Below are 57,671 nucleotides of genomic sequence, written 5' to 3'. Positions count from 1 at the left end.
GACTCACCCCCAGCAATCCGTTCCGCCTGATCAATGCCGCGCTTGAGCGCATCGCGCACCGTCCATTCGGCACCCGGCAATTGCCTGGTACGTTCAACCACGCATTGCCCCGTCGCGGTGTAGACGCACAGCAGCACTTCAATATCGCCATCTTCCCGCTCCCGGGCCCTGACTTCGATATGGCAGCCGTTTTCAACCTCCTGGGTAAAGCACTCTTCGTCGAGTGCCTTGGCGGCCCAGGCTTCATAGGTTTTGCCACGCATAAACATAGCTCTTCTCCAAAACCATTAGTGGGGTTGGCCATCAACTAACGACTGAACTTGTTCACCAGAATTCAGACTTTTTTTCCAAGGCCACCTCCATCATGCACCGATAAAAACCCTTTACCGCTTCGCCTGTTAAACCGTTCGTCAGGCGAGGAAACAAATTGTTAAACCAACCCACGGGGCTCTATTCAAAATGTTCGGGAGCGCGGCGAAATGCGCCCTGCAGAGCGGCAGCAAAGCCAATAGAACCGGACAGTAGAAGCACTTTATCTACTGACGGCATCTTATTGCCGAATGTTTATTACCTGATGGCTCCTGGTGTTAATAAGCGCTTCGCTTAGTTAACGCGCGAGCACAGATTCGGCAAAGCAAAACGCAAGTTTCCAACACAGGAGCACGGCATGAAACGAGCGATGGGTTATTGCCTGGTCACTATCACCAGCCTCTTCTTACTCACCAGTTGCAACCTGGTGGTCTTCAACCCCAAGGGGCAGGTAGCAACCGATGAGCGCGACCTGATTATTCTCGCCACGGGTCTGATGCTGCTGGTGGTCGTTCCGGTGATTGTGATGATGTTCGTCTTCGCCTACCGCTACCGCGCCACCAACAAAAAAGCCCGTTACTCCCCCCGCTGGGCCAGCTCGCACAAAATCGAGGCGGTGGTGTGGGGCGTTCCCCTGCTGATCATCATCGTGCTGGGATGGGTGACCTGGGAGACCACCCACGCACTCGATCCCTATCGCCCGCTGGAATCAGACACCCCGCCCATCAATGTGCAGGTGGTGGCCACCGACTGGAAGTGGCTGTTTATCTACCCTGACCTGGGCATCGCCAGCGTCAACGAGCTGGCCCTGCCGGTGCACACGCCGGTGAGTTTCACCGTCACCTCCGACGCGGCCATGACCTCGTTTTTTATTCCGGCACTCGGCGGGCAGATCTACGCCATGGCCGGCATGCAGACCAAGCTGCACCTGATCGCCAACGAGACCGGTGAATTCAGAGGGATTGCCGCCAACTACAACGGCCCCGGTTTTTCCGACATGCATTTCACCACGCTGTCCCTGAGCGCTGCCGACTTCCAAAGCTGGGTGACAAAGGTCAAGGGCGCGGCCACGCCTCTGGACCACAGCACTTACGCGCAATTGGCCAAGCCCACCCTCAAGCACCCCGTGACCTATTACTCGGCGGTACAGGAGCGCCTGTTCCTGGACATCGTCGATAAATACGAAGGCATGAACAAGGCCAATAAACCCCGGCGCTCGCCATTGAGCGACGCTGCACAACGCACCGATCAACACCCAAGTCTGCTGGCTGAGGAGCGGTAACCATGTTCGGAAAACTGTCGTGGGATGCGATCCCAACCACTGAACCCATTGTGATGTACACCCTGGCCGTCGTCGGCCTGATCGGGGTGGCGCTGGTGGGCTCGATCACCTGGAAACGCAAGTGGGGCTATTTGTGGCGCGAGTGGTTCACCTCGGTAGACCACAAGAAGATCGGTTGCATGTACATCATCGTCGCGCTGGTGATGCTGCTGCGCGGGTTCTCCGATGCGATCATGATGCGCACCCAACAAGCCATGGCCGCCAGCGGCGGGCCGGGCTACCTGCCGCCGGAACATTACGACCAGATCTTCACCGCCCACGGTGTGATCATGATCTTCTTCATGGCCATGCCCTTCGTGGTCGGCTTGATGAACATCGTCGTGCCGTTGCAGATCGGCGCTCGCGATGTGGCCTATCCGTTTCTCAACGCCCTGAGTTTCTGGCTGTTCGTAGTGGGTGCGGCGCTGGTGAACATTTCGCTGGGGGTGGGTGAGTTCGCGCGCACCGGTTGGGTGGCTTATCCGCCGTTATCCGAGCTGGGGTACAGCCCCGGCGTCGGCGTGGATTACTACATCTGGTCATTGCAGATATCCGGCATCGGCACGCTGCTCACGGGGGTGAATTTCTTCGTCACCATCCTGAAGATGCGCACCGAAGGCATGACGCTGTTCAAGATGCCGGTGTTCACCTGGAATGCGCTGTGCACCTCGGTGCTGATTCTGGCGGCATTCCCGATCCTCACCGCCACCCTGCTGATGCTGACCCTGGACCGTTACCTGGGCATGCATTTCTTTACCAACGAGGCCGGCGGCAACCCGATGATGTATGTGAACCTCATCTGGGCCTGGGGGCATCCTGAGGTATACATCTTGATCCTGCCGGCGTTCGGGGTGTTTTCCGAGATCGCAGCCACCTTCAGCAGCAAGCGGTTGTTCGGCTACGTGTCACTGGTGTGGGCGACCATTGCGATCACCGTGTTGTCGTTCATCGTGTGGCTGCATCACTTTTTCACCATGGGCGCGGGGGGCAACGTCAACGCGTTTTTCGGCATCATGACGATGATCATCGCGGTGCCCACCGGGGTGAAAATCTTCACCTGGTTGTTCACCATGTACCGCGGCCGCGTGCGTTTCGAAACGCCCATGCTATGGACCCTGGGCTTTATCGTGACCTTCAGCATCGGCGGCATGACCGGGGTGCTGCTGGCGGTGCCGGGCGCCGACTTCCTGCTGCACAACAGCCTGTTCCTGATCGCGCACTTTCACAACGTGATCATCGGCGGTGCGGTGTTTGGCTACATGGCCGGCCTGACGTATTGGTTCCCCAAGGCGTTCGGTTTCCGCTTGAACGACAAGCTGGGGCGCATCGCCTTCTGGTGCTGGCTGGTGGGCTTTTACTTCGCGTTCATGCCCTCCTACGTGCTGGGCTTCATGGGCATGACGCGCCGCCTCAATCATTTCGACAACCCGGAGTGGCGGCCCTGGCTGCTGCTGGAGTTGGTGGGGGTGGCAATCATCCTCTGCGGTGTGGCGACGCAGGCCCTGCAACTGTTGGTGAGCATCCGCAACCGTCATCAATACCGCGACCGCACCGGCGACCCATGGGACGGGCGCACCCTGGAATGGGCCACCGCGTCTCCGCCGCCGCTGTACAACTTCGCCGAGCAGCCCAAGGTCAATGACCTGGACGCGTACTGGGGCATGAAGGAGCGCGGCGTCAGCACCCTCAGCCACACCGACTATCGCAGCATCCACATGCCGCGCAATACCGCGTCGGGCCTGGTCATCAGCCTGTTCGCGCTGGTCTGCAGCTTTGCGCTCGTTTGGCACATCTGGTGGATGGCGGCGTTCGGCCTGGTGGCCTCGGTGGTGGCGTTCGTGGTGCGCAGCTACGACGAAGACACCGATTACTTCGTGCCCGCGCAGGAAGTCGCGCGCATCGAAACGGCACGTCTCAAAGACCTGGCAGAGGCTTGACCCATGTCCAATATCGTTATGGAAAAAGACATCGCTCACACCCACGAACAAGGGCATGAAGACGCCGGTTCCCTGAGCCTGTTCGGGTTCTGGATCTACCTGATGACCGACTGCATCCTGTTCGCGACCTTGTTCGCCGGCTACGCCGTATTGCGCGACAGCGTGGCGGGCGGGCCGTCGAGCATGGATATTTTCGAACTGCCCTATGTGCTGGCCGAAACCATGCTGCTGCTGTTGAGCAGTATCACCTACGGCTACGCCATGCTCGCCATGAACCACGGCAAGCAACGCTATGTGTTGCGCTGGCTGGGGCTCACGTTCGTACTGGGCGCGGGCTTTATCGCCATGGAGATCAACGAATTCCACCACTTGATCGCAGAGGGCTACGGGCCGGACCGCAGTGCCTTCCTGACCGCTTTCTTCACCCTCGTCGGCACCCACGGCGCGCACGTGTTAACCGGGCTGATCTGGATGGCGGTACTGATGGTCCAGGTCAAGCAACGCGGCCTGACCAGCACCAACGCCACCCGGCTCAGCTGCCTGAGCCTGTTCTGGCACTTTTTGGACGTGGTGTGGATCTGCGTCTTTACCGTGGTCTATCTGTTGGGGGTGGTGTGACATGTACAAGCAAAGCTCGCTTCACAGCAGTGCCGGTACGAGCCATGGCAGCAGTCGCTCCTACCTAGTGGGGTTCCTGGTGTCGGTCCTGCTCACCCTGATCCCGTTCGGCCTGGTGATGTTCCCGTCACTGCCGCGCACCTTCACCGCCTGGCTGGTGGTGGCGCTGGGCGCGATACAAATCGTGGTCCACCTCAAGTTCTTCCTGCACCTGGACACGGCCGAAGAACAACGCTGGAACCTGATTGCGCTGATTTTCTCGGCGGTCATCATTCTTCTGTTGGTGGGGCTTTCGTTATGGATCATGGACAGTATTCATCACAACATGCTGGCGCACTGAAACACTGGCGAGGGCTGTTCAATACCGCCATCGAGCTCACCAAGCCGGGCATTATTGTCGGTAACCTGGCCTCGGTGCTGGGCGGTTACCTGCTCGCCGCCAACGGGCATGTGGCCTCGGTGACGCACGGGCTGGCCACCCTGCTCGGCACGGCCCTGGTGATCGGGTGCGGTTGTGTCATCAACAACTGCATTGACCGCGACATCGACCGGCGCATGGTGCGCACCTGTCATCGTCCACTGGCACTGCGCACCATCAGGGTGTCCACTGCCGCAGGCTATGCGGTCGTCCTGGGCGCCTGCGGTTTTGGCTTGCTGTGGGCCGGCAGCAATGCGTTGGCGTGCATGCTGGCCATGGTCGGGCTGGTGATCTATGCCGGGGTCTACACCTACTGGCTCAAGCGGCGCTCCCACTGGGCCACCTTGATCGGCAGCGTCTCCGGGGCGATGCCGCCGGTGATCGGCTATTGCGCGGTCACCGGGCGGTTTGACCTCACGGCGTTGCTGCTGATTATGGTGTTCTGCTGTTGGCAGATGCCGCACTCACACGCCATCACCGTGATGCGCCGCGAGGATTTCCGCGCCGCAGGCCTGCCGCTGCTGAGCCTGGCCCAAGCCCATCGGCAGATACAGGCGTACATGCTGGCCTTCCTCGCCTGCGCCCTGATGCTGGGCGCGGTGGCGCAGATGGCGGCGTTGTATTTTGTGGTGATGCTAGGGCTGGGGGGTTATTGGCTAACCCTCGCGGCCAGCGGTACACGCCTCGCTGACCCGACCGGCTGGGCGCGCAGGATATTCGGGTTTTCGATTGTGCTGGTGCTGGCGCTTAACCTGGCGTTGGCGGTGCTGAGGTAGCTCGGCAGGCTGCGCCCTCCCTGTAGGAGCGAGCTTGCTCGCGAAAAACGTCAACGATTACGCGGGTTGCCTGAATAAACGCGGAGTCTGTGAGTTTTTCGCGAGCAAGCTCGCTCCTACAGAGAGAGGGTCATATAGTCGCTGGATGTCTGGCATCCAGTACCGCACGGATTTTCCGGGGCAGGTCAGCAGGCTGATACGGCTTGGGAATCAACTCGAACTCATGCACCTGTATATCCGCGCGGGCCAGCGAATCTTTCGCATAGCCAGTGGTCAGCAAGATCCTGATGTGCGGATACAAGCGCGACACTTCACGCGCCAGTGCCGCGCCATTCATCGCACCGGGCATGATCAAGTCACTGAACACCAGGTCATACGTCGCCTGCTTGAGCATGCCCAAGGCCTCGGCGGCATTGTGGGCGATGGCCGTGTGGTAACCGTAGTCAGAGAGAATCACCTGCGCCAACTCAGCCACCTCGGGCCGGTCCTCCACGATCAGGATGCGCTCGCTACCTTGCGGTGAGGTGGCCGTGGGTGTCTGCTCAACCCACAGCTGGCTGTCATCGGCCGGAAAGTACAAGCGTATCGTCGTACCGATACCCGGGTCGGAATGAATCCGCGCCGTGCCGCCCGATTGCTTGACGAAGCCGTACACCATCGACAACCCCAGGCCCGAGCCCTGGCCTTCTTCCTTGGTGGTGAAGAACGGTTGCATGACTTTGTCCTGAATACCTGCGTCGATGCCGTTGCCGTTATCCGAGACCGAAATGCTCACGTAACAGCCCTCGGCCAACCCCTCACGCTCGGCATCGATATCGCCGGGCACTTGGACGTTGCAGGTCTTGACGGTGACCGACGGATCAGCACGCCCGTGCAAAGCATCTTGGGCGTTCGACAACAGATGCTGCACCGCCAGCTCCGCCTGGACCGGGTCGATGCGGCAATTCCACAGCTCGTCGGCAAGCTCCACCTGCAACGCGACGCCCCGCAGCGCAGGGGCCATGAAGTCCGGGCGGCCGAGCAAGCTGTTCAAGTTGATCACCCGGCTGTCGAGCCGTTGCTTGCGCGAAAACGCCAGCAACTGCTGAGTCAGGGTTTGCGCTTTTTCCGCCGCCGCCCTGGCACGGCTGGCGCTGCTGACGATGCGCTGCGGATCGCTGCCGGGGCGCTTGGCGCTCTGCTGGATCAAGTCGAGATAGCCCATCATCACTTGCAGCAGGTTATTGAAGTCATGGGCGATGCCACCGGTCAGTTGCCCCAGCGCTTCCAAATCTTGTGCGCGACGCACGCGCTGCTCAGCGTCGTGGCGCCGGCTCACGTCCAGCTGCGAGGCGAAAAAATACACCAGTTGCCCACGTTCGTTGAACAACGGCGAAATGAACAGCTCGTTCCAGAAGGTCGAGCCGTCCTTGCGGTAATTGAGCACCTCGACACAGGCCTCATGGTGCCGCTCAACTGCGCGTTGCACCTGGTGCAGCGCGTTTTTGTCGGTTTGGGGCCCCTGCAGGAACCGGCAATTGCGTCCGATCACTTCGTCCAGTTCAAAGCCTGTCAGGGTCAGGAACGCCTGGTTGGCAAAGATGATCGGGTTATCCGGCTCGGCGGGGTCGGTCACGATCATTGCGCTGTGGCTGGCTTGCATGGCCGCAAAGAACAGGTCTTTGCGGCTGGCAGACAGCATCGCCAATTCCATACCCTCGACCACAGGCTTCTTCTTTGTCGCCAAGGTTCACCTCCAGATACGTGGTATGTGTTCCATGGACCGTGAAAATGCTGCGCAGTGCCATCAAAGGGCGCGGCGCCCGTGATTGGGCGCCGCGCGACCGTACAGCCTGGGTCATGGCTCAGGTTTTGGCTGCAGCCCCCTGCCCAGGTCAGCGCCGGTGGTGGGTTCGCTGGTGGGGTCCGAGAGCGTGCGGATCTTCATCGCGCTCAGCGCCGCTTCCTCGTCGGCGTCCAACTGCACGCTGGCGGTGCCGTCACCGCCATCGACTGCCGGTTGTGGGTTTTCCACGAACTCCCAACCATCACCCTGGTTCCAGGGCCCGCGCAGGTTTTCCGCACCTTGGGACATGTTGAAGTACACCTGGGTGAACTCCGGCTTGCCCGGCAACTTGCCTTGGGGGAAATTCGGTTGAATGGCATGCAGCGCTTTTTCGAAGGATATCTGGTGAGCGATTTCCCGCGTCATCAAAAACCCCAGCGCATCTTTTACTCCCGGGTCATCGGTGACGTTCATCAGCCGCTCATAGACGATTTTGGCCCGGGCTTCGGCGGCGATGTTCGAACGCATGTCTGCGGTGGGTTCACCGATGGTGTCAATGTAGGCGGCAGTCCACGGCACACCGGCAGAGTTGGTCAGCGGCGAGCCCGCCCCGTACAGCAGGCTGGTGATGTGCGAGTCATTGCCGGCGCCATTGAGGGCACGATACAACTCGCCCTCCTCTTCCACGCCTTCGGCCATCCGCCCCTTGGCGCCCTTGTTGAGCATGACGATGATGGAGCCGACGATCTCCAGATGGCTGAGTTCTTCGGTGGCGATGTCCATCAGCAAATCTTTGCGCCCCGGGTCGTCTTCCGCCAAGGCTTGGGTGAAGTAACGGGACGCGGCGGCCAACTCACCTTGAGCGCCGCCAAACTGCTCGAGCAAAAGGTTGGCCAGGCCCGGGTTGGGCTCGGCGACACGGACGGTGTATTGAAGTCGCTTGTTATGTAGAAACATGAACAAATCTCCTCAGGCTTACGGAAAAAGGCGCCCTGCTGGAATGCGCGCCTACCTTGCATGGGAAGTGGCCTGCGCATGGAAAATTTCAAAATAAACCGGCGCCTCACGACCAGCGGTAATACGCTGCAGGCCAAGCGAAACGGCGCTTGTAGCGCAGCTCTCTCAATCGGCACCGTGGTTTTCCGACTCGGGCACGACGTCGATGCCGGGCGTACCGCTGGCGGGTTTGATGCTGGCGTCAGCGGGTGTCGCGGCGCTGTCGGGATGGTCCCAATCGGTGGTCGCGTTGGGGTCTTCGTCGCGCCCGGCAGTGCCAATCACGCAACCGTCTTCATTGGGTGCGTCTGGTTGCTCAAGCGGCCGGTACTGTGGGTTGGATGGGTTGGGCTTCATGGCTGAAATGCTCCCGTTCACAGGTTAGGAACTCGTTGGAACGACGCCTTTTTTTGGAGTGCGACGAAAAAGACGAATGGCAGGACCCTAAACTAAGCCGGCAGTTTCGATCTTATTAATACCGAAGCGCTGACCGGCAATAAAAGTTATACGAAGCGGCGTATCAACCAAATTCCTGTATAACTTTTTCAGCAAAATTACCGTTCGTCGCCGGTTAGAAAAATCGGTAAAACATTTCCCAAACAGCCAATATCGGAATAAGTGTCCGTTGCGAAACGGCCAACTAACGAAACGCTAACTTAGCGATTGGAGAACTATCATGACTACAGGTAATAAAAACCCGGGCAACTTTGCCAATGATCGCGAAAAAGCCTCCGAAGCCGGTAAAAAAGGCGGCCAGGCGTCGGGCGGCAACTTCGCCAACGACCGTGAAAAAGCCTCGGAAGCCGGCCGTAAAGGTGGGCAGCACAGCCATGGCGGCGGTCGGAAGTCGGGTTCTTGAGTAACGGTGGGAGGGGCAGCCTGGCTGCCCCTTCAAACCAAACGCACAGAACATAAGTGACATATTCATCACTGATAAATAATCGTAAACGTCGCCGACGCATTGGCCGGGCCTGGCGTGACTCGGTTGGCGGTTTGCAGATAACGGGCACGCAAGCGGATGTTGTAGCTGGACTCGAAGGACAGTGGGTTAATACCGCTGGCCCGATTCATCCCCAGGGGTACCGGGGTACTGTCTAGTGTCGCTACTTGGATGCCGACTCCGCTTGCGGCAGGCGAATTACCTGTGCCTGTGGGATCAATGCTCAGCACGCCCGTACTGGCATTGATCGCCGGGCGCGAGGAGTCGATGCGAAATTGCAGGGTGTTACCCGCTAGGGTTCCGCCGGAGCCAACGCCGGTGGGTGAATTACCACTTTGCGAAAGCCAGCCAGGTCCGGTGGTGGAATAGGTGCCATGGAACGCCGGGCAATCATTCAAGTTGATGGAAAAATCTGTCCACCCTGTGGCGCTGTTAAGCCCGGTGAACTTATTGGTCAAGTGCGTCCCCATCGGCACTGAAACATCCGGCGTACTGCATGTGCGCGAGACAATCTGGATACTGCCGGAGATGCCCATCCTGAAACCCTGCATCCTGGCATCGCCGAAGTTGCCAAACAGGCTCACGACCGGCAATGAGCTGCCCGCCAATACACCTGGCGTTACTTCCCCTAGTTTGATCAGTATCAATTCGAAGTTCGAAGGTCCATCAAACGGAATCAGGCAGCGAGAGCCCGATGTGCAGGCAGTCCAGGATTTGTTGGTTTGCCTGGGCAGCACGCCGCCGAGACTATTGATAACCACCCCCAGCCCTGGAATTCGGGTTCTGTAGACCTTGTTGGCATAGGGGCCGCTGGACCAATTGGCTAAGCCAGAAGTCGCCTCGACCGTCAACTCGGTCCACTGTTGAAACGGAGCAAACCGGCAGTCCAGCTCGGGTGCCTGGCCCAAGGCCATGCTGAAGCGCTGTCGATAGACTTCGGCGCCCACCGGCACATCACGTCCGACGGTAATCGCCGAGACCTGCAATGGCATGTTGCCCACTGCGGCCTGGATACCGTTGTTATATGTACAGGTCACTGCCATGGCCGTATCGGCCATCGCCCAAAGTGCCGCCAGCGCTAGGCTGGGTTTGATCAAAGCGCCCATGTTCATAACGGTACCTTTTGCATGTTGTTGGGCGGCGTGCTGCCCGCGACCTGTTTGCCGGCGGCGCAAATAGCGTCCACCTGCTGCAATTGCTGGCCCTCGCCGGGGCCGGGAGGAATCATCAGGGCACACTGTTGATGGGTCTTGCTGCCCCAGTTGATCAACAACTGGCGAGTTTCTGGCTTGATCCGGGCATAGAGCAGACCGCCCTGCCCGACCATCCCCACCGAGGCGCCTTCGCCGTCGGTCACGCCTGCGCCAAATGGCAAGCTGCTGCCATCGTCCAGGCGCACATTGAGCAGCACCGCACGGCCCTGATTAGTGGTGTATTTAAGATGCACCACGGCACCGGCGCGTGGGGCGACTTGTTGGCTGGTCTCGTTGAGTTCGACATCCAGCGAACTGCCAATCGGGTCGATGGCCACCTCGTTCAGCTCATAAGGCCGTAGGTACGGCACCACGGCATTGCCGCGACTGTCGAGCGTGAGGCCGGGGTATCCCGAAACCTTGGCGCCCGCGGCACCCGGCGCACTGACCACCGCCATGGTTTCGCCGCGGTACGGCGTCATGGTCACACCCTCGGCGTGGGCCACCACGGTGCCGCTGGCGCCCATCGAGGCGCTGGTATAGCCATCGCCACGCCCCAGTGCCGCACTGAGCATGGCTCGCCCACCCGTGTACTGACCGTTAAGCGCGGCGCTCTTGCTGTGGTTGGCGCCGTCATGGCCGAAATTGGCGCTATAGCCATATTGACGGTCTTGGCCGGCGGTGCCGCTGATACCGGCCTGCTCACTGTAATTGCCTTGGGTATCGCGGCCCACCTGCGCGGTTATTTGCGGAGTGTTACCCGACGCGCCGAAATCCAGGGGCATGCTCATGGTCAGCAAAAAGCTGTTCTCCATGTCGCCCAGCCCCATGCGGCTGCGGTTGGCATTCACACTGAAGCTGACGCGGTTGAACTGCTTGCTGTAGCTGAACTGGTACTGCACATCACTGCCCGGCTGATTCCAGTAGTTTTGCGCGTAACCGCTGATAGAGACTTGCCCCCAAGCCCCAAGGTTCTGGTCGGCGGTCACCGAAAAACGACTGCGCGGGCGACCGAACATGCTCGAATCCCAGCCATTTTTCTCGGCATCCAGCAGTTGGATGGCGTTGCTGAAATCCAGGTAGTCCTGAGTGGAAAACCGATAGGCCGCCAGCGAGAAGTTACTGCCGGTACTGAGCACATTCTTGCTGTACGACACCCGCATGCTCTGGCCCTTGGCAGCGCCGCCGGCCAGGTCGGTCTGGGCGTGCGTGATGTCCACGGCCATCGCACCGATGGGTGTGCCGAACGCCAGGCCGGTGAGCACCGCCGTGTAGTCATCGCTCGATTGCAGACCGGCAAAACCGGTGAAGGTATTGTTCAAGCCGTACTGCACAGTCCCTTGCAGCAGGCGCGCCTGATCGTCGACGAAGTTGTTGCGGGTTTCACCCGCGGTGAGGCTGAACCGCGAGGTGCCGGGGCGTAGCAACTGGCTGACCGAGGCGTAGGGCACGATAAAGTTCTGCTCAGTGCCGTCGGCTTCGGCCACGCTCACGCTGAGGTCGCCACCATAGCCGGTGGAGTACAGGTCATCGATCACAAACGCGCCGGGCGCCACGGTGGTTTCCAGCAAGATATTGCCGGCCTGGCGAATGGTTACCCGCGCATTGGTGCGGGCAATACCCCGGATGACCGGCGCATACCCGCGCATCGAATCAGGCAGCATGCGGTCGTCAGTGGACAATTGCACGCCACGGTAGGACAAGGTGTCGAAGATCTCGCCGGTGGTGTTGGACTCACCCACCGTCAGTTGGCTTTTCAACGCGGTGATATCACGCTGAGCGTATGTGTCCAGAGCCTGATACCGGCTGCCCAAACGTGACTGCCAGCTCATGGACGCGTTGTGGCGCAGGCGCCAGTCCCCCAGGTTCAGGCCCGCGTTGAGGCCCATGAACGCCGAATCGGAGTTGCCACTGCGGGTGCGGTTACGATTGGCGTTGAAGTTGTAGCTGAGCATGGCGGCCGTCACGCCACGGTCCCACAACTGCGGGCTGACGTAACCCCGCGCATTACGCTTGAGCGCCACCTGGGGAATGCTCAGGTCCAGCGCCTGGTTCTCTGGGGAGAAGTTCGCGGTAGCGCCAGGGATTACCTGCCACACTGCCGGGCACGCCTGACTGTCGAGCATCGTGCTGGCCTCGGGCGTAAGGCTGGCCATTTGCACACCCTGGCGCTCAAGCAAGCCACGGTTCATACACACCACCGGCTTGCTGCCGTCGGCCTGGGCGTCAATGCGAATATCCTGCCGGTTGTTCAGTTGCCCGTTGAGGATGATGTCGGCTCGGTATTGACCGGGCATCACCGGGTTGCCGGCCTGGTAGGCACTCAGGTCAAGATTGCGCGAATCTTCGGGCAGGAAGGCGTCATTGAACTGCACTTCTTGCGCCAACGCGCCTTGCATGCCCCACACGCCTGGAGCAATGGCCAATGCCTTGAGGATCAGGGCAGTGAGCGGATTCAAGGCGAAGCGAGGCCGCGCCCGCAGAAAAAGCCTGGAGCAAGAAAAGGTCGACATAGATGACTCGCGGGTAAAAACGTCAGGAATGGATCAGGGCTGCAGCGTGTTGCGGGTCGGGACCAACGCGCCGTAATCGTTGATGGCGCTGAACTCCACTTGTGCCTGGCTCGACGGCATGGCCTTGAGCGTGGGCAGCGCGAACTGCCGGGTTTCTCCAGGGCCGACCATGCCGTCCTCACTGCGATAGCGTTGGTTACCCGCCACCAGGTCCAACTCGATCAGCGAGACGTGGAACGCCGACGGGTTGTACGCCTTCAGCGCCAGGCCTAGACCATCGCGCGCCGTAACCAATTGCCACTGCACCTGCTCAACCGCCTCGTTGGGATTTCCAGGCAAGCCGACCGGGCGATAGAACAGCTTGATGCGCGAACGGAAAGCCATTTGCAGCGTATTAAGGTCTGCACCCGCCTCGGGTTTGGGCGGGATTTCGAGAACGTTGAGCCAGAACACCGACTCTTTGTCCTGTGCCAAGGGCGCGCCGGTAAAGAGCACTCGCAGGCTTTGGCCCTTGGTCGGGTCAATGCGCGCCACCGGGGGCGACAGCAGGAACGGCGCCTTGGAGCTGGTGGGTGTCGATTCGACGCTGCCGGTGTCGATCCATGATTGGACCAGTGCGGGCAACGTGCCGTTATTGTTCAGTTTTACGGTGATTTCTTTCTGGTCCGCCGGATAGACCAGGCGCGTACCGGTAATCACCACTGCAGCGAATGCATGGGAACACATCAGTGTGGCCAGGCCGATCAGCAGCAGTGGTTTGAATGCACGTGTGCACGACATAGAGCAATCCCTTTACCGTCTGGATGCACGCCCTTCAATACCGAGCAGGGCGTGTGTCCAAAGCCTGCGACTTACTGATAATTGATGGAGTAAGTCACGGAGCCCACAACGGTGCCCGGCGTGGTAGCCGACTGGGCGTAGTACTGAACGGCGTACGGCAGCACAGCGGTCAGGGCAGTTGGGTCAACAGTTACGCGGCTGGTGGAGGTAACCTGAGACGTGTTGCCGGCCTTGATCGCGTTGCCATTGGTGGCATCCACCAACTGCAGTTGGACCTTGGTGGCTGAACCGCTGATGTTCTTCACATTACCGCTGGCCGGATCAACACCACCGCCCGACTCAAAGAACGCCGCCGCGGTTTTGATCGCAGCAGAGCACTTGCTCAGTTCGATGTTGAAACCGGTCTGGCCAGCTACTTGCCCGGCGGAAGCCAAGGAAGCGGTGGAGATGGTTGGCAAGGTGACGGTGGTCGCGCCGGAAGCTGCTGCACCATTGACGGCCACTTGGCAGGTTTCGGCTTTCAGCTCACCGTTGAAATCAATTTTGCCGTCCGAAGCCATGGCAGCAGAAGAGACGGTGGCAGCGACCAGTACAGCGAGGGCGCGAGCTTTGTAATTCATGAGTAACTCCGAGAGCACGATAGACTTGATTAAGTTGTGAAGTTCCCTGGACGGGAAATACTTCTGCGTTGTTGCGAAGTGAAGTGTAAGCAGCGCACTTAATTTTCAAAATAGGAGTGCTCTGAAAAACAAATAACCCGGGCAAATTACCTTATAAACAGGCGATTAAAAGCAACAAACAAAGCCCCCCACCATAGTGGGCTGGCTTTAATAAGCCAACAGACAAAGCGTCTATAGGAGTGGTCCTAAAAGCGCGCCTGAACGGTATATTTAAATCCAGCTTATATAATGGGTCATCGTTATTCTGATCATCAGATGTTGATTGACCCACCGTTATCGCAGCCTAAGCATCTACACAACTTCGAGGTTAGGCTGGACCCGTGGCGGCCTGACAGCCGACGCTTATTTACCTGGCGCCCCGCGATCCAACTGTGGGAGCGGGCTTGCTCGCGAAGGCGACCTGACAGTCAACACAGTTGGATTGGGTACATATCCGTTCCTGCGGTAACGGCCACCTAGGGTTCCGCCCTGACGGCGGCTCCCTTTTGAACAGCGCAAAAGTAAGCAAAACGCTCTTGCCCCACCACTCGGCACCTCGCTTAGGCTCGGTGTGCCCGTAATCCGCCAGTGATTTGGGGGCCGCCTGAGCGGCTCGCTTCGCATCGTGGTTACCATTGAGCGCTACAGAGTTGTATAGATACCCATGGCTATCGCAGGCAAGCTCTAATGCCGTTCAGTTAAGGCATTTTGTAGGAGCAAGCTTGCTCGCGAAAAACTCACAGGCGCCGCGTTCATTCAGGAAGCACACATTATCGTTGACGTTTTTCGCGAGCAAGCTCGCTCCTACAGAGGGCGATATACGCTTAACTGAACGGCATTAAGGCAAGCCCCACCTGTGAGAACGAGCGGGTACAGCAACGAGGCTATGCTGGCGCAGGCCTTTGACCAAGCAGCACGCTGAGACGCTCGGCTATCTGCTGCGCTGGCCAGTCACGCTCATCGCGCAATAACCGTTCCAGGCTGTCGACAGTGCCCACCAAGTCGTCCCGCTCCAGCCCCAGCGCCGCCTCGTGCAGACGCTGAACTGCCTGCAACGCTTGGCTTCGCTCGCGCAAGGCCAGTGCCTCGATCAAGTCGTTAAAGGCCGTGCGCAGGATATGCGACTCCTCCTCTGGCTCTTCCTTGGGCATAGCCGGCAGCGGACCTTGCGGCATGTCACACCAAAGCTCGATCATCTGCTGCAACTTGGCTGGTGTAACCGGCTTGACCAGCACCCCGTCGAGCCCCGCATCAAAACAACGCTCTAGGTGCTCGTTATCGCTGAAGCCCGCGACAGCTACAAGCGGACAATGGGCACGCTGCAACACCTGCTCCAACTCACGAAAGGCGCCCGCCAGCGGCTCGATTTCACTGTTTGGCAAGTCGCAATCGATCAATACCATATCGACCCGTCGCACATTGAATAGCGTCAACCCTTGGGCGCCATCAACCGCCAGCAACACCCTACAACCCAGCGCTTGCAGGTGTGCAGGCAGTGTCTGTTGGCCGGTCACAGGCGCCTGCACCACCAACACGTGTGCACCGTTACCCTCCACTTGGGCCGGCGCCGCTTCAGCCTGGGGTATATCCAGGGTCTTGGCCCACTCGACGGACAGTTTGACTTCAACCTCAGTACCCACGCCTTGGGTGCTGTTGAGGGTCAGCTCACCCGACATCAGCCTCACGAGGCGACGGCAAATCACCAGGCCAAGCCCGCTACCACCGGTACGTTTGTAAGAATGCTTGGCCCGTGCGTAGGGTCGAAACAGGCTGGCCTGCGCCTGCTGTGACAAGCCAATGCCGCTGTCGATGATGCGGATCAGCACGTGCGGCCCACGAACCTCTGGCCATTCAACCACCTTGAGCTGCACCTCTACCCCGCCTACCTCGGTGAACTTGACCGCGTTGGAGATCAGGTTGCGCAGCACCTGACTCAAGCGCATGCCCTCCAGCATCAAGGGGCCGCTGGGGCGCTCACCGCTCAATGTCAGCAGCAGGCCTTTTTCTTCGGCGCCGGCACGGTGCTCCTCCACCACCTGCTGGACCAAGGCCCAGAGGTCCACAGGCTCCAGGGTAAGGGTCAGTTGCCCGGCCTCCATCCTGGAAATGTCCAGCACGTCATCCACCAGCCGCAGCAAGGTATTGGCGCCACTGTTGGCCAATTGAGTGAAGTGGCGCTGCTGTTCGTCCAGCGGTGTGTGCTCCAACAACTCGATAGCCGCCAGCACCGCGTTCATCGGCGAACGCACTTCATGGCTGACCACCGCCAAAAACATCGCCTTTTCCCGCTCGCTCTGCACGGCCTGGCGGCGCTGACGACGGCTTTGCCAGGCGAACGCGATCAACAGCAGCACCACCAACAGCAACAGCCACAACTCACCCTGGAAATGCTCGGCGATGTCCTTGATCGTCGGAATATCCAGGTTCATGTCATCGAACCAGGCGTCATAGATCGCTTTGCGCTCATCGCTGCTGATGGACCCCAGTACCTTTTCCAGGATCGACAACAGGATGTCGTCGCTGTCACGCACCGCCATGCTCACGCCGGTATGCAATTGCGGCACCACCCCGGATACCTGCAACACCCCCTGATACTGCCGGGAAAGATAGGGGATCAGTAACCATTCAGAGGCGATGGCGGCATCCGCCCGACCGTCCTTGACCATCGCCATGATGTCGACAGCGTTCTGGCCGGAGATCACCGTTATGCCGGGGACTTTCTGCTGCAAAAACGCCTGATACCCCTCGCGCCCCAACATCACCAGGCGTTTGCCGGCAAGTTGTTCCAGGTCCACGAATGGCTGTTGGCCAAAGCGGCTGACGAGGATGGTGGAACTGGTGTTGTAGGGCGTCGTATAGCGCATGCCCAGGTCCTTGACCGGATCGTCGTCGCGGCGCCGGGTTGGCAAGATATCCACCTCGCCGCTGATCAGCATGTCCTTGCGGGCGCTACGATTGCCGGTGACCACCGACTGAAAATGCAGGCCGGTACGCGCCGCAATCAAACCCAGGTACTTGGCCGATAGCCCACGCAACTGGCCGTCGCTGATGTACTCGAAGGGCAGCAGGTTGTCGAACACACCGACACGCAGCACGGGGTTGGCGGCGATCCAGTCACGCTCTTGCTGGGTCAAGGTCATCGACGGCGGGTCGGCCTGCGCATCGGCCAGGCCCGCGCTTGCCAGCAGCAACCACCCCAGCAGCAGGCGCAACCGTACAACCTTCATTGTTGCGTCATCGGCGGCGGCGCGACCATGGCCAGCATGTCCAGCGGGGTCTCCTCGCTCGCGGCACGCCAGTGCTGAACCAACGCCTGAAGCGTATGCACGTAAACCGGGTTGCCCCAGCCCTCCTCTGCCTGCAACAGGTTCTCCATGTGCGCGGCCGCCTGGGCCAGGGCCGGCCACTCGATGATCAATGCTGCGCCGTGCAACCGATGGGCAACATGGATGGCCGAAGGGCGATCACAGAGCGCCATCGCCCTGAGCAGGCTGCCCAGATCGGCCGCCATCTCACGGTTGATAGCGGCCTGATCAAGTGTCGGGGCCATCAAGCTGGCACGCGGTGCCGCCAACGTGACGCCGCACCACTGCTCGATCACGTCACTCAACTGCCCCAGACGTATGGGCTTGCTCAACGCCCCATCCATGCCCGCCGCCAGGCAGCGTTGAAGGTGCTGCTCGCCGGTCAAGGCGGAAATGGCAATGATCGGGCAGCGCGCTCGCCCCCATTGCTGTTCGAGCGCCCGCAGTTCGCAGACCAGGCTGTAGCCGTCCTGATCCGGCAGGTCGCAGTCCATCAATACCAACGCGTAAGCGCGCTCAGCGAACCGCACGCGGGCCTGGGCCGCATCGGCGGCAATCACTGGCACACAACCAAACCCGCTGATTTGCGCCCGCAGCACTTCCTGGTTGGCCAGGGTGTCTTCCACCACCAGCAGCTGCAAACCATCGGTGACATGCAAAGGCATTGGGGCCGGGGCTCGCGTCGGTTCAGCGGCCTCAGGGGCAAGGGTTGCGGGCAAGTACAGGTTGATACACGTCCCCACTCCCGTCTCGCTGCGCAGGGTCAGCGAGCCTTGCATCAAATCGACCAATTGCCGACATATCATCAGCCCCAGGCCGCTGCCTCCCGCACGCTTGTAGGACTGACTCGCCTGGGCATAAGGCCGGAACAAAGAGGCCTGCACCGCTTCGCCCATACCGATGCCGGTGTCGCGGACTTCAACCTGCAACTGATGCTTACCGTCCAGCAAGTCTTCCAGGCGCAGGGTGATGTCAACAGCGCCGGTATCGGTGAACTTGATGGCGTTGGACAACAGGTTATGAAACACCTGCGTCAGCCGCGAACGGTCAAGCCACAACGACGGCAGGGGTGTCTGCACGCTCACATTCAGACTCAAGTGCTTTTCCCCGGCACGCAGGCGATGCAAGCCCACTACGCCATGCACCAGCGCGATGACATCCGTCGCCTCAAGAGTCAGGCGTAACGCCTTGGCCCCTGAATCCGGCCGGTGCAGCACATCATCGAGCAAGCGCACCAGCATATTGGCGCCGCTGTTGGCCAAGTGCGCGAAGTGGCGCTGCTGGTCATTGAGTCGGGTGTGCCACAGCAGCTCCATGGCCGCCAGCACGGCGTTCATTGGCGAGCGTATTTCGTGGCCCATCACCGCCAGGAACATGGTTTTTTCCTGCTCGTTCCGCTCGGCCTGCCGCTGCTGGCGGTAACCGCGATAGACCAGCACACACAAGCCAATCAACGCCAACATGCCCAGGATCAAAAGGTGCAAGTAATGGCTGGCGATGTCCCACAGGGTCGGCGCATCTACCTCCAGGTCCCGGTACCAATGCTCGTACATCGCATTCTGTTGTGAGGGGCTGATCGAGCCTAGGGCTTTGCCAATGATCGAGGCCAGCATGGCGTTATCGGTGCGCACCGCCATGTTCACATCCAACATGCTACTGCCCACCACGCCAGAAATTTCCAGCACGCCCTGAAACTGTCGATACAAATAGGGCATCAAGAAGGCTTCGGAGGCCACGACTGCATCGGCACCACCGTCCCGGAGGGTGTTCAGCATGGCCAAGGCCTGGGGGCTTTTGATCAGAGTGGCTCGGGGTGCCCTTTTTCTGAGCAACTGCTCGTAATACTCCACATCGGGGATCACGACCGTTTTATCTTGTAGCTGGTCAAGGTCAAAAATATCGGCGTCGTCGACACGGGTCACGATGATCGGCACGGTAGTGTCGTAGACCAGCGCGGTAAGATCCTCGATAGGCGGCTCGTCACGAAAGCGAAAGTGCGAAGACAGCAGGTCTACCTGGCCATCCAACAGCATGCGCTCACGTGCAGCCCGGGTCTTGACCGGCACATAGGTGAATTCAAGCCCCGTGGCATCGCGCACATATTGCAGGTACTGCACCGGCCGCCCTTGCAGCACGCCATTACTCATGTACTCGAAGGGGACCAGGTTTTCCATCACCCCCACTCGAAGGACCGGATGCTGCGCTATCCACAGCCGCTCCTGCTCCGTCAGCTCAACCGGCGCCGCACAGGCAAGCGCGGCATCCAGCATCAGCAACATGAATAAGAGGGCACCCGGTCGCCATCGCCTCATGGTGAGCCGATGATTTTATTGAGCTTGAACAGTTCATTGTTCGAGGTGACCCCCAATTTGCGAAACGCTGAGGTTTTCTGGGTGCTGATGGTCTTGATGCTGCGATTGAATTTTTCTGCGATTTCACTCACGGTCATGCCCGCCAGATAGCAGCGGATCACCTCCTGCTCACGGCTGGTCAGCTCGGCCTGGACCAGGGCATCCGAGGCTTCGCTGGGGTCTTTGCGCGTCTCGCTGGTGACGGTTTCCGCCAGGCGATACGTCATGTCGGTGCTCAGGTACACCGCGCCGGAGACCACCTTGCGAATGGCCTTGACCACTTGCGTCATGTCCTCGCCCTTGCCAACAAAGCCACGGGCACCGACCCGCATGGCCAGGGCCACGGTAGCCGGGTCATGATGGGCGGACAACACCAGGATCTGGCAACTGGGAAACTTGACCCGCAAGGCGCGGATCAGCGATACGCCATCCATCTCGTCGGGGCTCAGGGAGAAATCCAGCAGCAGCAGGTCGGCCGGAGCGCTGACCAGGCCGGCGAGCAAGTCGCGGCTTTTTTCATAAATGCCAACCACGTCAAAGTTGGCCTCGGCCGCCAAGGTGTTGGCGAGCCCATGCCGAACAACAGCGTGGTCGTCCAATAGAGCAATGCGTACAGGTTTCATCGTATTTGAACCCACTTGGCCCCGCTTAGGTGGCGCGGTCAAACAACAGGGACAGCTATTACGGCACTTCAAGGAGTATATGCAACAACCGCCAAAGGGCACGCCCGCCTACCGCTGTTTTTGCGCGCGTCGGCGTGGCCTGCGTTTAGCGCTAAACACTCTCGATGATGTGCTTGATCCGAAACAGCTCGTTGTTGGACATCACGCCCAACTTGCGAAAAGCCGAGGCCTTTTGCGAACTGATGGTCTTGATACTGCGGCTGAATTTTTCAGCAATTTCGGTGATGGTCATGCCGGCCAGGTAACAGCGGATCACCTCTTGCTCCCGCGCAGACAAGCTGACAAAACGCATCGCGTCATCGCGTGATTGCTCCTCACCGTCATAGTTGACCGCCGTGGCTTCGGCCACCCGATAGGCCATGTCGGCACTCAGGTAGACAGCGCCCGAGGCCACCAGCCGCACTGCGCTGATCAATTGGCTCATGTCTTCACCCTTGCCGATAAACCCACGGGCACCGACGCGCAGGGCAAGAATCACCGTGGCCGCGTCATGGTGAGTGGAAAACACCAGGATTCGGCAGCCCGGGTACTTTACCCGCAGAGCACGGATCAGCAGGATGCCATCCAGCTCATGAGGGCCGAGCACAAAATCGAGCAACAACACCTCGGCCGGGTGTGTCAGCAGGCCGGCCATCAACTCACGACTGCGAGCGTAGACCCCCACCACTTCAAAATCAGGTTCCTGTACCAACCGATTGACCAAACCATGCCGCACGATTGCATGATCATCCAGCAAAGCAATTTGTAGGCGTTTCATAAATGACGGAACACTCTGTATAGCGTGCAAAAAAATGGACAACAGCGCTGCCTCACTCTGAATAAGTTAAGGTCCTCTCAGACTCATCCATTTCATCAATTACATCCGTGCAACTGAACATCACACGCCACACGCTCACTCCCTATAACTTAACGCGCACAGGCTCACCATCGCAGTTAAAAAATGCGCCAATTCTTCACAATAACAACGGTATAAAACTTAATAGATCTGCGAAAAACTTAATATAAGAAAACTCCTAAAAACCAAGAGCTGACCTACACACATCAAGTTCCAATACTTACTTGCCCGCCAAACTTTACAGCCTCAGCCGTTCTTTTCCCGCTCAATCACAAAGTTCAAGAAGGCGTCTATTTCCATCGGGCGCGCCAGCGCATAGCCCTGCCCTACCCGGCAACCCAGGCGGTGCAGCAGGGGGATCGTGGACTCGTCCTCGATCCCCTCCGCCACCAGGCTCAGGTTGAGCAGGCCCGCCCAGTTGACGATGCCGGCGATCACCTTGCGTGACGAGGCGTGTTGCTCGACACCGCGCACAAACGAGCCGTCGATTTTCATTTCATCAAACGACAGGTTCGCCAACAGCTTGAAAGTGGCTGCGCCGCTGCCGAAGTCATCCAGCGAAACCTGAAAACCCTTGGCGCGAATAGTCGTCAATGACGCCGAAAGATGCAGCTCATCCGGCTCCTGCACATCTTCGGTCAGTTCGACTTTCAGCAAGCGGCTCGGCAGATCTGCCTGGCGCATACGCAAGGCCAGGCGTTCGGCAAAATTGGGGGTGCACAGGGTCTTGGCCGACGCATTCACCGCGATAGGGATCGTAATGTTTTCGCGCTTTAACGCCAGCATCACGCGCAGAGTCCACATCTCCACCAGGCTGAACAGCAACAGGTCCAGGCCGAGACGGTTGACCAGCGGCATCAACACCGCAGGCGGAATTTCACCAAAGCGCGGATGCTTCCAGCGCACCAACGCCTCAGCGCCGACAATGCGCCGGCTCAGCAACTCGAACTGTGGCTGAAAGACAAAGCGCAATCCCTCGCCGGTGGTCAGGGCGTTGATGACTTCATCCTCAGCCAGCGACTCAAACGTCATGGCCTGCAGCTTGGGGTCCGGTTGAGCGAGGGTCAGCAGCACCGTGCGCAAGGCATCGCCCAGCTCCAGCGGGCCACCGTCACGCAAGATCTGCACGCTGATTCCCGCCGACTGCGCCAGGCGCGAATGGGATTCCAGTGCGCTGACGGCTACGCCGCCCATGTGCTTGACCCACAATTGCTTAGCGGGCGCTTCGCACGCCGGTGTAACTGTTGCTTCGATCAAATTTTCCTGCACATTCAGGGTGGTTTCGCCGGTCCAGAAAATACTCGGAAACTGCATTAACGTACCCGCGTCATGCAGTGCTTTGAGCACACTTGGCAACATCAAGCCATCGCCACACTCGGAGCGGATTTCGCACACAATGATGTCCACGCGGTGCTCGCTTAACCACGCCTGCAGCGCCTCCAGTGAGGCGACCGTGGCCAGCGGCGTGACCCCCATGCCACCCAACGCAGAGGCGAGGCGCAAGACACACGCAGGGTCGGTTGCCAACGTGATCACGCGCAGGGCGCTGAACTCGTTAGGCACGGCGGCATTTAAGATCATGACAAAGAATTTCCCGAGATTGTTTCAGCGAAAAAGCTTATCAGTGCCTAAAAAGAAGCAAATAGGAATGGGACTAAAAGCATAAAACTGAGGCGGTGGCGGGTCCCGCGAAAAGCGTGCAATAGCTCACATCAGGATTAATTGGATTCCAGCAACGGTCTGCCCGAGCGCTGTTTTATTTGCACATCCACCCGGTTCATGACGCGCGCCAGAATCGATCGGTCCGGAACACCGGAGGCAATAAAGCCGCAGCGTTGCGCCGTGACTGGATTATCGGGAAACGCTTGCAGGGTCACGCCCTGATAAATCAATGAATGCCTGACACACGCGTACTCCTCAAGCATTTGCTTAAACTGTGCGCCCGCCGCGTGCACGGTTTCTTCATTGATCACCAACAGATCGAATACATCTCTTGCGTTATCCAATAACGTAATCAACACCTTGAGGGAATCGACAGGCACAACGCGGTGGTATCCCAAATGGCCAAGGTCTTTTTCAATACTCATTCGCCGGGTGGCATCGCTATCTACCAACGCGATCCGCAAACGTGGATTGGACATAAAAGCCCTCCTGATTGACATCAAATATTGCTGCGCGAGTTCAACTGGGTCGCCAGCCAGGCCAACGCGCGCGCAGCGTTCATGGGACGAGCACAGAGATAGCCCTGGGCCTCGTTGCATCCCAGCTTCAGTAATCCCTGGCGCTGGTTTTCGTTCTCGACGCCCTCCACCACCACTCGCATGCCCAGTGCCTCGCCCAGTGCCAATGTGCTACTGACCACGGCACGGTTGCGCGCACTGTTTTCAAGGTCGCGAGTAAATGCGGCGTCCAGTTTGATTTCGGTAAACGGCAACTGGCACAGGCGCTCCAGCGAGGAATAGCCGGTGCCGAAGTCATCAATCGACAGGCCGGCACCCATCATGCGCAGTCGTATCAGGGTGTCGAGCACGGCGGGAGAAACTTCCAGCAGGCCGCATTCAGTGATTTCAAACGTCAGACGACACGCAGCAATGGCGTGGGACTGGAGTGAGTCGCAAAGACGCGGCAGTAATAAGCCATGACCGAGCTGGTCGGACTCCAGGTTAAACGCCAGCGATAGGAACTGCTCCTGCTCTGCCGACTGCTGCAAGAACTCAAGGCCTTGTTGCAACAGCGCGAAGAACAGTTCATCCAGCGCGCCCACTTGAGCGAGCAGCGGCAAAAAATCTGCCGGATACAACAGGCCGTACTGTGGATGTTGCCAACGCGCCAGCACTTCAAAACCGCGCACCTGCCCCGTGCTCAAATTGAACTTGGGCTGGAAAAACGCCTTGAACTCATGCCTTGAAAAACCCCCAGCCACGCAGGCCTTGCTCAAGAACCCAGACCGGCTGCTTCGGCGCGCCTGCTTTGTCGGCGCGCCAATCCTCTCCAAGTAGCGGCTGAGCATAGGCGCAATGGCGCTTGCTGGCACCGGGAAGTCCACATAACCCAATACACTGATGCCCAACAGGCCTGCCATGCGATCAATTGCATCGTGCAGGTCCGTGCCATGGGCGCTGAACATAATGAGCGCTTTAGCCAAGTGGCCACGGCCGAGCACTTCGATGGCCCTCAAGCCGTGTGCGCCCTCGTCCTTCAAGTTGCACAAGGCGATATCGACAGGCCCGGTACGCTCGAGCAACTCAACGGCCGCCGCGACATCGGTAACAGCGGCCACCTCTTCACACCCGACCTCCCGGAACACCTGGGTGGCAACAAGCCGCTTGAACGGGTGTTCTTCGATGACCAGAACACGAATAGGTAGGAAGGACATGGCAGAGCACACATAAGTGGGGATGTGCGAATTATCGGCAGACCTTCAGCCGGCGTATTTAGGAACGCTCCTAGAAAGGGCCAGAAATATGTAAGGTAGAACATCTGCCCCAGCAGCCATTACCTTGCCAGTATTTACGCCAACTGATTCTGAGCTAGCCTTAACGCGCTGAGTCCTTTATGCGGTGAACTCATGGATACGTTAACGAAAGCCGAAATCGAAACGGCCCTTTCCGCTCGCCTTCCAAAGTGCGCGGTCAAGTGCGTGCTCAACCCGGACGGCAGCCTTTCAGTCACCGTAACGGCGCGCGGTATGGACCAATTCACCATCGCCAACATCAACCGCGCCCACTACCACGGTGTTTCCGGGATCAACCGGCTTGTGCGGGAAATACGTGAAGAAATGGTCATCGCCAGGCAGTCTTTCTGGCTGTCATCGGTGGGGTAACAGATATGCCAGACGCTACTGACGCAACGCTGCAACCAGTCAACATTGAATACCTGCAAGACACGCTGTTCGGTGTGAACACGCTCGCCAGCGAGTGCATGGCGCAGCTTGTGCGCGCTGCGCCCGGTGTGCAATTGCAACTTGCGCCACCATGGCCCGCGCAATTGCTGAAGGCCCACTGGATTAGCTTTGAATGGAACGGTCAGGCCTATCGTGGCGTGGTGCAGGCGGCTGAATCCTTGACCAACGGCGACTTGCTGCTGGACATCGAACCGCAGCCGTAAACGCGCGCACTTGGCAGCATTAGGCGCGTTCACCCGCCAACGCCCGCTGGTGAAAATGCGGCAGCCATTTCAACGCGTGAAGAGACGCGGCCAACTGCACCTGCTCACGAGAGCCCATAAAGCGTTCCTTGCGACTGAACACACTCAGAGCCCCGCCGTTTCGATAAGCCCAGGCAAAACAGACAGTGCCTGGGGGAATGCCGTCCATCCCATCCGGCCCCAGCAGGCCAGTGGTGGCGACCGCCACATCGGCGGGGCTGTCGCGCAGCGCGCCTTGGGCCATTTCCTGGGCGACCTCACAACTGGTGAGGTTGAACGTTTCGATGGTGTAAGGGCGTACGTTTAACAGCCGCTGTTTCGCCTCTGGCGAATACACCACGTACCCGCTTTCGATCCATGAACCGCTGCCGTCGACCTGGGAAAGCAAGGTGATGATCTTGCCTGCGGTACACGACTCCGCCGTCGTGATGACCAATTGATGGTGCTTGAGGTATTCAACGATAGAAGCAGCGACCGACATGCTGAACGCTCCTGTGCAGAGGGGTGTTGCTGATTGATTTTTGTCAAAAAAAATCGATTTGTAAAAAAGAATTTCGAAAATCTGCTGGGGTCTACAGAGGAACATCCCCCAGGAGACAGCACCATGAAGTTCGCGAAATTCTGCCAAAAACTCTCCAACCAGGCGGGCAGCTCAAAAACCTTTCTGACAGCCGTCAGCTTGATTGCTGTTTGGGCGCTCACCGGGCCTTATTTTCAATACAACGACACCTGGCAGTTAATCATCAACACCTCCACCACCATCATCACCTTCCTGATGGTGTTCCTGATCCAGAATACCCAGAACCGCGACAACGATATTCTTCATCTGAAACTGGACGAGCTGATTCGTGCCACCAAAGAAGCCCACAATGCGGCGTTGAGCCTGGATAAGCTCGGGTCGCGAGAGCTGCAGAAATTGCGCGAGCAATACAGCAAGTTGGGGCAGCCTAACGCGGTTGATGACAGCGAGCGGGAGGCGGATTCTTCCGGTTCTTCTAGCGGCCCGATCTGAGGCCTACGTGGGTCTGCGTGCCTTGCCCCCTGGCACAACGCTGTAGCGATCAAAGGTAACCACGATGCGAAGCGAGCCGCTCTTGATCTGCTCTTGATCTCAAGCGCCCCGTTAAACCACGCTGGCCGAACGCAGGCTTGAATTCGTGGGTAACCCGGCAGGACGCCGGGTTAGCCGCCCCGCGCCATGGATGGCGCGTGGCGGCGGCCCACGGATTCAAGCCTGCGTTCGGGCACACCGAGCCTAAGCGAGGTGCCGAGTGGTGGGGCAAGAGCGCTTTGCTTACTTTCGCGCTTTTCGAAAGTGAGCCGCCGTCAGGGCGGAACCCTAAGTGGCCGTTACCGCAGCAATGGATATGCACACAATCCAACTTTGTCGCCTGCCAGGCCGCCTTCGCGAGCAAGCCCGCTCCCACAATTTGATCGTGGGGCATCAGATAGATAGGGGCCGGCTGTGAGGCCGTCATCGCAGGCAAGCCAGCTCTCACAGTTTGATCGCGGGGCATCAGATAGATAGGGGCCGGCTGTGAGGCCGTCATCGCAGGCAAGCCCGCAGTTTGATCGTGGGGCATCAGGTAGATAGGGGCCGGCTGGGAGGCCGTCATCGCAGGCAAGCCAGCTCCCACAGTTTGATCGCGGGGCATCAGATAGATAGGGGCCGGCTGGGAGGCCGTCATCGCAGGCAAGCCAGCTCCCACAGTTTGATCGTGGGGCATCAGGTAGATAGGAGCCGGCTGGGAGGCCGTCATCGCAGGCAAGCCAGCTCCCACAGTTTGATCGCGGGGCATCAGATAGATAGGGGCCGGCTGTGAGGCCGTCATCGCCGGCAAGCCACATGCGTGAGTGTTCAACTCAAAGCATTTTGAACGCTCCGCACGCTCGTCTTTCCAACGAGAACAGGATTAAACCTGGCTTTGATCCTCGAGCGTGAACACACCGGCAACAGGAGGCAGCCGACCATGACTGACAACCCCACCCAACCCTTAGCCGCAGTAGCGATGCTGGCCCTGCTCAGCGCCTGCGCTGGCAACAACTCCCCCTCGAATGTCGAAGCCCCCGGAAAACCCACGACGCCCTCGACCCGAACGCTGGAAGCCGGCGCCGCCCTGCTTCAATCACGCCCCCCCATTGACGCACTGAACGCCTACCTGGACGGCTTTCACTTCTACAACGGCCACCCCGATGTACAAATGGAAGCCCATCACTACTGCGCAATCCTCAATGAAGAGGTCATCCAGTGCGTGATCTACGACGGCAACCTCAAGGATGCCAAGTTGATGGGCGTGGAGTACATCATCAGCGAGGCGCAGTTCAACACGCTGCCCGCGCCTGAGAAGGCGCTGTGGCACAGCCATGTGCATGAGGTGAAGTCAGGGCAACTGGTGGCTCCGGGGATCCCAGAGGTGGCGGAGCATGCACTGATGGAGAAGCTGGTGCGCACCTACGGCAAGACCTGGCACACCTGGCATACCGATCTGGATAAACGCCTGCCCTTGGGCGTCCCGCAATTGATGATGGGGTTCACCGCTGACGGCCAGGCCGACCCGCGTATGGTCGCCGAGCGAGATAAACGCCTGGGCATCGACAGTACCGAAAAGAAAAAGGCTCGCGCCGATATCCCCGCGCCGCCCATCGCACCCGGTGCAGACGCGTGGCGCCAGGGCACGGTTATCCAGATCGCCGACCCAACCCAAAAGGCCCACCGGCACTGACGCCGCCATTCAGTCATTTGGATTGAACGATCATTTACGGGCCCTTCTCTACCCAAGACCAGCCAAAGGAGGATGTCATGATGATTGATACCGCAACCGGAATGAGGCCTGGCGAGCGATACGCCGTGGAAAACCTGGAGCGCACACCGAACTTCAGCGGGTTTTTCCTGGACGGAAAGTACTACCTGGGCCCTGAACTGATGACGGCAGTCGGATGGCTTGAGGGCCAGACGTTTATCTACGATGAGCTCGATGCCACAGGCGAACCGGTGTTTCCCGACCGCGTCGCTGGCACCCTCGAAAACTTGACCCTGATACTGACTGACGGCGCCCGCCTACAACTGCACCCGGTGCCCGTCCACGTGCCCGAGGATTCGCCTGGCGTCGTGCAGGCCAAAGGGAAACTGCACGGCAAAACCGTGGTGATCACCGGCGCCTCCAGTGGCATTGGCCGCGCGGCTGCTCACGCCTTTGCCGAGCAAAGTACCCGCTTGGTATTGGCGGCCCGGGATGAAAAAGCCCTGGAAGAGGTGGTCGAGGAATGCGCTGCGCGCGGCGCCGAGGCCATCGCCGTTAAAACCGACGTAACCCATGGCGACCAGATGCGCGCATTGGCCGAACAGGCAGCGTCCTTCGGCAATGGCCGCATCGATATCTGGATCAATAACGCCGGTGTTGGCGCGGTCGGCAGTTTCGAGAACACGCCCCTGGAAGCCCACGAACAGGTGCTGCAAACCGACCTGCTCGGGTACCTGCGCGGCGCTCACGTGGTGTGGCCGTATTTCAAAGCCCAGAACAGCGGGATTCTGATCAACACCTTGTCACTGGGCAGCTGGGTGGCCCAGCCCTACGCCGTCGCCTACTCAGCCAGTAAATACGGCCTGCGTGGCCTGACTGAAGCCCTGCGTGGCGAGCTGACTGATTACCCGGATATTCATGTGTGCGACATCTACCCCGCCGTGATGGACACACCGGGCTTTCGCGATGGCGGCAATTTTACCGGCCACGAGTTGACGCCACCGCCACCGGTGTATGACCCACATAAAGTCGCGCAAGCGATGGTGGCCTGTGCCCTGCAACCCAGAGACAGCACCACGGTAGGCAGCGCTGCCACCGTGGCCCGCGTCGCGCATTTTTTGCTGCCTGGCTTTGCCCGGTTATCCGGCTGGCTCACCCGCCTCGGCCTCGAGCGCAGCCAGCGCACCGCGACGTCGGCAGGCAATCTCTACACCCCGGCAAGCGGTGAACGTCGCGTGGAAGGCGGCTGGCGGCAAACCCGCCGGACACCCTATGGGGTGGTCGCAATAGGCGCTGCGCTGCTAGTGGGCGGTGTTGTCGTTGCGCGCAAATATTCAGCTCGTCACAAATGAACACGGGGGCGACTGCCCCCTTTACATGAGGTAACCCAGCATGTCTTACGATTACCAAGGTACTGCCAGTGTCATCACTGCCTCGCGCCATCTTGGAACACCCTCAGATGAACGCCTTAATGAGTCTAAAAACATCCAAATGACCAGCAGCGGTAAACCGACCATCGCGCGCTTGGACTTTGACACGCCATTGGATTGGCCCGGCAATCCCAACTTTATTACCGTCAATTTGCCTGACGGTTCCTCTGTCAGCGGGGTTATCGCCGAGCTCAAACGCCCGGCGGATGGGCCTGGATGGGTCACCTTTACGGTAGATGACTAGGCCTCATCCACGCCCTGCGCCCAGTCATCGAATTGTCGGACAACTTATTTGAATTATTTTTGACGTCAAATATCTGTACTTCATGAGTATCAAGGAGGCCTCATGAAACACAACGACCTATTCACTATCGAGTACCAGCTGCACGGCGAGCCCAAGTCTTTCATCGTGCGCGCGCCGCGCATGGACAATGCCGAGGCTTGGCATTGGGCCAGTTGTGACGCTGGTGTGGCGGTGATCCCCAAATTTGGGCAACACACCTTCAAGCGTGTGTCCAAACCGATGGCGGAGAAATACGGCATTACCCAGGTGCGCTGGAGTGGCGCGGCACAGATTCAATGGGCGGAGGGCCTCAGAGGATGAACAGCCAGACTCTTGGTTACACAACGACAAACAGGCGGGACGATGAGGTCGCGCGAAACGCCGAGATGTTTTTTGAAGCGGATCGATTGGATGCCTTGGCGTACGAGATTATCGAGTCCTACAGCGGCGATGCGCAGACGTGGGCGCGCTTTACCGAGGCGAAGAAACGTGCGGATGCGCAGCGTACGGTGGCTTATCGGGAGTGGATGCGGATTCATCGTTCCAAGCGAAAATAACGTCAGTGGGCACGCATGACCTGACACTCCACGATCCAAATGTGGGAGCTGGTTTGCCTGCGATGGCGGCCTAACAGTCAACACAGTGGGGCCGGGTACATATCCGTTATTTAGGTAACGGCTACTTAGGGTTCCGCCCTGACGGCGGCTCACTTTCGAAAAGCGCGAAAGTAAGCAAAGCGCTCTTGCCCCACCACTCGGCACCTCGCTTAGGCTCGGTGTACCCGTAATCCGCCAGTGATTTGGGGGGCCGCCGCCACGCGCCATCCATGGCGCGGGGCGGCTAAACCGGCATCCCTGCCGGTTTACCCCCCAAATCCCTGTCGAATTCCGGCCAGCGTGGTTTAACGGGGCGCTTGAGATCAAAAGCAGATCAAGATCAAGAGCGGCTCGCTTCGCATCGTGGTTACCCCCCGGTGTCAGGGTAGTTGTCGTGTCCCCCGCTTTTTGAAAAGCATTCCGGGGGCGGCAAGAGTATGGTCATGCCTTTCTATTCAGAAGAACGTAAAGCTGCGCTGCTGAAAATGATGCTTCCGCCCCTGAGCCTCTCGGCGGCGGAGGTCGCTCGGCGCGAAGGTTGCAGCGATATGTCTCTCCATTATTGGCGCAAACAAGCTGCCGCCAGAGGAACGCAATTGTCCGATGCCAAGCAACCGGCCGAAAATTGGTCAGCCGAATCCAAGCTGGCGATCATCATAGAAACAGGTTCGCTATCGGAACTGGAAATCGGTGAGTACTGCCGACGAAAAGGTATTTTTCCCGAGCAAATAACCGATTGGCGCAACGCTTTTATCGCCGGCAGCACGAAACAGTCAACCGCGAAAACTGCAAGCTCCGGACAGTCACGGGATGATAAAAATCGTATCCGTGAACTTGAACGTGAGTTGCGCCGCAAAGATGCAGCCCTGGCTGAAACAGCGGCTTTACTGGTACTACGAAAAAAGCTCAATGCCTACTGGGGGAGCGACGACGAGGCCACCTGACCTTGTTGCCAGAACGGTATTTACTCGTTGATTGGCTTAATGAAGCCATTCTGGCGGGCGCCCGCAGGGCGCCTGCTTGTCAGGAGGTAGGCATTTCACTGAGGACGCTGCAACGCTGGAGCTTGCCGCAAGAACTCTTGGCAGATGGACGCACGACGACGCTCAGGCCGATACCGAACAACGCGCTCAGTGAGCTTGAGCGACAAGGCATCGTGACGCTGTGCAACAGCAAAGCTTACGCGCACCTCCCGCCAAGCCAGATCGTGCCGCAATTGGCCGATGAAGGAAGATATGTAGCCTCGGAGGCGACTTTTTATCGTGTGCTGCATGCGGCAGGTCAGCAGCATCACCGATCCAGAGCCAAGCGACCGCATCGCCATGAGGCACCGACCACTTACGCAGCGACTTCAGCTAATCAGGTGTGGTCATGGGACATCACCTACCTGCCGTCCCCGGTTCGCGGGAAATTTTACTATCTCTATCTGATCGAAGACATCTACAGCCGAAAAGCCGTGGGCTGGGAAGTTTATGAAGCCGAGAGCGGGGAAAAGGCGGCAGCGTTGCTGCAACGAAGCGTGACTCAGGAGAAGTGTTGGCGCCAGCCGCTGGTGCTTCACTCGGACAATGGTGCACCAATGAAATCGGTGACGTTACTGACCAAGATGTATGACCTGGGCATCACGCCGTCTCGCAGTCGACCACGGGTTAGCAACGACAACCCGTACTCGGAATCACTGTTCAGGACACTGAAATACTGCCCGCAGTGGCCACAGGCAGGGTTTACCAGCCTGGATGATGCGCGTATCTGGGTGAGGAATTTTATGACCTGGTACAACACCGTGCACCGTCATAGCCGGATCCGCTTCGTAACACCGGCTCAACGTCATGAAGGAAAAGACCGAGAAATCTTGGCTAGTCGAGATGCGATATACCGGCAGGCCAGAGAGAAAAGACCGGAACGATGGTCAGGAGAGACACGCAACTGGAACCCTATCGGGACGGTGTATCTGAACCCCGAAAGGGAGCTGACCGTGGTAATAAAAATCGCGTAGCGCGACGGTGGACGCGACAACTACCTTGAAAAACGCCGTTACCGTTGGGTGCTGCTACAAGCTAAAAAATTGTGTCGATACCTATGCTGCGATAGCGGCCTGACAGCCGCTCAGGATGTCAGGCCCGGCGAATACCCCTCGCGTTCATGCCCCTGACTCGGGATCTTTCGAAGGCCCTCCAGGGGCGACACCGCCTTGCTCCTTCCCGTGTTGTCCGCCTGCCGGTGACTGCGATTTATCGTTTCGCTTAGCCGCCGGCGGGCGCACCTTTCGCTCGGAGTGGTTCGGTTCGTGGCGCTTCGAGGCTTCGCTCATATCCCCCTCCTTCCTCACTGATCAAAGTATCGGCTTGCCACCCGTCACACCGTAGCGTTCGCCGGAAATATAGCTGCCTTCATCCGACGCCAGCAGTACATAGATCGGCGCCACTTCCACCGGCTGGCCGGGGCGTCCCATTGGGGTGTTGCCGCCAAAGTTTTTCACCATGTCCGGCGTCATCGTCGAGACGATCAACGGTGTCCAGATGGGCCCCGGTGCCACGCTGTTGACGCGAATCCCGCGCTCGCCGAGCATCTGCGCCAGGCCGGCGGTGAAGTTGGCAATCGCGCCCTTGGTGGCCGCATAGGGCAACAGGCTGGGGTTGGGCATATCGGAGTTGACTGAGCTGGTGTTGATGATCGAACTGCCCTCGGCCATGTGCGGCAGCGCGGCCTTGCAGATGCGGAACATCGCGGTGATGTTGACGTTGAAGGTTTTCACCCAGTCCTCGTCGGGGATGTCTTCCAGCGACTGATAGGTCATCTGGAACGCTGCGTTGTTGACCAGCACATCGATGCGGCCGAACTTCTCCACGGTGTCGTTGACGATGGCCGTGCAGTGATCCGCATTGCCCAGGTCGCCGGGCAGTAACAGGCATTGACGACCCGCCGCCTCGACCCAGCGTGCGGTTTCCTTGGCGTCTTCATGTTCATCCAGGTACGACACCGCCACGTCTGCGCCTTCACGTGCGAAGGCAATGGCCACGGCCCGCCCGATGCCGCTGTCGGCTCCGGTGACCAAGGCGATTTTATTGGCGAGCCGGCCCGAGCCTTGGTACGACTGCTCACCGCAATCGGGCATCGGGTCCATCTTGCGCTGCTCACCGGGTACGGACTGTTGCTGGGGTTGGAACGGTGGTTTTGGATAGCTGTTCATCAGAGCTTCTCCTGGGTGGGTTTCTCTTTGCGAGGGTTCGCCAGGAAGCGAAGTTCAGACGGATTTTCAGAAAATCGGATAACCGTGCTACCACGATGGCCACTCGTCAGTTTGATTAAACCTTCCGCAGGCTGCGCGCCTCAACCGGGTGTAAGTGGTCGGTCGAATGACCGGGTGGCCTAAACGCATTTTTTGTTGGCGGCAGGTTTTCAGCTATATTTCACTGTCGGTTCAGCCCTCGCCCTCGTTGCTCAAGTTCTTCCCTCTACACCCGTCTTCCTGTGCGCCGTTATCCAAGGTTGGTATTTATGAAGTCTGCCCCCCCGCGGTCCCCTAACGTTCCGCAACGCAAAGATCTGACCCCCAGCAACTTGAATTTCCCGGTGGTGGGTATTGGCGCGTCGGCGGGCGGGCTGCAAGCCGTGAAAGCGTTCTTCGAGCACATGCCCAGAGACTGCGGCATGGCCTTTGTGGTGATTCTGCATCTTTCGCCCGACCATCAAAGTGTGGCGGGCAAGATCATTCAGGAAACGACCCGCATGCCGGTGTCGCAGGTCAATGACGCCACGCCCATCGAAAAGAATCACGTATACGTCATCTCGCCAGCACAGCTCTTGAAGATGAATGATGGCTACCTCGCGGTCTCACCTTCCGTGCGCGAAGGTGGACCGCACATTGCCATCGACCTGTTTTTTCGCGACCTGGCAGACACCCATAAAGAACGCGCGTTTTGTCTGATCCTGTCTGGTACCGGCTCAGATGGCGCGGTAGGGCTGTCGCGCATCAAAGAACAAGGCGGCATCACCCTGGTACAAGCACCGGAAGACGCCGAGTACGATGGCATGCCGCTGGCGGCCATCGAAACCCAGATGGTCGACCTGGTGCTGCCTGTGGTGGAAATGCCGCAGAAGCTGCTGGAACTGTGGCGCAATGCCCAGTCGATTGTGCTGCCCACCGCCAACGACCCTGAGATCAAGACCACCCCACCCAGCACCGAGCGCGATGCCGCCGTGGCCGAGCAGCTGTTGCTGGATATTCTGATCCAGTTGCGCGCCAGTACCGGGCATGACTTCAAGCATTACAAACGCGCCACGGTGTTGCGTCGTATCGAGCGGCGCTTGCAGGTCACGGCTCAACCCGACCTGGCCACCTATTACAACTTCCTCCAGGCCAACCCGGACGAAACCAAGGCGTTGCTGGGCGACATGCTGATTGGCGTGACCAACTTCTTCCGCGACCGCGAGGCCTTCGAAGCCCTTGAGCGAGACGTGATCCCCAACCTGGTGAAGTCACTGGAAGACAGCGTGCCGCACCGTGAGGAGGTGCGCATCTGGTCGGCGGGTTGCTCCACCGGCGAGGAGGCCTACAGCCTGGCGATGCTGGTGGCCGAGCAACTGGCGCTGGATGCCAGCGGCGCAAAGATGCAGGTGTTTGCCACCGATATTGATGAGCGGGCCATTACCCATGGCCGCAATGGTGTGTACCCCGAAGCGATCATCACCGACGTACCGCCTCAACGGTTGCGCCAGTACTTTGCCAAGGAGAAGAATCAGCACTACCGGGTGCGCAAGGAAATTCGCGAGAAGGTGTTGTTCGCCAAACACAGCCTGCTGGCCGACCCACCGTTCTCGCAGATCGACCTGATCGTGTGCCGCAACCTGTTGATCTACCTGGACCGCGAAGTGCAGCGCGACATCCTGCAAATGTTCCACTTCGCGTTGCGCCCCGGTGGCTACCTGTTCCTCGGCTCTTCGGAGTCGGCCGACGGCTGCCTGGACCTGTTCGTACCGGTGGACAAGCGCAACCGCATTTTCAGGGTGCGTGCCGGCTCATCCGCCGTACGCCGCGCCCCAACCATGCCACGTGGCGGCTATCTGCGCCCGAGCACCACGACACTGACGATTGAAACCAAGGCGCCCAACAAGGTCTCGTTCGCGGATATCCACCTGCGCGCCCTGGAAAAAGCCGCGCCGCCCAGCGTCATCGTGAATATGCAGGCCGATATCCTGCACATGAGCGAAGGCGCCGGGCGATTCCTGCGCTACGTGGCCGGCGAGGTGACGCACAACCTGCTGACGCTGGTGCACCCCGATTTGCGCCTGGATATTCGCACCACGCTGTTCCAGGTCCAGCAATCGAATAACCCGGTGTCTTCGCGCAAGATCCGCATCCAACGCGAGCAAGGCCCCTTCCTGGTGGACATCAGCGCCCGCCCCTACCGCGATGAAGCGACCGAAAACGACTACGTGCTGGTGATCTTCCAGGAAACCGCCGTCGACCCGTTGCTGCCCGACATCGACGCCGTCAGCCAGGCCGAAAACGCGATCATGAGCAACCTGGAGCGCGAGCTGCAACGCACCAAGTTGCACCTGCAGGACACCATCGAACAGGCGGAAGTCTCCAGCGAGGAACTCAAGGCCTCCAACGAAGAAATGCAGGCCGTCAACGAAGAACTGCGCTCGGCCACCGAGGAGCTGGAAACCAGCAAGGAAGAGCTGCAGTCGATCAACGAAGAACTGCTGACCGTCAATTTCGAGCTCAAGACCAAGGTGGAAGAGACGGACAAGGTCAACGATTATCTGACCAACCTGATCGCGTCCACCGACATCGCCACGGTCTTCGTCGACCGCAACATGCGCATTCGCTGGTTCACACCGCGGGCCACGGATATTTTTAGCATGCTGCCCGTGGACACCGGGCGTTCGCTGCTGGACATCACCCACCGCCTCGATTACCCGCAAATGACCGAAGACGCCACCACCGTGTTTGAGTCGCTGAGCATGATCGAGCGGGAAATCAGCAGCAACGACGACCGCTGGTACATTGCGCGGTTACTGCCGTACCGCTCCAGCGAAGATCACATTGACGGCACCGTGCTGACCTTCATTGATATCACCAAGCGGCGCCAGGCCGAAGAGGAACTGCGCCTGGGCGAGGAGCGCATGCGCCTGGTCGCCGAGAGCACCCATGACTTTGCCATCATCATCCTCGATGATCATGGCGCCATCACCGACTGGAACACCGGTGCCGAACTGATCTTCGGCTACACCAAGGACGAGGTGCTGGGCGCTTATTACGACCTGATTTTCTCCCCGGAAGACCGCTCCGCTGGGGTACCGGAGAGCGAACTGCGCACCGCCCGCGAACATGGGCGTGGCGAAGATGAACGCTGGCACGTGCGCAAGGACGGCAGCCGCTTCTATTGCAGTGGCGAGGTCACCCAGCTCAAGAGCAACAGTTTGCGCGGCTACGTCAAGATTGCCCGGGACCTTACCGGCCACAAGCGCACGCAAGATGAACAGAATCAGCGCTTGAAGGAAACCCAGACCAACAGCCACCTCAAGGATGAGTTCTTCGCGGTGATGTCCCACGAACTCAAGCATCCGTTGAACCTGATCCAGCTGAACGCCGAACTGTTGCGGCGCTTGCCCGCCACCAAGGTTGCGGGCCCGGCCATCAAGGCGGTCAATACCATCTGCGAAGCGGTGTCCAGCCAGGCGCGGATCATTGACGACCTGCTGGACGTCGCCCGGGTTCGCACGGGCAAGCTGAAGCTGAAAAAGCAACCGATCGACCTGATTCGCACCCTCAAGGACATTCATAGCGTGGTGCTTGCCGACGGCCACCGTCGCCAGGTCAGCCTTCAAACTCCTTCGGTGCCGGGCCCACTGATCGTTGACGTAGACCCCACGCGCATCGAGCAAGTGATCTGGAACCTGGTCAACAACGCCCTGAAATTCACCCCCGAGGACGGCCAGGTGCAGTTGGTGGTCAGCCGAACGGACGGGCGCGCGCAACTGGACGTCATCGACAGCGGCGCAGGCCTGGCCGCAGACAGCCTGGAGAAAATCTTCGACCTGTTCGGGCAAGCGGAAAACCAGCATCAGACCCATCAGCGTGAAGGCCTGGGCATTGGCTTGTCGCTGGTACGGCAGTTGGTGGAGGCCCATGGTGGTTCGGTGAGTGTGCACTCGCGAGGGTTGGGCTTTGGTTGCACCTTCTCGATCTGGTTGCCGCTGTGCGAACAACAGAATCATCTGCTGGATAGCGGCGCTACCCAGCACGAAGATCAGCGCCTCAATGGCCTCAAGGTGTTACTGGTCGATGATTCAGCCGAAGTGCTTGAAGTACTGAATATGCTGCTGGAAATGGAAGGCGCCCAAGTGAGCGCCTTCAGCGACCCTTTGAGCGCGCTTGAAACAGCCCGGGATGCCCATTACGACGTGATTATTTCGGACATCGGCATGCCGAAAATGAATGGCCATGAGCTGATGCAGAAGCTGCGCAAAGTAGGCCACCTTCGACAGGCTCCGGCTATTGCCTTGACCGGCTACGGCGCTGGCAATGACCAGAAAAAGGCGACTGAATCGGGCTTTAATGCGCATGTCAGCAAACCCGTAGGCCATGATTCGCTCATCACTTTGATCGAAAAACTGTGCCGCTCACGCCCTTAGGCGTAGGGCAGGCGCTCAAGGGTAGATGAACTGAGAAAAGCGCACGGACGCGCCCGTTTTTGGTCGCGACACCTGGGTCTCCACACTGCCCATCGTGTCGCTGCGCAAGGTCAGGTACAACACGGCGTGGCCGGCGTTGTCACTCTGCATCCAGACGCTCACGCCCTCCCCGGCCGCCCTGGCCTTGAGCGGCTGAGGCTGCAGCATCTCGATATTGAAACCGCGCAGCAGCTCACCGCTCAACTCGACCTCCAGGGGTTCTTGGGCCTTGCCTTGCACATGAATCACCAGCCCGTCGGAGGCACCATTGCGCAAAAAGCGTTGGTACTCCACGCGCAACTGCCCATCGGCACTGCGCACTTCGCGGTTGCTCAGCGGCCCGCTGGAAAACAAGCCTGCCAAGCTCAAGCCGATCAGCGCCAGCAGCGCGTACCAACCCACCCGCTCAAAGCGCCAGACCTTGCGCTGCAAGGCCATGTTTTCCTGCACCGGATAATTGCGGCTGTGTAAGTCGTCGGGGCCTGGGTTGTTCATAGCGCGGCCCGGACTCAGCCCTTGCTGTGCTCGGGAGAAGACGGCCCCTTGGTGACACCCCTTGGGCCGGCAATCGCCCATATTGCGGCGCCCAAGAACGGCAGGACCACGACTACCGCACTCCAGCCTGCCTTGCTCGCCGAGGCGTTATCGCTGCGCCAGATGCTGTTGATGATCCACGCATCAAGCAGTACGAGGATCACTGCCAGGCCTATCCAGAAGTAAGTGGTTTGCATGATGCACCTCCAGGTTATGTAACTTTGGGTGCACAGGCGCAGGCAGGGTTCATTATTTTTAAGGGCCTACCGTTGGACTCATCGACACTGAGCAAGTAGACACCCAACAGCCCCATCGGACTCGCCGTCTTCGAGGCTGCTTTTGACAATCGCAGGGTGCCATTGCTGGATCTCACCAAACTTCTTCATCACGCTCCAGGCGCGTTGTGCACGGCGTTCAAAACAGCGGAGAATTCAACCATTGGCATCGTATGACCCTTTGAATAGACAGCCCGGCGATCCCGGCATCAGGCGTGCCGGGATCGGTTGATGCTTACGCGTCGAACTGGTGATACACCTTGGCAATCACCTTCCAGACACCCTCAATTTTGATCAGTGTCAGGTAGTCGTTGTAATCGGCGCCAATCGCATCGTTTTCCATATCGACACGTACTACTGCGGTGCTCGGCGTAATTGCCAATACGTCAAGGCGAGTGGTGATTTGGGGGGCGCCGCCGTTCTTCGCAACGAAATCAAACAGGTTGTTGATCGGGCCGCCGAGCAACTCGCCATTGGTGAACCCATACATCACTGCGTCTTGATGGAAGGCTTGTGCAACGCTTTGAGCATTACCGGTACGCAGACCTTCCACGTACTGATTGGCTGTGGCGATGACAGCGTCGTACGCGTGGGTGGGTACTGCCTTGATATTCTTTGACATGCTTGTTTTTCCTTTCATGGGGGATGAGATGCCACACCGCTCGCCTGACATAGCCGAGGGGTCTGGCTGAATGAGTCAATGACCGCCGCCCGTTACCAATCCTGGCGCGTCGGCGAGATGATCAAGTCATTGACGGTGACGTTTTCCGGCTGGTTGAGCGCGTAAATCACTGCACGGGCGACATCGTCAGGCCCAATTGCAATCCGGTTCAGCGCCTGGGCAGCCTTGCGCCCCTGCGGATCACTGACCTTGTCCGCCCACCCTGTATTGATGACGCCAGGGCTGATCGTGTTAACGCGAATACCGTGCTGCACGCCAAGTTCTTTGCGCATGGACTCGGTCATGGCCTGGACGAAAAACTTGGTCGCACTGTAGACACCCGCAGACGGCCCTACCTGATGCCCTGCAACAGAGTCCATATTGAGAATCTGCCCGGACTTCTGTTCCAACATGAACGGCAATACTGCAGCCGTCATGTTGAGGTAACCCTTGATGTTCACATCGATCATCTTTTCCCAATCTTGCACGGCCAGATCAACCCAACGGGAAAAAAGCATCAGGCCAGCGTTGTTCACCAGAATGTCGATGGCGCCGTATGTTTCACGGGCAAACCTGGCAAGTGCCTGGGTTTGATCCGGTTGAGTCACATCAGTAGTAAACGCGACCACCTCACTTGCGGCCTCGCGCAGGTCAGCGACGAAAGACTCCAACGCCTCTTCATCAAGGGCGGCGGCAACCACACGCGCACCTTGCGCTACCAGCGCCCGGGTGGTTGCCGCGCCGATGCCTGAGGATGCGCCCGTGACGATGACTACCTTGTTTTGCAGGTAATTCATGTTCAATACCTTTTTGCAATGACTGCTATTGCGACGCCTGCGCCTTAATTAGCGCGGGACCTTGCTAGTGAGGCGTCAGCGGTTGGCCAATCGATGTAACCTTTTGCACCCCCGCCGTAGTAACTCTCGCGTGGAGCGATGGTCAGCTCAATACCGCGACGCAGACGCTCGACGAGGTCGGGGTTGGAAATGAACAAGCGACCAAATGCAACCGCATCGATCCGGCCCTGCGCCCGGCGTTCGATTGCCATCGCCAGGTCATAGTTGTTATTGCCTATGAATGGCCCTTCAAACTGGGCACTCAGTGCATCCAGGTCCACGCCTTCGGGCACGGTGCGGGAGGTCGCCGTGGCGCCCTCAACAAAATGCAGGTACGCCAGGTTCAATTGATTGAGCTGCTGGATCAGGTAGCCATAAGTCGCCATGACATTGCTGTCAGGAGGCGTATTACCGGCATCAGGGGTCACCGGTGAAAGGCGAATACCGACACGGTCGTTACCCCATATCGAAACCACGGCTTCGGTGACTTCCAAGGTCAGTCGCACCCGGTTCTCAATGGAGCCACCGTATTGATCGGTGCGTTTGTTAGTGGAATCACGCAGGAATTGATCGAGCAGATAGCTGTTGGCCGAATGCACTTCTACGCCATCAAAACCGGCTCGTTTGGCGTTCTCGGCGGCCCGCTTGTATTGCTCGATGATCCCTGGGAGCTCCGAGGTTTGCAGCGCACGAGGCGTCGACACCTCGACAAAGCCATTTTCGGTGTAGGTGCTACCTTCAGCCTTAATCGCCGAAGGCGCTACCGGCGCTTCGCCGTTGGGTTGCAACTCGACACTGGAAAAACGTCCCACGTGCCACAACTGACTGACAATTTTGCCGCCCGCCGCGTGCACTGCGTCGGTGACCTTTTTCCAGCCGGCCACCTGTTCTTGCGACCAGATTCCCGGAGTCATGGCATAGCCACGTCCTTGGGCAGAAATGTTCGTCGCTTCGGCAATGATCAAGCCGGCACTGGCACGTTGAGCGTAGTAAGTGGCGTGCATTTCATTTGGCACACCGTCGTCGGCCATCCGGCTCCGTGTGACGGGCGCCATGACTATCCGGTTAGCCAATTGCAGCGCCCCCAGATGCATGGGAGAAAAAAGGTCGGTATCCGTGGTGATATCGGTCATAAAGCCTCTCGATAAATTAGACCGGTCGTCTAGTAAAGTGGTAAAAAAAAACGCCCCTATGCCAGCAGACGCTTACTCGTGTTCAGCGCTGTTTCGAAAGCAGCCGTTGTGTTTCGCACCTTCACTAACAGTGAAGCCCCAAGCCACAGTTGATACAACGATTCAGCCAATGTCTCGGCGTTCTGGGTCGACGTGATGGAGCCATCGGCCATCCCCTGTTCAATACACCGGGTGATCCTCTGGATAATCAGCGCGGTGCCCTCTTCAAGTACGCTGCGCATGTCCTCCGAGAGGTCGCACACTTCTGCGCCGAGCTTCACCACCAGGCATTTCTCCTCGGGATGATCGAACGCCTGTGTCTTCGCCCAGTAACTCAGGTAGCCAATCAGCCGCTCGGCGCCAGTCCCTTGCGCTGCCATGACGATGTCTACCCGACCGATATACTCTTGGAAATACTCTTCCAGTAGTGCCTGGCCGAACTCCTCCTTGGAGCGGAAGTAGTGATAAAACGAGCCCTTGGGCACGCCCGCCGTCGTCAATACTTCCATAAGACCGACGGCGGTATAGCCCTTGTGGGTCATCAGTGTCTTCGCTACATCGATGATGTGCTGTCGCATGTCCAGATTAGATTTTTTCATAATGACGAGAGCCTATCCAAAACTAGACCGGTCGTCTACAAAACATTAGCAATACCTGACGAATGACCTCCTGCGTTCTCGCCTATCGTTGCTCCTGCAAACGACTAAGCCCGTGCGGCTGGATAATCCGCTGAAGGTCTGAGCTCGACCTTTTCCCACTTGGCGATGACTAACGGGGCAATGGCATTGCCCAACACGTTCAACGTAGTGGTTCCACTGTCGATGATCCTGAAAATGCCAGCGATCAACGCCACGCCTTCCAGTGGAAGACCTGCTGAGGCCAATGTCGCTGACAAGATGATGATGGCGAAACCTGGCACCCCTGCTGCGCCCTTGGAAGTCAGCACCATGGTCACCACCAACAGCATCTGTTGGGATAACGACAGGTCGATGCCATGGAGTTGCGCGACAAAGATCGTCGCCACCCCAAGAAAAATCGACGCACCATCGAGGTTGAACGCATACCCCACCGGCACCACGAAACTGACGATCCGACGCGGCACGCCGTAACTTTCCATCTTTGTCATCAACTGCGGCATCACTGCGGCCGAGGCGGCACTTGAGAACGCGAGCATCAACTCATCGCGCAAGTACCGGATCAACTTGAAAATGTTTTCGCCTATCAAGTAACAAATACCGCCAAGTACCACCAACGCAAAAACAATCAGCGCCAGGTACACAACACCAATCAACTTGAGCAATGGCAACAAAGAAGCGAAACCAAACGTCGCCACGGTCGCGCCGATCATGCCGAACACACCCACAGGCGCATAAGCCATAACCATGGAGACAACCTTGAACATCGCATCGCAAACACTTTGAAGCAGTGCGATGACCGGTGCGTTTTTCTCTTTCGGCAAGGCGTTCAATGCCAAGCCGAACAGCACGGCAAAAAACAACACCGACAGCAATTTCCCCTCGGACATCGCAGCCAATACGTTATCGGGCACGATGTTCTGCAATATTACCAGCGCTCCTTTCGGCGGCTCCAGCATGATGGATGCAGCACCGTGCGAAACACCGGAAATATCGGTACCTGTTCCCGGTTCGAAGAGATTTGCGAAACACAAGCCTATGACGACGGCCAGCGCGGTAATCGCAAAGAAATAACCGAGCGAGCGCACACCCATGCGGCCAAATGACTTGCTGTCTGGGCCACCGGCAATGCCCAGAATCATGCAGCAGAACACGATTGGCACAACGACCATCTTCATCATCTTGATAAAGATGTCACCAAGCGGTTTCAGAACCTGCACGCTGACCCATGCCTGATAGTGCGGATGGGTATTGAAGTACCAACCGACAAGCACGCCAAGCAACAGCCCGGCAACGATTTGCCACACCAAGGGAATACGTTTCATGTCTAGCCTTCTTGTTGGTATGAAAGGTCTGCGTTATCAGCAGTTGCTAGAGTCATGAGCTTGCAGCTCACGTGAGCACCCATGGCACAGCTCAGCTGTGCCATGGGTGTTCTTATTTCGCGAAGAGCTGGCCCATATCCTTGAACGCCTTGAATTCAAGGGCATTGCCGCAAGGATCAAACAGGAACATGGTGGCTTGCTCGCCAACCTGACCTTTGAAACGAATGTACGGTTCGATCACAAATTCGGTACCAAACGACTTCAGTCGCTCGGCCAGCGCTTCCCATTGCTCCCAACCCAGAATGATGCCGAAGTGCGGAACCGGAACATCGTGACCATCGACCGGATTGCTATGAACACTTTCTTGAGAGGCGGTTTTGGGATGCTCGTGAATCACCAGTTGATGACCATAGAAATTGAAATCGACCCATTGAGTGCTGGACCGACCTTCTTCTAAACCAAAAACCTCACCGTAGAAGGTCCGTGTTGAAGCCAGGTCGTAAACAGGTATTGCGAGGTGGAATGGCGAGAGGCTCATCAGATCTCCAGTGCTTTTTTTGTGGGCTTGGCGAACATTCCCCCCGTCATTGCCTCGCTTGGCTCAGCCGTTGCCGGGGATGGAAAACATCGTAGGACGGAAAACCCAACATAAAAATCAATATATATTTCTTAGAAACACAATTAATATTTATGAATGATCAAAGAACTCAAGACACTCATCGCTGTTGCGCGGGAAGGCACTTTTGCCGCTGCCGGCAACAGAATCGGCCTGACCCAGGCCGCTGTGAGCGCGCAAATCCAGCGCCTCGAAGCTGAACTGGGCGTCGAAATTTTCGACAGAAAAGGACGCTCTGCGCATCTCAATAGAATGGGCCACCAGGTACTCTTGCAAGCTCAGGAATTGCTCAATCTTTACGACAACCTGGGCTCCTCGACAATGGGACAACCCACCCACGAGCGGGTGACTATCGGCGCTATCGCGTCGGTGCAGCGCTCATATTTGCCCGAATCGCTGGCCAGGTTTCACCAGCAATGCCCGCAATGTCGCACGCGAGTCATTCCAGGGCTGTCGATGGAATTGGTCAACCTCGTCGACGCTGGCGAGATCGACATGGCCACCATCATTCGCCCACCCTTCTCGCTTCAGAGTGACCTGCACTGGACGACGCTGGCGCGGGAGCCCTACCGGCTAATAGTACCGAGCGAAGTGCCCGGTGAAGACTGGTCGGCGCTGCTGTCCAGCCATCCTTTCATTCGCTATGACCGCTCATCGTTCGGCGGCAGGCAGGTTGATCGTTTTGTGCGGCAGATGCATTTCACGCTGCATGAGGTGTGCGAACTGGATGAGCTGGAGGCCATCCTTCAATTAGTCAAAAAGGGCGTAGGCGTCGCATTGGTGCCGCAAACGTGCAGAGATCCGGAGTGGCCTATGGGTGTTCGAGCACTCGATCTGGGCATACACACCTTTCATCGTGATATCGGGCTCATACACCGTTCTCGCCAAAGCCTCACCGAACCGGTGCGGATACTGGCTGACTTGATCTCTGACCAGTTCAAGCGAGGCCTGATCTAACCAAGCGCTCGCCAGTGGTCGCCACCCGACCACGCCGATAGCTCGAGGACAGAACGTCTAGAAACGAGACGAGATGAAACGTATCAGCCTCACAAAAAACACATTTTATGCATAAATGCATTTTTATCCTTGACCGAGAAAGCCGAGTCTTTTAAATTCAAATAACTGTATATGAATACAGTATTTTGAATCCCTTCATGGACGAGGCTTACTATGAAAAGCACCCCTGAGAAATTTGGTAAAACACCCCATCAACCCAGCCTGTGGACCCGCGCCGATGCGCTCAAAGTCCATGCGGACGACCCCACCACCACCCAGCCACTGGTCAGTGCGAACTTCCCGGTATTGAGTGACGAGGTTTTTATCTGGGACACCATGCCGCTGCGTGATATCGACGGCAACATCACCTCCGTTGACGGCTGGTCGGTGATCTTCACCCTCACTGCGGATCGCCACCCGAACGACCCGCAATACCTCGATCAGAATGGCAACTACGACGTCATCCGCGACTGGAACGATCGCCATGGCCGGGCAAAGATGTACTACTGGTTCTCCCGCACCGGCAAAGACTGGAAGCTCGGCGGCCGGGTAATGGCTGAAGGAGTTTCGCCCACCGTGCGCGAGTGGGCCGGCACGCCGATCCTGTTGAACGAGCAAGGCGAAGTGGACCTGTACTACACCGCCGTCACGCCCGGCGCGACCATCGTCAAGGTGCGTGGCCGCGTGGTGACCACCGAGCATGGCGTCAGCCTGGTGGGCTTCGAGAAGGTCAAGCCGCTGTTCGAAGCGGACGGCAAGATGTACCAGACCGAAGCGCAAAACGCCTTCTGGGGCTTTCGCGATCCATGGCCGTTCCGCGACCCGAAGGACGGCAAGCTGTACATGCTGTTCGAAGGCAACGTGGCCGGCGAACGCGGTTCGCACAAGGTCGGTAAAGCCGAAATCGGCGACGTGCCGCCAGGCTATGAAGACGTCGGCAACTCACGCTTCCAGACCGCCTGCGTCGGGATCGCCGTGGCCCGTGACGAAGACGGCGACGACTGGGAAATGCTGCCACCGCTGCTGACCGCAGTCGGCGTCAACGACCAGACCGAACGCCCGCACTTCGTGTTTCAGGACGGCAAGTACTACCTGTTCACCATCAGCCACACCTTCACCTACGCCGACGGCGTGACCGGCCCGGACGGCGTGTACGGCTTCGTCGCCGACTCGCTGTTCGGCCCGTATGTACCGTTGAACGGCTCTGGCCTGGTACTGGGCAACCCGTCCTCCCAACCGTTCCAGACCTACTCGCACTGCGTCATGCCCAACGGCCTGGTGACCTCCTTCATCGACAGCGTACCGACCGACGACACCGGCACGCAGATCCGTATCGGCGGCACCGAAGCACCGACGGTGGGCATCAAGATCAAAGGGCAGCAAACGTTCGTGGTCGCCGAGTATGACTACGGCTACATCCCGCCGATGCTCGACGTTACGCTCAAGTAAACGGAGGCTATGAGGCAGCGGGTTTGAATACATGGCAAACCCGCACCTGTGGCGGCCTGACAGTCGAGCGAATGCACATAGGCATTCACCCACTGTGCAGTTCCCCACAACTACCGGTAACCACGATGCGAAGCGAGTCGCTCTTGATCTGCTCTTGATCTGCTCTTGATCTTGATCTCAAGCGCCCCGTTAAACCACGCTGGCCGAACGCAGGCTTGAATTCGTGGGTAACCCGGCAGGACGCCGGGTTAGCCGCCCCGCGCCATGGATGGCGCGTGGCGGCGGCCCACGGATTCAAGCCTGCGTTCGGGCACACCGAGCCCAAGCGAGGTGCCGAGTGGTGGGGCAAGAGCCCTTTGGTTACTTTGGGGCTTTTTTCCAAAGTGACCCGCCGTCAGGGCGGAACCCTAAGTAGCCGTTACCGCAACAATGGATATGCACACAATCCAACTGTGTCGCCTGTCAGGCCGCCTTCGCGAGCAAGCCCGCTCCCACAGTTGGATCGTTGGGGTGTCAGGTAGATAGGCGTCGACTGGCAGGCCGTCATCGCAGGCAAGCCAGCTCCCACATTTTGGACCGTGGACCGTCAGATAGGTAGTTATCCTGCCCATCACCGTTGGCTGAGGGCACGTAATGCATCAAAGCTGTACCGGCCAGGTACTCAGTCCCCCACCAACAACCCCAGAAACAGCTTTTGATCCAATGGCGGTGTCACGTCGGCATAGATCACCTTCAACACTGCCCTGTCGTTGGCGCCGGCGTCTCGCACCAGATCCTTCTGCCGCAGGAAACGCTGCTGGGCCAACTTGAGGTGAGCGACGCGGTAGGCACTGTCCGCCACCTCAGTGTCGGCATAATGAAAGTGGGCATACCAGAGCACCGTGGAGGCGTTTTTTTCGCGCACGGCGAACTCCGCCACATAGTCACCGCTGGCGGTGAGTTGGCGCCCATGCACCAGGTTGATATCGACCTGGCGATGGGTCCACAGGTAGTCGACGTTTTCCTGGGAGGGGCGTTGCGCCTTGTAGCCGGTGCTGCGGTAGTCGCGCCCCTCTTCGAGCAGGCTGGCAACCTCGGCCCGGTAGTGATCGAGCGACGTCGGCACACCGGGCTTGTCCGCATGGTCCGCCTCAATTTCCCGGATGATGTCGCTGAGCTTATTGGCGTGCTGCGTGAGCATGACCTCCCAATCCCTTGGGTCGACCTGTTCGCGGCGCGTCTGGTCCTGCAGCTTTTTCATCTGGAACTGGATAGAGCGCCGGATGCCCTGCTTTTGCGCCGTCAGTTGATCGGCAGCGCGTTTCAACGTTGCCAAAGAGCGTTGAGGGGGCACAGGCGTCGGCTTTTCAGGGCGGGCGATCACCAAGTCCTTCCATACCCCTTCGCTGGGATGCTCGACAAAACGGCCAACCGCTTGTTGATTGAACGGGTCGCGAATTTCCATGATCGCCACCTGCTCGGCCGATTGCGCCGCCCGGACATCGCCGATCAACGTGCCGCGTCGCTGGGTTTTAAAGGCTCGATGGTTGGAACGCCTGGGGGCTCGAAGTGCAGGTGCGCGGCTTGGCATGGCAATGCCCTCCTCCTCTCGTACCAGCGCCGCCAGCTCGGCCTCGGCGCTCTGGCGCGCTTGATCCAGCCGCTCCAGGAAGCGGGCCTGATACAGCGGGCGGCTCAACGCTGGGTCAAGCTCGTGCAGCGCTTCGGATGCACTCGCCAGGCGCGCGTACTGGTTGATCAAGGTCGCCAGCACCGCCTTGCGCTCGCTCACCGAAAAATGCGCATAGGTCCTCAGGGCGATGTGGGAGGACGTCGCCAGTCGCAGGCCCTGCTCGTTGAGCAATTGGTAAAAATGCTGGACCGCGGGCGCGTCGGTCAGCGCGAGGTTGTCGATGCTCAAGGTTCTGAGCAAGTTGAGATTGTTCAGCGCCACGTTGAAGTGGTCGGCCATCTCCTGGGTGGGCAGCGACTGGATGAATGCCCGACTCTCCCCCAGCCCTCGGGTGGAGTCCTGCGCGTGCTCATTCAGGGTGGCCTCCAGGGCGTAGGTGTCTTCCAGCAATTGCTGCTCGTGGTCGTTCATCGCCACCATACGCGCGATGAGGTCTTGATAAGCCTCGGGTGTTCGCGCCGGCGTATTCACGTCGATACGCTGGGCGATCGCCCCTACCGACTCGCCTCGTGGTGAAAAACTGCTGTCCATGGCCAGCGCCAAGTGCAGGTTATGGATGAGCAATTGCGTGGCGCTGATGGCGCCATACTCAGTGGAACGAGCCTTCTCGAAGTCGCTGGTTTCCAACGCCGCTGTTGCGGGTTTGATCGCCTTGATCAGCGTGCGGCGTGCCTCGATCAAACGTCCCGCCTGCACGACGAACGCTTCCAGGGCCTGGTTGAAGGATTGCAGCAGTGCCTGACAGTTGGCCTGTTCGTCTTCGTGCTGTTTTTTCAGGAAGGCAACTTTTCGCTCATCGGTATTTTGCTCAAGCAGTGCCCACCAGTTCCTGAGTTTGTTTCTGGCTGAGAGGTACAGATCGCGCTGCGCTTTCACGCTGTCGAAACGGGTGGTCATTACATCCGCCTCGCGCTCCGTTTGCAGATCAAGCCGGGCTTGTTCGGCTTTCATGTGCTTTTTCGCAGCGCGATTTTTTTGTTGTTGCGCCTTGATCTGGTCACCCGGCGCACCCGCCCGCAGCTTCGGCGCGAGGTCCAGGCTCCATCGGCCGTTACCATCGTTTTTCAACCACGGGCCGCTGCGTGAGGTGTCGAGCGCATCCACGATAAATACGCGATTCGACTCGCGGCTGACGCGGTACACGTCATTGCCGATCAAGGCGTGCAGCCCGTTGTCCAGGCGGTAAAGACCCTGCAGACGCCCGGTCATCACCGGCATCGGCAGTTTTGCGGGACGCGGCACTTTAAAACGCTGGATATAGGCACGCTGGCTGGTGCTCAGGCCGTTCAGCGCATTGGAGAACGAGAAGTCAAAGGCGGTGCGACCTTCAGCAATCGGCACGGCAGGCAACATAACCGGGCCGGCCAGCTGTTTGGCTGCGCTGGACAGCATTCCAGCGGGACGCCGCAAGTGCGCCAGGGCCACGGCCGTACTGCTCAGGTCTGCGGCGATCAAGGGTTGTTCAGGGATGGCGCGCGCAGAGATGTGCAACAGCGCCAGGCTGAGGCTACTCAGCAGGTCTACCCAGGCCAGCTCGCGGGTGGTCGGATCATTACTCTGCAGGGCGGGAATGTCCTGATGCAAGCTTTGAGTCAGCAGCAGCAACCATGCGATCGACATCGTCGAGCCTTGCAACAAGGGCAACAGCAAGGTGTTGAGCAACAGCCCGCCACCTTCGAGCAACAGCGCCCAGCGACTTTCGGCATTGGACACCGACTCGCGCTCAGCCAAGTCCACCAGTGCGCGCACATGCTCGCCAAACAGGTACGGCAATAACTGGTCATTGCGTTGGTGTTGCAGCAATTGTTCACTGCCCTCATCGGCGGCCAAGGTCGCGGGGCTGGGCGTTTCCAGCCGGTCAAACTCAGCCCCCAGGCCGAAACGCAGGATATGCGGCTCAGTGAACCCACCGTTGGCATACACCGGCCGCGCGGGTTCGCCAAGCCACATCAGCACGCTGTCCTGCAGGGCTCCAGGCTGGGCAATCGCCGCCAGCAACGCCTCGCGGCTGGCGTACTGTGTCAACGCTTGAGCATACAGCGGGCGATAAAGAATCACCGGGCCCGGCTCAAGGTCCTGGGCTTGGATCACAAACAGGTTGTCGACCTTGTCCGGTTCGGCCCCCGGTTTGCGCAGCAGGGCCAGCGCACGGATGACGACCTTGCGCCCCTCGACCACCCGCTCAGCATCACTGCGTTGCATCAGCGCAGCGACATAGCGATAGCCCAGCACCGTAAACCCCTGTTGCCCCTGGATCGCCAGCGTCAACGCCTGCAACGGTAACTGCGCCCGCAGTTGCTCGCCAAATAGCCGCTGGCGTTGCAAGGTGTCGTCGCTATCGGCCAGCAGCAGGCGCTTGAGGTAGTCAGGGTAGGCCTTGCCGATGTCCACGCGCTGGACCAGATCCGTGAGGTAATCGGGGGTGGTCCAGTCCTGGATCAATTGACCGCCCGCATGCCGAATGGTCATCGGGCCTTTGGGCTTGCCCACCAGGTTGCACAGGGCGAGGTCGGTCAGTGACAGGGTTTGGCGCTGGATAATCCCCGCGCCGCCTGGGTACCCGGCTGCCACGGCAAAGGTCAGCTCCAATTCGTCAGGGTTGTAGCCGGGGGCTATCGGTTGATCGACCAGCATCTGCGCATGCAGGGCCTTCGCTGCAAACGTACGCAGGTCGCTCACGCCGTCGAGAAAGGACTGCCCGCCAGCTCGGGCCTTGGCACTGGCGAGTTCCAGCACATGGGTGCGATAAGCCAGGCGTTGATTCTGCGCAGCGTCCTTCAGCCAGTCGGGCAGCCGGTCTTCCATCAGGCCGGTCGGCCCCGCTGAGTGCGGCGCCGGGTTCACGAACAAGGGGGATGGATCGCTCACGGCGTCATACTGCTGCTCCAGCGCATGCAGCCCCCGGCCAGAAGGTAACGCGATGGCCGCCAGGTCCTGCAGCTGCTGATTGAGCACCGCCGCGGCCTGAACCTGAAACACATTGCCATTGGGCTCAAAACGCTTCCACGTCATCGTGTCCGCGACAAAGGCAGCGTCGAGCTTCGCCGCCCAATACTGATCGAACGCATCATGGGAAGTGAATGACTCAACCTCCCCCGAAAGTGGGCACAGCAGGATCAGCGAGGCGTTGACCAGCAGCAGGTCTGGCGATAACAGGGTAAACGAGGCCCCCGCTCGGGTCAGCGTGGTTTCCATGACATAGACGTGCACGGCCTTGGTTTTCATCGCCGCCACACGGTCGAGCCGATCCGGGTAGTCGGTGACCTGCTGAATGACGGCACGGGCGGGCTCGGCAAATGCCGTCGTGATGGCCGTGTGGATCAGGTTACTGCGCAGCAGCTCGCTGAGCCCGTGCCAACGGTTTGGCTCATCCCCTGTCCCTTGGTCCCAATAGGCAATCAACGCCTGCTGAAACGCCGTCGGGACCACGTCAGCAAGCTCGCGAATGACCTGCTCGATCACGCGCATATCCACGGCCGGCGCCGCCTCGTCCGCCAGGGCCAGCGGTGTGGGCGCCTGGTTGGTCAGGAAGTGATCCCGGTTGTAGCGTGTCGAAAAATCCAGCGAAGTACCGTTGCCCAGGTAGTCGAGCGCGACATTGAGCAAAACCCGCAGGTCCCACCCGCCCAATGCATTGGGGGTGGCCAGTTTGGTGGTCACTAGGTTGAAGTCCAGGTTGGGATAGGCCTCCTTGATGCCCTTTTCCAGCCATTGGCCGGTGACGGAGATCAAGGTGGGGTGATGCATGAACTGCGTGCCGACGGCTTTGGCGATCAGCGTGTCGGGGGGTGGCAGCGGTAGGTTGCGAGGCATGGAAAACGTCCTTTTTGTCCGTTGGGGCTCCAAAACCCGAGGTGGGGGAGCCTGGCAAAAAGAAGTACCACGCAGGCGTATTCGAACGCGGTAACGGTGTAGTGCACCGTGATACTTCGGTATGACGCCGAACCTGTGGCGAGGGAGCTTGCTCCCGCGACGGCCTGAGAGCCGGTGCTTATCTACCTGACACCCCACAATCCAAATGTGGGAGCTGGCTTGCCTGCGATAGCACCCTGACAGCCGACGCTTTTCTACCTGACACCCAACGATCAACCTGTGGGAGCGGGCTTGCTCGCGAAAGCGACCTGACAGCCAACACAGTTGGATTGTGTGCATATCCATTGCTGCGGTAACGGCCGCTTAGGGTTCCGCCTGACGGCGGGTCACTTTGGAAAAGCCCCAAAGTAACCAAAGGGCTCTTGCCCCACCACTCGGCACCTCGCTTAGGCTCGGTGTGCCCGTAATCCGCCAGTGATTTGGGGGGCCGCCGCCACGCGCCATCCATGGCGCGGGGCGGCTAAACCGGCATCCCTGCCGGTTTACCCCCCAAATCCCTGTCGAATTCCGGCCAGCGTGGTTTGACGGGGCGCCTGAGATCAAGATCAAAAGCAGAGCAAGAGCGGCTCGCTTCGCATCGTGGTTACTGCTGGGTGAATCAGGGCGAATCGCTGGTCAGTGCAACAGGTATCTCTTTGCGACGCCCCAGCTGTGCAACCAGGTAAGCGACGGAGTCGGCGTTGCTCAGTACCGTAAGGATGCGTTTAAGCGGATCGGTACGGAAAGTTTGTCGAGCATCGGCGAGGGTTTGGGTGCCGGTGACAGTGAGCAGCCGGTCGAGCACAGGTTGTGTCGACGAGCCCTTGGCGGGATCGGTTTTGAGGCCGGTGGCGATATCAACCACCTGGAACAGCTGCTGCGTCGGGGTGCTGAGCGACAGGCTTGAAAGCTGGCGGTTTTCCAGGGCCGCCTTGGTTTTACTGCCCGCCGGGGTTTGGGGGTCAATCAGGTCATGAAAAGGATGGGTGGACTGCACGTAAGCCAAGTTCAATGTCGCACAGACATGATGCGTGATTTCGTGAATGAGGGTGGTCGCACGGGCGTGGACGTCGACATGGAAGGGTTTTATCAACAAATGATCGTATTGCAGACCCGGGTTGAAGAATGCTTCGGTCAAGTACACCAGTTGCAAGGGGTCGGGAACGATCGTAAAAGCCATCACCTTGTAGGCCCCCTGAAGTGCCGGTATCCGCGAGTGGCCAATCACAAATCGCGCTGAGTCCGCGCCGGTCAGTGAGGGCTCCATCAACGCGCTGCAGACCGTGTCGACGATCGCCTGAATTTTTTCAAGGTGTTCGGCCTCGATGGTCTGCAGGCCAAAAAACGTTTTGATTCGTTTGGCGACATCAGGTGCAGCCAGGGGTGTTTGTGCGAGCAGGCGCAGGTTGTCCTGGGCGTTCCTTGCATAAAACGTGGCCAGTGCCAGTGCCTCAGTAATCATCAACGACTCCTGAGCGTAAAGCGCGCGAATCTGGCGCATGCCGCTGGCCAATATATTCATGCTGGGGCGCGCAAATGGCTCGGAATAGAAGCGATTGGTCAGTCGCGCAATAGCTCGTCGCCCCGTCAGCAATGGGTCAGTGCTGCTGAGCATCCACTGTTGTCGGGTGTTGCTGTGCACCAACGGGCCGACCTCCCCCTCCCCCGTGATCCGCCATCCCAGGTCGTGCTTGATGACCTGGAACACTTTGCCTGCCACCGCTGCGTAATAGTGGTTGGAGGACGATTGGTAAAGGTTCAGAGAGGTGTCTTTAATCAGGCTGGCCAAGCTCGGCTCAAGGACTTCGAAACGCTGGAGCCGGGTGCGTGGCGCAGCGGTAATGTCCAGCGCCGGCCAGGACACCACCGCGGTCGCAGGCGTGGAAGACGGTGGGGTCGGCTCGGTTGTCGGGAGTGTGCCGCCCTCCGATACGGCAGGCATGGAATTGCGCAGACCGACCAGTAAGGCGACGCCGCCGATAAAATGACCCAGCGCCTCATGCCATTGGTGGCTTTGCAGCTCTTCGGCAGACGCTTTGAACAACTTGAAGCTCTGCCAGACTATCAAGGGGTAAGCCAGTTTTCCGGCAAAAAACACGATGGCCTGCTGCACACCCTCAGCGAACACGGCTTTGGCCGTATCCCAGGCAGTGCCTGCATTGGCGGTTTTCTGACAGCCCAGCAACGTTGTCAGCAACTCGACATTCTCGGTGTACAACTGCTTAAACAAAGGCGCGCTGATGGGGTTGCATGCCAGCTGCAGAGCGGTGCTGGCCTGGGGTTGCTCCAGTGCGCTGGACAGTGCTGCGTGGTCAACGGCCGGGACCAGCAGCCGAACCCAACGCTGTAAGGCATCGCTGGCTGTCAGCTCGGCACGCAGTGCGGCCTCAACCGAATATTCCTTGAGGGTGTAGCCTGGACTATAGGGGGCATAAAGGACTAGAGGCCCCGCGTCACCTGAGGCGGGACCGATCAAATAAGCCCCGGGAATCCTGATGGTGTTCTTCCCGTCATCAACCAGCAGTTCCAGAGGGCGGATCATGGCGTGGGCGTCCACCACTGTGGCCCGGGCGATAGCATCGGGCATGTCCATGATCTGTTGAATGAGCCCGAAGGCCGCCGGTGAAAGCTGACCTTGCAGCATCATGCCGTGAGCGTACTGCATCAGTTGCCACGGCAGTTGCTTGGCGAATCGTGTAGCACGTTGTTCAAAATCCGGGCTGGTGGGGCCCAGTAATCCTTCGATGTAAGTCCTATAAGCCCCATTGATATTCAGCGCCTGTATCCGCGTTTTCAGCGTCTGTGCATCCAGTGCGGAGGGTAATGGCGTTTTACCGGTGCTGGCGAACAGCGGCACCTCATCGTTCCAGTACGATTGATGGCTCAAGGCATAGTCCAGCAGTGACTGGTTGCGCGCAGGCTTACTGCCCTGCGCCGGCAGCCCGACTTCGACGTCATCCGGTGTCAGGCTGGCCTGATCGTCACCGTCCTTGAGCACACCGCTGAGTTTGTCGTGCGTGAACCGAGCCAGCGAGTCGATCCCGTGCAGGTAATCCTGATTATCAGTGACATTGTTTCGATACTGCTCCAACAACTCGGCATAGAGCTGTTGATCGACAGCACTGGCGCTGCCCAACCATTGCAAACCATGTTGCACGATCATGGCCTGGACCATGTCCATGGCACGCCGCAGGTTGGTAGGCGCCAGGTCTTGCGTGGCGTGAACCTGCCACAGCTTGCGCAATTGTTCGAGCGACAGCTGCGTGGCCAGGATTCGCTCCAGCTCACGGTCTTTGTGTTGAGCATAGGTTCGTTGCAAGTGTTCGACGAGGTTGTCTTCGATCAGCTCAAGGGAGCTGAGTGCATAGGACGGATGGGCGTGCCAGTCCGGTTGCGCCAGGTTCTCCAGCAAAGCCTGTCGCTCGTCCGGGCTTGCCAGGCGTCGGTCAACCTCTGCTTTGAAGTGGCTCAATGAAGCGAAACTTTCCAGTCCCAACGCGGGCGTCCAGAGCAGTGCACGACCGCAATAGTGAGGGTCAAGCCCGCCGCGCTCGGTCAACATGAAACAGTGAGTGAGTACCTGTTGGGTGTGTTGCCCTGTGGGCGTGATCGCCAACGCAAACGCATCAGGGCGAAACCCGTTGACACTCAGGCGCAAGTCTCGAGCGTAAATACCCAGCACGGTTGAGAGTACTTCGTAGTACAGGGGCAATAACGCGTTATTCCACAGCCTGACTTGCATTTCCCCGGTCAAGCCCATCTCCATTGCTTTTTTCAGCAAGGGTTGCATGTTGGGGTACGCACTGTGGGTTCTACGCAGATACGGCTTGAAACCCTCGACTGCACTGTCGATCAGCGCATTGAAGTCGGTGATGTCCAGGCCTGAAATCTTGGTGGCGGTATTGTCAGATGTGATTGAGTAGACGTGAGTGTTCAACGGGTCGTTCAGTGCCCCCACATCGCCACATAAACGCGCCAGAAAATACTCGACCATACTGCTCGATGACAGCAGTTGAGGTGTATCGGTGTCACTTGAGGGGCTGCTGTATTGACGTACCGAGAGGCACGCTGCCTGCAGGTGTTGATGCTTAGCATGCAGCTTGGTGTTGAGGTAGGTGGTGGCGGAATTCTCCAGCGAGGGGCGCCATGCCAGATGTCGTGCGATTTCAGCGCTGACGTTTTCGAGCAATTGCGCAGAGGTGCGCAGTGCCGAGAGCGTTGGCGGAACCCTGGGTTCCGTCGTCGCCACAGTCCAGGTACTTGCCAACTGGGTACTCCAGCGGCCCATGGGGTCGAAGGTCAGTAGTTTTGGATCAATCATGCCACGCACATCCAGCACATGATCGACCAGGGCATCGAGGTCCATCGTGCCCTGGCTCAGGCGATATTGATCGAGGGCGTATTCAAGGTTGCGGCCTTGCTTCTCAATAATGCCCACCATGATGCTGTCGAAAACACCCCCCGTGATCGGGGCTTTGATGACCTCGCAGGCCGACAGATCGGCCTCGTTAAAGCGCTGCGACCTGGACAGGTGGTTTCTCCAGGCATCGGCGTGCTGCCGCGGGTTGAGGCTATCGATAAGGTGGGTTTTCAGCGCATCCAGTGCAGTGAACGATTGCAAGCCTTGGTGGGGGGTGTAGAGCAGCCAGGGCGAGTCATCGTCACTTTCTTCACTGCTGATGATGAGTGTGCCTGCCAGCTCGACAGGGGATTGCCCTGGCGCCTGCAGCAGTGCCTTTTCAACAGTCTCGCTGGGAACCGCCGTTGTTGCGGCAAGCGCAGCCTTGAGCGGCAAGGCCAGGAGTTGCAAACGCTGGTCAACCGTAATCGCCGCTTGCTGCTGTTGGTCCAGCGCCACGGTGATAAAGGCATTGGCCATGGCATGGGTAAACAGTTGCAGCCGTGAGGCCCCGGTGGAAGCAGGTTGCGCCCAAAATGCCTTAGGCTGTTGCTTCATGTGGGCTCGCAAGCCCCGCGCCAGCCCTTGCACCGAGGCTTCCCAACGTAACTGGTCGTCAGCCCCCTGAGCGGGCTGCTGCGGGTCAGGCGTGCGTTGGGGGTCAACGTAGCGCCGGGTTTCCCCTTCAGGCCAGCCATTGTTGACGAAATACTGGAGGATAGTTGCGCTCAACGTGCGGGTAGTCGTGTGCCGCAGCGGTGGCTTGTCAGCGGTGCCTGATTCGCTGGCAGTGTCGATAACATACGTGTGCACCTGGATTCGGTGCTGATCGACGCCCGCAAACGTCTGCGCCAACTGCGTGCAAATGTATTCATCCAGCAGAGAGGTGAAACTGGGCAGCTTGAGCAGTTCCTCGCGCATCAGACGGGCGTTTTCCAGCAGGTTGTTGGCGAGGGTCGTGTGTTGGGCTT

45 protein-coding genes (2 of these 45 cut by a window edge) are annotated in these 57,671 nt (G+C 58.9%); 18 read left to right on the top strand and 27 right to left on the bottom strand.

Annotated features, from left to right (window positions below):
* On the bottom strand, positions 1-269 hold the 5' portion of the coding sequence (locus tag ACWHXD_RS11675) for a hypothetical protein (protein WP_056784090.1). Its footprint begins 46 nt before the window's first position; only the first 269 of its 315 coding nucleotides appear in the window; the start codon lies at positions 267-269; its stop codon lies off the left edge, out of view.
* A gap of 398 nt (positions 270-667) precedes the next feature.
* Here ACWHXD_RS11675 and cyoA point away from each other — a divergent pair, with 398 nt between their 5' ends.
* From cyoA to cyoE, 5 genes are read left to right on the top strand one after another with little or no spacing between them, the layout of a single operon-like run.
* The gene (gene cyoA / locus ACWHXD_RS11670) at positions 668-1,591 is read left to right on the top strand and encodes a ubiquinol oxidase subunit II (protein ID WP_003190470.1); all 924 of its coding nucleotides are present in this window, start codon (positions 668-670) and stop codon (positions 1,589-1,591) included.
* A 2-nt stretch (positions 1,592-1,593) separates the two neighbouring features.
* The gene (cyoB, locus tag ACWHXD_RS11665; protein WP_032892343.1) at positions 1,594-3,567 is read left to right on the top strand and encodes a cytochrome o ubiquinol oxidase subunit I; all 1,974 of its coding nucleotides are present in this window, start codon (positions 1,594-1,596) and stop codon (positions 3,565-3,567) included.
* A 3-nt stretch (positions 3,568-3,570) separates the two neighbouring features.
* On the top strand, positions 3,571-4,185 hold the full coding sequence (gene cyoC / locus ACWHXD_RS11660; protein ID WP_138763209.1) for a cytochrome o ubiquinol oxidase subunit III: 615 nt from the start codon (positions 3,571-3,573) through the stop codon (positions 4,183-4,185).
* Position 4,186: 1 nt separating this feature from the next.
* Positions 4,187-4,525 carry a cytochrome o ubiquinol oxidase subunit IV gene (cyoD, locus tag ACWHXD_RS11655; protein ID WP_019821483.1) on the top strand — a complete coding sequence of 113 codons (339 nt, stop codon included), beginning with the start codon at positions 4,187-4,189 and terminating at the stop codon, positions 4,523-4,525.
* The gene (gene cyoE / locus ACWHXD_RS11650) at positions 4,483-5,379 is read left to right on the top strand and encodes a heme o synthase (RefSeq protein WP_138763210.1); all 897 of its coding nucleotides are present in this window, start codon (positions 4,483-4,485) and stop codon (positions 5,377-5,379) included. Before cyoD ends, cyoE begins: the two co-directional genes overlap by 43 nt.
* Before the next feature lie 130 nt (positions 5,380-5,509).
* Here cyoE and ACWHXD_RS11645 read toward each other — a convergent pair whose 3' ends face one another.
* The 3 genes from ACWHXD_RS11645 to ACWHXD_RS11635 form a co-directional block, all read right to left on the bottom strand.
* Positions 5,510-7,105 (bottom strand): histidine kinase famiy protein, encoded by a 1,596-nt coding sequence (locus ACWHXD_RS11645; RefSeq protein ID WP_169918619.1) that lies wholly within the window; start codon positions 7,103-7,105, stop codon positions 5,510-5,512.
* Between the two features lie 111 nt (positions 7,106-7,216).
* Positions 7,217-8,101 (bottom strand): manganese catalase family protein, encoded by an 885-nt coding sequence (locus tag ACWHXD_RS11640; RefSeq protein ID WP_032892346.1) that lies wholly within the window; start codon positions 8,099-8,101, stop codon positions 7,217-7,219.
* A gap of 165 nt (positions 8,102-8,266) precedes the next feature.
* A complete protein-coding gene (locus tag ACWHXD_RS11635; protein WP_032892347.1) occupies positions 8,267-8,497 on the bottom strand; it encodes a hypothetical protein in 231 nt (76 codons plus the stop codon).
* 319 nt (positions 8,498-8,816) lie between these two features.
* Between ACWHXD_RS11635 and ACWHXD_RS11630 the strand changes: the two genes are divergently transcribed.
* On the top strand, positions 8,817-8,999 hold the full coding sequence (locus ACWHXD_RS11630; RefSeq protein WP_003190457.1) for a con-10 family general stress protein: 183 nt from the start codon (positions 8,817-8,819) through the stop codon (positions 8,997-8,999).
* 68 nt (positions 9,000-9,067) lie between these two features.
* Here the strand turns inward: ACWHXD_RS11630 and ACWHXD_RS11625 are convergent, their stop codons facing one another.
* The 11 genes from ACWHXD_RS11625 to ACWHXD_RS11575 all read right to left on the bottom strand — a co-directional run bounded on the left by ACWHXD_RS11625 (position 9,068) and on the right by ACWHXD_RS11575 (position 24,775).
* The gene (locus ACWHXD_RS11625; RefSeq protein WP_032892348.1) at positions 9,068-10,192 is read right to left on the bottom strand and encodes a fimbrial protein; all 1,125 of its coding nucleotides are present in this window, start codon (positions 10,190-10,192) and stop codon (positions 9,068-9,070) included.
* Complete coding sequence (locus ACWHXD_RS11620; RefSeq protein WP_499084014.1) at positions 10,189-12,732, bottom strand: fimbria/pilus outer membrane usher protein; 2,544 nt, start codon at positions 12,730-12,732, stop codon at positions 10,189-10,191. Before ACWHXD_RS11620 ends, ACWHXD_RS11625 begins: the two co-directional genes overlap by 4 nt.
* Before the next feature lie 87 nt (positions 12,733-12,819).
* Positions 12,820-13,566, bottom strand: coding sequence for a fimbrial biogenesis chaperone (locus ACWHXD_RS11615; protein ID WP_138763212.1), 747 nt, complete (start codon positions 13,564-13,566; stop codon positions 12,820-12,822).
* A 71-nt stretch (positions 13,567-13,637) separates the two neighbouring features.
* The gene (locus tag ACWHXD_RS11610) at positions 13,638-14,186 is read right to left on the bottom strand and encodes a fimbrial protein (protein WP_003190448.1); all 549 of its coding nucleotides are present in this window, start codon (positions 14,184-14,186) and stop codon (positions 13,638-13,640) included.
* Between the two features lie 923 nt (positions 14,187-15,109).
* Positions 15,110-17,452, bottom strand: a complete 2,343-nt coding sequence (locus ACWHXD_RS11605; protein WP_138763213.1) for an ATP-binding protein — start codon at positions 17,450-17,452, stop codon at positions 15,110-15,112.
* Positions 17,449-19,809, bottom strand: a complete 2,361-nt coding sequence (locus tag ACWHXD_RS11600) for an ATP-binding protein (protein WP_138763214.1) — start codon at positions 19,807-19,809, stop codon at positions 17,449-17,451. The genes ACWHXD_RS11605 and ACWHXD_RS11600 overlap by 4 nt, the downstream gene beginning before the upstream one ends.
* Before the next feature lie 29 nt (positions 19,810-19,838).
* Positions 19,839-20,504: a response regulator transcription factor gene (locus tag ACWHXD_RS11595; protein ID WP_003190442.1), complete on the bottom strand. Its 666-nt coding sequence runs from the start codon at positions 20,502-20,504 to the stop codon at positions 19,839-19,841.
* A 151-nt stretch (positions 20,505-20,655) separates the two neighbouring features.
* A complete protein-coding gene (locus tag ACWHXD_RS11590; protein WP_003190440.1) occupies positions 20,656-21,321 on the bottom strand; it encodes a response regulator transcription factor in 666 nt (221 codons plus the stop codon).
* A 324-nt stretch (positions 21,322-21,645) separates the two neighbouring features.
* The gene (locus ACWHXD_RS11585; RefSeq protein WP_078467743.1) at positions 21,646-22,980 is read right to left on the bottom strand and encodes an EAL domain-containing protein; all 1,335 of its coding nucleotides are present in this window, start codon (positions 22,978-22,980) and stop codon (positions 21,646-21,648) included.
* Positions 22,981-23,117: 137 nt separating this feature from the next.
* Positions 23,118-23,540 (bottom strand): ANTAR domain-containing protein, encoded by a 423-nt coding sequence (locus tag ACWHXD_RS11580; RefSeq protein WP_044273265.1) that lies wholly within the window; start codon positions 23,538-23,540, stop codon positions 23,118-23,120.
* A gap of 20 nt (positions 23,541-23,560) precedes the next feature.
* Positions 23,561-24,775 carry an EAL domain-containing response regulator gene (locus ACWHXD_RS11575; protein WP_138763215.1) on the bottom strand — a complete coding sequence of 405 codons (1,215 nt, stop codon included), beginning with the start codon at positions 24,773-24,775 and terminating at the stop codon, positions 23,561-23,563.
* A gap of 192 nt (positions 24,776-24,967) precedes the next feature.
* Here ACWHXD_RS11575 and ACWHXD_RS11570 point away from each other — a divergent pair, with 192 nt between their 5' ends.
* Together ACWHXD_RS11570 and ACWHXD_RS11565 are read left to right on the top strand one after the other, a co-directional pair.
* Positions 24,968-25,222, top strand: coding sequence for a DUF1652 domain-containing protein (locus ACWHXD_RS11570; protein ID WP_032892356.1), 255 nt, complete (start codon positions 24,968-24,970; stop codon positions 25,220-25,222).
* 5 nt (positions 25,223-25,227) lie between these two features.
* Entirely contained in the window at positions 25,228-25,506 is a 279-nt protein-coding gene (locus ACWHXD_RS11565; protein WP_138763216.1) for a hypothetical protein, read from the top strand.
* 19 nt (positions 25,507-25,525) lie between these two features.
* On the opposite strand, the gene ACWHXD_RS11560 is transcribed toward ACWHXD_RS11565, so the two are convergent.
* The gene (locus ACWHXD_RS11560) at positions 25,526-26,026 is read right to left on the bottom strand and encodes a CinA family protein (RefSeq protein WP_034127098.1); all 501 of its coding nucleotides are present in this window, start codon (positions 26,024-26,026) and stop codon (positions 25,526-25,528) included.
* Positions 26,027-26,149: 123 nt separating this feature from the next.
* Here ACWHXD_RS11560 and ACWHXD_RS11555 point away from each other — a divergent pair, with 123 nt between their 5' ends.
* The 7 genes from ACWHXD_RS11555 to ACWHXD_RS11525 all read left to right on the top strand — a co-directional run bounded on the left by ACWHXD_RS11555 (position 26,150) and on the right by ACWHXD_RS11525 (position 32,591).
* Entirely contained in the window at positions 26,150-26,557 is a 408-nt protein-coding gene (locus ACWHXD_RS11555; protein WP_003190428.1) for a low affinity iron permease family protein, read from the top strand.
* Between the two features lie 958 nt (positions 26,558-27,515).
* Complete coding sequence (locus ACWHXD_RS11550; RefSeq protein WP_138763217.1) at positions 27,516-28,268, top strand: OBAP family protein; 753 nt, start codon at positions 27,516-27,518, stop codon at positions 28,266-28,268.
* A gap of 80 nt (positions 28,269-28,348) precedes the next feature.
* On the top strand, positions 28,349-29,638 hold the full coding sequence (locus tag ACWHXD_RS11545; RefSeq protein WP_138763220.1) for an SDR family oxidoreductase: 1,290 nt from the start codon (positions 28,349-28,351) through the stop codon (positions 29,636-29,638).
* Positions 29,639-29,678: 40 nt separating this feature from the next.
* On the top strand, positions 29,679-29,960 hold the full coding sequence (locus ACWHXD_RS11540) for a hypothetical protein (RefSeq protein ID WP_138763218.1): 282 nt from the start codon (positions 29,679-29,681) through the stop codon (positions 29,958-29,960).
* A 102-nt stretch (positions 29,961-30,062) separates the two neighbouring features.
* Positions 30,063-30,320, top strand: a complete 258-nt coding sequence (locus ACWHXD_RS11535) for a DUF6555 family protein (RefSeq protein ID WP_003190423.1) — start codon at positions 30,063-30,065, stop codon at positions 30,318-30,320.
* Positions 30,317-30,556 carry a hypothetical protein gene (locus ACWHXD_RS11530; protein ID WP_032892362.1) on the top strand — a complete coding sequence of 80 codons (240 nt, stop codon included), beginning with the start codon at positions 30,317-30,319 and terminating at the stop codon, positions 30,554-30,556. Before ACWHXD_RS11535 ends, ACWHXD_RS11530 begins: the two co-directional genes overlap by 4 nt.
* A gap of 482 nt (positions 30,557-31,038) precedes the next feature.
* Positions 31,039-32,591 (top strand): IS3 family transposase gene (locus ACWHXD_RS11525; protein ID WP_192901687.1). Its coding sequence is split into 2 segments (ribosomal slippage): positions 31,039-31,501 and positions 31,501-32,591, totalling 1,554 coding nucleotides; the frame shifts between segments, so codons are not numbered across the junction.
* A 336-nt stretch (positions 32,592-32,927) separates the two neighbouring features.
* Here ACWHXD_RS11525 and ACWHXD_RS11520 read toward each other — a convergent pair.
* The gene (locus ACWHXD_RS11520) at positions 32,928-33,785 is read right to left on the bottom strand and encodes an SDR family oxidoreductase (RefSeq protein ID WP_138762640.1); all 858 of its coding nucleotides are present in this window, start codon (positions 33,783-33,785) and stop codon (positions 32,928-32,930) included.
* 308 nt (positions 33,786-34,093) lie between these two features.
* Between ACWHXD_RS11520 and ACWHXD_RS11515 the strand changes: the two genes are divergently transcribed.
* Positions 34,094-38,239 (top strand): CheR family methyltransferase, encoded by a 4,146-nt coding sequence (locus tag ACWHXD_RS11515; RefSeq protein ID WP_138762641.1) that lies wholly within the window; start codon positions 34,094-34,096, stop codon positions 38,237-38,239.
* Positions 38,240-38,254: 15 nt separating this feature from the next.
* Here ACWHXD_RS11515 and ACWHXD_RS11510 read toward each other — a convergent pair whose 3' ends face one another.
* From ACWHXD_RS11510 to ACWHXD_RS11475, 8 genes are all read right to left on the bottom strand, one after another.
* Positions 38,255-38,773 carry a hypothetical protein gene (locus ACWHXD_RS11510; protein WP_098952003.1) on the bottom strand — a complete coding sequence of 173 codons (519 nt, stop codon included), beginning with the start codon at positions 38,771-38,773 and terminating at the stop codon, positions 38,255-38,257.
* Between the two features lie 14 nt (positions 38,774-38,787).
* Positions 38,788-39,009 carry a PLDc N-terminal domain-containing protein gene (locus ACWHXD_RS11505; RefSeq protein WP_003190416.1) on the bottom strand — a complete coding sequence of 74 codons (222 nt, stop codon included), beginning with the start codon at positions 39,007-39,009 and terminating at the stop codon, positions 38,788-38,790.
* 313 nt (positions 39,010-39,322) lie between these two features.
* Positions 39,323-39,709, bottom strand: a complete 387-nt coding sequence (locus tag ACWHXD_RS11500; RefSeq protein WP_032892368.1) for a nuclear transport factor 2 family protein — start codon at positions 39,707-39,709, stop codon at positions 39,323-39,325.
* A 92-nt stretch (positions 39,710-39,801) separates the two neighbouring features.
* Positions 39,802-40,545 (bottom strand): SDR family oxidoreductase, encoded by a 744-nt coding sequence (locus ACWHXD_RS11495; RefSeq protein WP_032892370.1) that lies wholly within the window; start codon positions 40,543-40,545, stop codon positions 39,802-39,804.
* 44 nt (positions 40,546-40,589) lie between these two features.
* Complete coding sequence (locus ACWHXD_RS11490; protein WP_098952004.1) at positions 40,590-41,717, bottom strand: alkene reductase; 1,128 nt, start codon at positions 41,715-41,717, stop codon at positions 40,590-40,592.
* 56 nt (positions 41,718-41,773) lie between these two features.
* Positions 41,774-42,355 carry a TetR/AcrR family transcriptional regulator gene (locus ACWHXD_RS11485; protein WP_032892373.1) on the bottom strand — a complete coding sequence of 194 codons (582 nt, stop codon included), beginning with the start codon at positions 42,353-42,355 and terminating at the stop codon, positions 41,774-41,776.
* Between the two features lie 104 nt (positions 42,356-42,459).
* Positions 42,460-43,716 carry a cation:dicarboxylate symporter family transporter gene (locus tag ACWHXD_RS11480; RefSeq protein WP_098952005.1) on the bottom strand — a complete coding sequence of 419 codons (1,257 nt, stop codon included), beginning with the start codon at positions 43,714-43,716 and terminating at the stop codon, positions 42,460-42,462.
* 112 nt (positions 43,717-43,828) lie between these two features.
* The gene (locus ACWHXD_RS11475) at positions 43,829-44,254 is read right to left on the bottom strand and encodes a VOC family protein (protein WP_014718007.1); all 426 of its coding nucleotides are present in this window, start codon (positions 44,252-44,254) and stop codon (positions 43,829-43,831) included.
* A 156-nt stretch (positions 44,255-44,410) separates the two neighbouring features.
* Here ACWHXD_RS11475 and ACWHXD_RS11470 point away from each other — a divergent pair, with 156 nt between their 5' ends.
* Positions 44,411-45,289 (top strand): LysR family transcriptional regulator, encoded by an 879-nt coding sequence (locus tag ACWHXD_RS11470; RefSeq protein WP_138762642.1) that lies wholly within the window; start codon positions 44,411-44,413, stop codon positions 45,287-45,289.
* A gap of 213 nt (positions 45,290-45,502) precedes the next feature.
* Positions 45,503-46,777: a glycoside hydrolase family 68 protein gene (locus ACWHXD_RS11465; protein WP_032892378.1), complete on the top strand. Its 1,275-nt coding sequence runs from the start codon at positions 45,503-45,505 to the stop codon at positions 46,775-46,777.
* A 661-nt stretch (positions 46,778-47,438) separates the two neighbouring features.
* Here the strand turns inward: ACWHXD_RS11465 and ACWHXD_RS11460 are convergent.
* Positions 47,439-52,262 carry a dermonecrotic toxin domain-containing protein gene (locus ACWHXD_RS11460; protein WP_138762644.1) on the bottom strand — a complete coding sequence of 1,608 codons (4,824 nt, stop codon included), beginning with the start codon at positions 52,260-52,262 and terminating at the stop codon, positions 47,439-47,441.
* 658 nt (positions 52,263-52,920) lie between these two features.
* Positions 52,921-57,671, bottom strand: the 3' portion of a protein-coding gene (locus ACWHXD_RS11455; protein WP_138762645.1) for a DUF6543 domain-containing protein. The gene runs 454 nt beyond the window's last position; only the last 4,751 of its 5,205 coding nucleotides appear in the window; its start codon lies beyond the right edge, outside the window — the gene reads right to left on this strand; its stop codon occupies positions 52,921-52,923.

This window comes from Pseudomonas fjordensis (genome assembly GCF_976987115.1).
Note: the sequence above shows the minus strand (reverse complement) of the source record. Positions and strands in the feature narration are given on the sequence as shown.

Coding starts and splice junctions, on each gene's coding strand:
- cyoA (WP_003190470.1), top strand. CDS start 668: ATGAAACGAGCGATGGGTTATTGCCTGGTCACTATCACCAGCCTCTTC.
- cyoB (WP_032892343.1), top strand. CDS start 1,594: ATGTTCGGAAAACTGTCGTGGGATGCGATCCCAACCACTGAACCCATT.
- cyoC (WP_138763209.1), top strand. CDS start 3,571: ATGTCCAATATCGTTATGGAAAAAGACATCGCTCACACCCACGAACAA.
- cyoD (WP_019821483.1), top strand. CDS start 4,187: ATGTACAAGCAAAGCTCGCTTCACAGCAGTGCCGGTACGAGCCATGGC.
- cyoE (WP_138763210.1), top strand. CDS start 4,483: ATGGATCATGGACAGTATTCATCACAACATGCTGGCGCACTGAAACAC.
- ACWHXD_RS11640 (WP_032892346.1), bottom strand. CDS start 8,101: ATGTTTCTACATAACAAGCGACTTCAATACACCGTCCGTGTCGCCGAG.
- ACWHXD_RS11635 (WP_032892347.1), bottom strand. CDS start 8,497: ATGAAGCCCAACCCATCCAACCCACAGTACCGGCCGCTTGAGCAACCA.
- ACWHXD_RS11630 (WP_003190457.1), top strand. CDS start 8,817: ATGACTACAGGTAATAAAAACCCGGGCAACTTTGCCAATGATCGCGAA.
- ACWHXD_RS11625 (WP_032892348.1), bottom strand. CDS start 10,192: ATGAACATGGGCGCTTTGATCAAACCCAGCCTAGCGCTGGCGGCACTT.
- ACWHXD_RS11615 (WP_138763212.1), bottom strand. CDS start 13,566: ATGTCGTGCACACGTGCATTCAAACCACTGCTGCTGATCGGCCTGGCC.
- ACWHXD_RS11610 (WP_003190448.1), bottom strand. CDS start 14,186: ATGAATTACAAAGCTCGCGCCCTCGCTGTACTGGTCGCTGCCACCGTC.
- ACWHXD_RS11605 (WP_138763213.1), bottom strand. CDS start 17,452: ATGAAGGTTGTACGGTTGCGCCTGCTGCTGGGGTGGTTGCTGCTGGCA.
- ACWHXD_RS11600 (WP_138763214.1), bottom strand. CDS start 19,809: ATGTTGCTGATGCTGGATGCCGCGCTTGCCTGTGCGGCGCCGGTTGAG.
- ACWHXD_RS11595 (WP_003190442.1), bottom strand. CDS start 20,504: ATGAAACCTGTACGCATTGCTCTATTGGACGACCACGCTGTTGTTCGG.
- ACWHXD_RS11590 (WP_003190440.1), bottom strand. CDS start 21,321: ATGAAACGCCTACAAATTGCTTTGCTGGATGATCATGCAATCGTGCGG.
- ACWHXD_RS11585 (WP_078467743.1), bottom strand. CDS start 22,980: ATGATCTTAAATGCCGCCGTGCCTAACGAGTTCAGCGCCCTGCGCGTG.
- ACWHXD_RS11580 (WP_044273265.1), bottom strand. CDS start 23,540: ATGTCCAATCCACGTTTGCGGATCGCGTTGGTAGATAGCGATGCCACC.
- ACWHXD_RS11575 (WP_138763215.1), bottom strand. CDS start 24,775: ATGTCCTTCCTACCTATTCGTGTTCTGGTCATCGAAGAACACCCGTTC.
- ACWHXD_RS11570 (WP_032892356.1), top strand. CDS start 24,968: ATGGATACGTTAACGAAAGCCGAAATCGAAACGGCCCTTTCCGCTCGC.
- ACWHXD_RS11565 (WP_138763216.1), top strand. CDS start 25,228: ATGCCAGACGCTACTGACGCAACGCTGCAACCAGTCAACATTGAATAC.
- ACWHXD_RS11560 (WP_034127098.1), bottom strand. CDS start 26,026: ATGTCGGTCGCTGCTTCTATCGTTGAATACCTCAAGCACCATCAATTG.
- ACWHXD_RS11555 (WP_003190428.1), top strand. CDS start 26,150: ATGAAGTTCGCGAAATTCTGCCAAAAACTCTCCAACCAGGCGGGCAGC.
- ACWHXD_RS11550 (WP_138763217.1), top strand. CDS start 27,516: ATGACTGACAACCCCACCCAACCCTTAGCCGCAGTAGCGATGCTGGCC.
- ACWHXD_RS11545 (WP_138763220.1), top strand. CDS start 28,349: ATGATTGATACCGCAACCGGAATGAGGCCTGGCGAGCGATACGCCGTG.
- ACWHXD_RS11540 (WP_138763218.1), top strand. CDS start 29,679: ATGTCTTACGATTACCAAGGTACTGCCAGTGTCATCACTGCCTCGCGC.
- ACWHXD_RS11535 (WP_003190423.1), top strand. CDS start 30,063: ATGAAACACAACGACCTATTCACTATCGAGTACCAGCTGCACGGCGAG.
- ACWHXD_RS11530 (WP_032892362.1), top strand. CDS start 30,317: ATGAACAGCCAGACTCTTGGTTACACAACGACAAACAGGCGGGACGAT.
- ACWHXD_RS11520 (WP_138762640.1), bottom strand. CDS start 33,785: ATGAACAGCTATCCAAAACCACCGTTCCAACCCCAGCAACAGTCCGTA.
- ACWHXD_RS11515 (WP_138762641.1), top strand. CDS start 34,094: ATGAAGTCTGCCCCCCCGCGGTCCCCTAACGTTCCGCAACGCAAAGAT.
- ACWHXD_RS11510 (WP_098952003.1), bottom strand. CDS start 38,773: ATGAACAACCCAGGCCCCGACGACTTACACAGCCGCAATTATCCGGTG.
- ACWHXD_RS11505 (WP_003190416.1), bottom strand. CDS start 39,009: ATGCAAACCACTTACTTCTGGATAGGCCTGGCAGTGATCCTCGTACTG.
- ACWHXD_RS11500 (WP_032892368.1), bottom strand. CDS start 39,709: ATGTCAAAGAATATCAAGGCAGTACCCACCCACGCGTACGACGCTGTC.
- ACWHXD_RS11495 (WP_032892370.1), bottom strand. CDS start 40,545: ATGAATTACCTGCAAAACAAGGTAGTCATCGTCACGGGCGCATCCTCA.
- ACWHXD_RS11490 (WP_098952004.1), bottom strand. CDS start 41,717: ATGACCGATATCACCACGGATACCGACCTTTTTTCTCCCATGCATCTG.
- ACWHXD_RS11485 (WP_032892373.1), bottom strand. CDS start 42,355: ATGAAAAAATCTAATCTGGACATGCGACAGCACATCATCGATGTAGCG.
- ACWHXD_RS11480 (WP_098952005.1), bottom strand. CDS start 43,716: ATGAAACGTATTCCCTTGGTGTGGCAAATCGTTGCCGGGCTGTTGCTT.
- ACWHXD_RS11475 (WP_014718007.1), bottom strand. CDS start 44,254: ATGAGCCTCTCGCCATTCCACCTCGCAATACCTGTTTACGACCTGGCT.
- ACWHXD_RS11470 (WP_138762642.1), top strand. CDS start 44,411: ATGATCAAAGAACTCAAGACACTCATCGCTGTTGCGCGGGAAGGCACT.
- ACWHXD_RS11465 (WP_032892378.1), top strand. CDS start 45,503: ATGAAAAGCACCCCTGAGAAATTTGGTAAAACACCCCATCAACCCAGC.
- ACWHXD_RS11460 (WP_138762644.1), bottom strand. CDS start 52,262: ATGCCTCGCAACCTACCGCTGCCACCCCCCGACACGCTGATCGCCAAA.